At 61.8% G+C, this 55893-nt stretch carries 53 protein-coding genes and 2 tRNA genes (1 of these 55 only partly in view); 18 read left to right on the forward strand and 37 right to left on the reverse strand.

Translation table 11 applies throughout. From position 1 onward, the window contains the following. Positions 1-195: 195 nt before the first annotated feature. From tsaA to rimO, 5 genes are all read right to left on the reverse strand, one after another. Positions 196-894 carry a tRNA (N6-threonylcarbamoyladenosine(37)-N6)-methyltransferase TrmO gene (gene tsaA, locus ASC85_RS07630; protein WP_057448853.1) on the reverse strand — a complete coding sequence of 233 codons (699 nt, stop codon included), beginning with the start codon at positions 892-894 and terminating at the stop codon, positions 196-198. A gap of 171 nt (positions 895-1065) precedes the next feature. Continuing rightward, on the reverse strand, positions 1066-1527 hold the full coding sequence (locus ASC85_RS07635) for a DUF1456 family protein (protein ID WP_057448854.1): 462 nt from the start codon (positions 1525-1527) through the stop codon (positions 1066-1068). A 57-nt stretch (positions 1528-1584) separates the two neighbouring features. Beyond that, on the reverse strand, positions 1585-2295 hold the full coding sequence (locus ASC85_RS07640) for an rRNA pseudouridine synthase (RefSeq protein WP_024617635.1): 711 nt from the start codon (positions 2293-2295) through the stop codon (positions 1585-1587). Positions 2296-2378: 83 nt separating this feature from the next. Beyond that, entirely contained in the window at positions 2379-2852 is a 474-nt protein-coding gene (locus tag ASC85_RS07645) for a GNAT family N-acetyltransferase (protein ID WP_057448855.1), read from the reverse strand. Positions 2853-3089: 237 nt separating this feature from the next. Then, entirely contained in the window at positions 3090-4430 is a 1341-nt protein-coding gene (gene rimO / locus ASC85_RS07650) for a 30S ribosomal protein S12 methylthiotransferase RimO (protein WP_003198379.1), read from the reverse strand. Positions 4431-4703: 273 nt separating this feature from the next. Here rimO and ASC85_RS07655 point away from each other — a divergent pair, with 273 nt between their 5' ends. Beyond that, on the forward strand, positions 4704-6605 hold the full coding sequence (locus ASC85_RS07655; RefSeq protein WP_057448856.1) for a potassium transporter Kup: 1902 nt from the start codon (positions 4704-4706) through the stop codon (positions 6603-6605). Positions 6606-6866: 261 nt separating this feature from the next. On the opposite strand, the gene ASC85_RS07660 is transcribed toward ASC85_RS07655, so the two are convergent. The 4 genes from ASC85_RS07660 to ASC85_RS07675 form a co-directional block, all read right to left on the reverse strand. Continuing rightward, the gene (locus ASC85_RS07660) at positions 6867-8156 is read right to left on the reverse strand and encodes a virulence factor family protein (RefSeq protein ID WP_057448857.1); all 1290 of its coding nucleotides are present in this window, start codon (positions 8154-8156) and stop codon (positions 6867-6869) included. After that, positions 8156-10798: a bifunctional lysylphosphatidylglycerol flippase/synthetase MprF gene (mprF, locus tag ASC85_RS07665; protein ID WP_057448858.1), complete on the reverse strand. Its 2643-nt coding sequence runs from the start codon at positions 10796-10798 to the stop codon at positions 8156-8158. The genes ASC85_RS07660 and mprF overlap by 1 nt, the downstream gene beginning before the upstream one ends. Before the next feature lie 153 nt (positions 10799-10951). Continuing rightward, a tRNA-Met gene (locus ASC85_RS07670) sits at positions 10952-11028 on the reverse strand. Between the two features lie 226 nt (positions 11029-11254). Continuing rightward, positions 11255-11331 (reverse strand) — tRNA-Met (locus tag ASC85_RS07675). A gap of 283 nt (positions 11332-11614) precedes the next feature. Between ASC85_RS07675 and dinB the strand changes: the two genes are divergently transcribed. After that, entirely contained in the window at positions 11615-12676 is a 1062-nt protein-coding gene (dinB, locus tag ASC85_RS07680) for a DNA polymerase IV (RefSeq protein WP_057448859.1), read from the forward strand. A 158-nt stretch (positions 12677-12834) separates the two neighbouring features. Here the strand turns inward: dinB and ASC85_RS07685 are convergent, their stop codons facing one another. The 4 genes from ASC85_RS07685 to ASC85_RS07700 form a co-directional block, all read right to left on the reverse strand. Continuing rightward, positions 12835-13788, reverse strand: a complete 954-nt coding sequence (locus ASC85_RS07685) for a hypothetical protein (protein WP_057448860.1) — start codon at positions 13786-13788, stop codon at positions 12835-12837. A gap of 17 nt (positions 13789-13805) precedes the next feature. After that, positions 13806-15521 carry a proline--tRNA ligase gene (locus tag ASC85_RS07690; RefSeq protein WP_057448861.1) on the reverse strand — a complete coding sequence of 572 codons (1716 nt, stop codon included), beginning with the start codon at positions 15519-15521 and terminating at the stop codon, positions 13806-13808. Positions 15522-15650: 129 nt separating this feature from the next. After that, positions 15651-17210, reverse strand: a complete 1560-nt coding sequence (locus ASC85_RS07695) for an AmpG family muropeptide MFS transporter (RefSeq protein ID WP_057448862.1) — start codon at positions 17208-17210, stop codon at positions 15651-15653. 44 nt (positions 17211-17254) lie between these two features. Beyond that, on the reverse strand, positions 17255-17632 hold the full coding sequence (locus ASC85_RS07700; RefSeq protein ID WP_430458898.1) for an MGMT family protein: 378 nt from the start codon (positions 17630-17632) through the stop codon (positions 17255-17257). A 136-nt stretch (positions 17633-17768) separates the two neighbouring features. Here ASC85_RS07700 and ASC85_RS07705 point away from each other — a divergent pair, with 136 nt between their 5' ends. After that, complete coding sequence (locus tag ASC85_RS07705; RefSeq protein ID WP_057448864.1) at positions 17769-18776, forward strand: DUF481 domain-containing protein; 1008 nt, start codon at positions 17769-17771, stop codon at positions 18774-18776. Positions 18777-18968: 192 nt separating this feature from the next. Here ASC85_RS07705 and ASC85_RS07710 read toward each other — a convergent pair whose 3' ends face one another. After that, a complete protein-coding gene (locus tag ASC85_RS07710; protein ID WP_002554837.1) occupies positions 18969-19178 on the reverse strand; it encodes a cold-shock protein in 210 nt (69 codons plus the stop codon). A 354-nt stretch (positions 19179-19532) separates the two neighbouring features. On the opposite strand from ASC85_RS07710, the gene dcd reads away from it, so the two are divergent. Both dcd and ASC85_RS07720 read left to right on the forward strand, forming a co-directional pair. Then, positions 19533-20099, forward strand: coding sequence for a dCTP deaminase (gene dcd, locus ASC85_RS07715; RefSeq protein ID WP_003184751.1), 567 nt, complete (start codon positions 19533-19535; stop codon positions 20097-20099). A gap of 102 nt (positions 20100-20201) precedes the next feature. Then, positions 20202-20408 carry a hypothetical protein gene (locus ASC85_RS07720; protein ID WP_003184748.1) on the forward strand — a complete coding sequence of 69 codons (207 nt, stop codon included), beginning with the start codon at positions 20202-20204 and terminating at the stop codon, positions 20406-20408. A 36-nt stretch (positions 20409-20444) separates the two neighbouring features. Here the strand turns inward: ASC85_RS07720 and pdeM are convergent, their stop codons facing one another. The 10 genes from pdeM to ASC85_RS07770 all read right to left on the reverse strand — a co-directional run bounded on the left by pdeM (position 20445) and on the right by ASC85_RS07770 (position 33864). Next, the gene (pdeM, locus tag ASC85_RS07725; protein WP_057448865.1) at positions 20445-21101 is read right to left on the reverse strand and encodes a ligase-associated DNA damage response endonuclease PdeM; all 657 of its coding nucleotides are present in this window, start codon (positions 21099-21101) and stop codon (positions 20445-20447) included. Further along, positions 21101-23587: a ligase-associated DNA damage response DEXH box helicase gene (locus tag ASC85_RS07730; RefSeq protein WP_057448866.1), complete on the reverse strand. Its 2487-nt coding sequence runs from the start codon at positions 23585-23587 to the stop codon at positions 21101-21103. The genes pdeM and ASC85_RS07730 overlap by 1 nt, the downstream gene beginning before the upstream one ends. A 285-nt stretch (positions 23588-23872) precedes the next feature. Continuing rightward, positions 23873-24637, reverse strand: coding sequence for an ABC transporter ATP-binding protein (locus ASC85_RS07735; RefSeq protein WP_057448867.1), 765 nt, complete (start codon positions 24635-24637; stop codon positions 23873-23875). Between the two features lie 13 nt (positions 24638-24650). Beyond that, a complete protein-coding gene (locus ASC85_RS07740; protein WP_057448868.1) occupies positions 24651-25769 on the reverse strand; it encodes a succinylglutamate desuccinylase/aspartoacylase family protein in 1119 nt (372 codons plus the stop codon). 27 nt (positions 25770-25796) lie between these two features. Continuing rightward, a complete protein-coding gene (locus ASC85_RS07745; protein ID WP_057448869.1) occupies positions 25797-26507 on the reverse strand; it encodes an ABC transporter permease in 711 nt (236 codons plus the stop codon). Beyond that, positions 26504-27232: an ABC transporter permease gene (locus tag ASC85_RS07750; RefSeq protein ID WP_057448870.1), complete on the reverse strand. Its 729-nt coding sequence runs from the start codon at positions 27230-27232 to the stop codon at positions 26504-26506. The genes ASC85_RS07745 and ASC85_RS07750 overlap by 4 nt, the downstream gene beginning before the upstream one ends. A gap of 58 nt (positions 27233-27290) precedes the next feature. Then, positions 27291-28073 (reverse strand): transporter substrate-binding domain-containing protein, encoded by a 783-nt coding sequence (locus ASC85_RS07755; RefSeq protein WP_057448871.1) that lies wholly within the window; start codon positions 28071-28073, stop codon positions 27291-27293. A gap of 336 nt (positions 28074-28409) precedes the next feature. After that, the gene (locus tag ASC85_RS07760; protein WP_057448872.1) at positions 28410-30098 is read right to left on the reverse strand and encodes an ATP-dependent DNA ligase; all 1689 of its coding nucleotides are present in this window, start codon (positions 30096-30098) and stop codon (positions 28410-28412) included. Continuing rightward, positions 30095-31123 carry a ligase-associated DNA damage response exonuclease gene (locus tag ASC85_RS07765; protein ID WP_057448873.1) on the reverse strand — a complete coding sequence of 343 codons (1029 nt, stop codon included), beginning with the start codon at positions 31121-31123 and terminating at the stop codon, positions 30095-30097. The genes ASC85_RS07760 and ASC85_RS07765 overlap by 4 nt, the downstream gene beginning before the upstream one ends. 290 nt (positions 31124-31413) lie before the next feature. After that, positions 31414-33864, reverse strand: a complete 2451-nt coding sequence (locus tag ASC85_RS07770) for a penicillin acylase family protein (RefSeq protein WP_057448874.1) — start codon at positions 33862-33864, stop codon at positions 31414-31416. 207 nt (positions 33865-34071) lie between these two features. Between ASC85_RS07770 and ASC85_RS07775 the strand changes: the two genes are divergently transcribed. Then, a complete protein-coding gene (locus tag ASC85_RS07775) occupies positions 34072-34629 on the forward strand; it encodes a cysteine hydrolase family protein (RefSeq protein ID WP_057448875.1) in 558 nt (185 codons plus the stop codon). A 157-nt stretch (positions 34630-34786) separates the two neighbouring features. On the opposite strand, the gene ASC85_RS07780 is transcribed toward ASC85_RS07775, so the two are convergent. The 4 genes from ASC85_RS07780 to ASC85_RS07795 all read right to left on the reverse strand — a co-directional run bounded on the left by ASC85_RS07780 (position 34787) and on the right by ASC85_RS07795 (position 36539). Beyond that, positions 34787-34990 carry an SEC-C metal-binding domain-containing protein gene (locus tag ASC85_RS07780; protein WP_003198420.1) on the reverse strand — a complete coding sequence of 68 codons (204 nt, stop codon included), beginning with the start codon at positions 34988-34990 and terminating at the stop codon, positions 34787-34789. Between the two features lie 5 nt (positions 34991-34995). Then, positions 34996-35481: an LEA type 2 family protein gene (locus ASC85_RS07785; RefSeq protein ID WP_057448876.1), complete on the reverse strand. Its 486-nt coding sequence runs from the start codon at positions 35479-35481 to the stop codon at positions 34996-34998. 69 nt (positions 35482-35550) lie between these two features. Further along, positions 35551-36039 (reverse strand): YchJ family protein, encoded by a 489-nt coding sequence (locus ASC85_RS07790; protein ID WP_057448945.1) that lies wholly within the window; start codon positions 36037-36039, stop codon positions 35551-35553. A 2-nt stretch (positions 36040-36041) separates the two neighbouring features. Next, positions 36042-36539, reverse strand: coding sequence for a DUF6231 family protein (locus ASC85_RS07795; protein WP_057448877.1), 498 nt, complete (start codon positions 36537-36539; stop codon positions 36042-36044). A gap of 191 nt (positions 36540-36730) precedes the next feature. Between ASC85_RS07795 and ASC85_RS07800 the strand changes: the two genes are divergently transcribed. From ASC85_RS07800 to ASC85_RS07815, 4 genes are all read left to right on the forward strand, one after another. Further along, entirely contained in the window at positions 36731-37426 is a 696-nt protein-coding gene (locus ASC85_RS07800) for an OmpA family protein (protein WP_057448878.1), read from the forward strand. A gap of 90 nt (positions 37427-37516) precedes the next feature. Beyond that, positions 37517-38242: an OmpA family protein gene (locus tag ASC85_RS07805; protein WP_057448879.1), complete on the forward strand. Its 726-nt coding sequence runs from the start codon at positions 37517-37519 to the stop codon at positions 38240-38242. Positions 38243-38380: 138 nt separating this feature from the next. After that, positions 38381-38653: a DUF1145 domain-containing protein gene (locus tag ASC85_RS07810; protein ID WP_057448880.1), complete on the forward strand. Its 273-nt coding sequence runs from the start codon at positions 38381-38383 to the stop codon at positions 38651-38653. Beyond that, positions 38646-39404 carry a hypothetical protein gene (locus ASC85_RS07815; RefSeq protein WP_057448881.1) on the forward strand — a complete coding sequence of 253 codons (759 nt, stop codon included), beginning with the start codon at positions 38646-38648 and terminating at the stop codon, positions 39402-39404. Before ASC85_RS07810 ends, ASC85_RS07815 begins: the two co-directional genes overlap by 8 nt. A gap of 120 nt (positions 39405-39524) precedes the next feature. Here the strand turns inward: ASC85_RS07815 and ASC85_RS07820 are convergent, their stop codons facing one another. Then, a complete protein-coding gene (locus ASC85_RS07820) occupies positions 39525-39989 on the reverse strand; it encodes a CopD family protein (RefSeq protein WP_057448882.1) in 465 nt (154 codons plus the stop codon). Positions 39990-40088: 99 nt separating this feature from the next. Between ASC85_RS07820 and dinG the strand changes: the two genes are divergently transcribed. The 4 genes from dinG to pdxH all read left to right on the forward strand — a co-directional run bounded on the left by dinG (position 40089) and on the right by pdxH (position 45518). Then, a complete protein-coding gene (gene dinG, locus ASC85_RS07825; RefSeq protein ID WP_057448883.1) occupies positions 40089-42233 on the forward strand; it encodes an ATP-dependent DNA helicase DinG in 2145 nt (714 codons plus the stop codon). 237 nt (positions 42234-42470) lie between these two features. Further along, a complete protein-coding gene (locus ASC85_RS07830) occupies positions 42471-43616 on the forward strand; it encodes a serine hydrolase domain-containing protein (RefSeq protein WP_057448884.1) in 1146 nt (381 codons plus the stop codon). A gap of 117 nt (positions 43617-43733) precedes the next feature. Then, on the forward strand, positions 43734-44846 hold the full coding sequence (locus ASC85_RS07835; protein ID WP_057448885.1) for an OmpA family protein: 1113 nt from the start codon (positions 43734-43736) through the stop codon (positions 44844-44846). A gap of 24 nt (positions 44847-44870) precedes the next feature. Further along, positions 44871-45518 (forward strand): pyridoxamine 5'-phosphate oxidase, encoded by a 648-nt coding sequence (gene pdxH / locus ASC85_RS07840; protein ID WP_003198446.1) that lies wholly within the window; start codon positions 44871-44873, stop codon positions 45516-45518. On the opposite strand, the gene ASC85_RS30945 is transcribed toward pdxH, so the two are convergent. Continuing rightward, positions 45466-45750 (reverse strand): hypothetical protein, encoded by a 285-nt coding sequence (locus ASC85_RS30945; protein ID WP_046065440.1) that lies wholly within the window; start codon positions 45748-45750, stop codon positions 45466-45468. The two genes, pdxH and ASC85_RS30945, sit on opposite strands and share 53 nt — an antisense overlap. A 170-nt stretch (positions 45751-45920) precedes the next feature. Here ASC85_RS30945 and ASC85_RS07845 point away from each other — a divergent pair, with 170 nt between their 5' ends. After that, positions 45921-46385, forward strand: a complete 465-nt coding sequence (locus ASC85_RS07845) for a glycine zipper 2TM domain-containing protein (RefSeq protein ID WP_003184697.1) — start codon at positions 45921-45923, stop codon at positions 46383-46385. Between the two features lie 138 nt (positions 46386-46523). Here the strand turns inward: ASC85_RS07845 and nhaA are convergent, their stop codons facing one another. Further along, positions 46524-47711, reverse strand: a complete 1188-nt coding sequence (gene nhaA / locus ASC85_RS07850; RefSeq protein WP_057448886.1) for a Na+/H+ antiporter NhaA — start codon at positions 47709-47711, stop codon at positions 46524-46526. Between the two features lie 268 nt (positions 47712-47979). Between nhaA and ASC85_RS07855 the strand changes: the two genes are divergently transcribed. Then, positions 47980-49074, forward strand: coding sequence for a PLP-dependent cysteine synthase family protein (locus ASC85_RS07855; protein ID WP_057448887.1), 1095 nt, complete (start codon positions 47980-47982; stop codon positions 49072-49074). Positions 49075-49219: 145 nt separating this feature from the next. Here the strand turns inward: ASC85_RS07855 and ASC85_RS07860 are convergent, their stop codons facing one another. Together ASC85_RS07860 and ASC85_RS07865 are read right to left on the reverse strand one after the other, a co-directional pair. Then, positions 49220-50833: an NAD(P)/FAD-dependent oxidoreductase gene (locus tag ASC85_RS07860; protein ID WP_057448888.1), complete on the reverse strand. Its 1614-nt coding sequence runs from the start codon at positions 50831-50833 to the stop codon at positions 49220-49222. Positions 50834-50906: 73 nt separating this feature from the next. Then, entirely contained in the window at positions 50907-51581 is a 675-nt protein-coding gene (locus ASC85_RS07865; protein ID WP_057448946.1) for a COG3650 family protein, read from the reverse strand. A 140-nt stretch (positions 51582-51721) separates the two neighbouring features. On the opposite strand from ASC85_RS07865, the gene ASC85_RS07870 reads away from it, so the two are divergent. Then, the gene (locus ASC85_RS07870; RefSeq protein WP_057448889.1) at positions 51722-52828 is read left to right on the forward strand and encodes an acyltransferase family protein; all 1107 of its coding nucleotides are present in this window, start codon (positions 51722-51724) and stop codon (positions 52826-52828) included. A gap of 20 nt (positions 52829-52848) precedes the next feature. On the opposite strand, the gene ASC85_RS07875 is transcribed toward ASC85_RS07870, so the two are convergent. Further along, positions 52849-53448, reverse strand: coding sequence for a short chain dehydrogenase (locus ASC85_RS07875; protein ID WP_057448890.1), 600 nt, complete (start codon positions 53446-53448; stop codon positions 52849-52851). Positions 53449-53552: 104 nt separating this feature from the next. Between ASC85_RS07875 and ASC85_RS07880 the strand changes: the two genes are divergently transcribed. Continuing rightward, positions 53553-54464 (forward strand): LysR family transcriptional regulator, encoded by a 912-nt coding sequence (locus ASC85_RS07880; RefSeq protein ID WP_057448891.1) that lies wholly within the window; start codon positions 53553-53555, stop codon positions 54462-54464. A gap of 135 nt (positions 54465-54599) precedes the next feature. On the opposite strand, the gene ASC85_RS07885 is transcribed toward ASC85_RS07880, so the two are convergent. The 3 genes in view from ASC85_RS07885 to bufB are tightly spaced (each overlapping or abutting the next) and all read right to left on the reverse strand, a layout consistent with a single transcriptional unit that may run on beyond the window. Beyond that, the gene (locus tag ASC85_RS07885; protein WP_057448892.1) at positions 54600-55076 is read right to left on the reverse strand and encodes a DoxX family protein; all 477 of its coding nucleotides are present in this window, start codon (positions 55074-55076) and stop codon (positions 54600-54602) included. After that, complete coding sequence (locus ASC85_RS07890) at positions 55073-55831, reverse strand: HvfC/BufC N-terminal domain-containing protein (protein WP_057448893.1); 759 nt, start codon at positions 55829-55831, stop codon at positions 55073-55075. The genes ASC85_RS07885 and ASC85_RS07890 overlap by 4 nt, the downstream gene beginning before the upstream one ends. Further along, a protein-coding gene (bufB, locus tag ASC85_RS07895; RefSeq protein WP_057448894.1) for an MNIO family bufferin maturase crosses the window boundary here: on the reverse strand, positions 55828-55893 show its final stretch. 804 nt of this gene lie beyond the right edge of the window; 66 of the gene's 870 nt are visible here — the last part of the coding sequence; its start codon lies off the right edge, out of view — the gene reads right to left on this strand; its stop codon occupies positions 55828-55830. Before bufB ends, ASC85_RS07890 begins: the two co-directional genes overlap by 4 nt.

Below are 55893 nucleotides of genomic sequence, written 5' to 3' on the forward strand. Positions count from 1 at the left end.
AAGGGCGGGACGAGAAGTCTCCCACGGTCCGTACTGGCTAGAGTCGGAATCGAGCTTTTAGTCCCGCCCACCCCTTCAAGTCTAAACATACAAGCGAGCTTGCTCGCGATGGCAGCGACTCGGTCGCGCTGATTGACCAAGAAAAAAGCCCGCGCCGCCTGATGAAGGCAGCGCGGGCTTTTTCGTTTCTGGTGTTTACGGTTTCGCCGGAATCACTTCCAACACCCGAATCAACCCCGCCTGCGGGTAATGCCAACGAACATCCAGGTCCCAGAACTGCGCGCCATATTCCCGTTCGGCGGTAGGAACCTGGTACGCCGGGCGCGGGTCTTGGGCCAGGCATTGTTCAATCAGCTCCACCAGGGGCTCTCCCAGGCGCGTGGCGTGCTCGCGCGCTTGAAGCAGGGCAGTGTCCGCCCATTGCACTGGAATCAGTTCAGGCGCTGCGCTGGCGATGCTGTTGGCAGCCGAGCCGATGATGTCGGCGTAGGGCACGTAGGGCTTGATGTCCAGCACCGGTGTGCCGTCCAGCAAGTCGATACCCGAGATCCACAGCCGCCCGGCTTCGACCCGCTCCAGCTTCACCACCGACTGGCCGATGCCGTTGGGGCGGTGGGTGGCGCGGGTGGCGAACACGCCCATGGACTTGTTGCCGCCCAGGCGCGGCGGGCGCACTTTCAACCGCGGCTTGTCTTCCAGCGCCTGGTGGAACAGGAACAGCAGCCAGACATGGCTGACCTGCTCCAACCCCTGCACTGCCTCGCCCTGATCAAACGGCGCCACCAGCTCCAGCACACCACGTGCGGCCGGCGCCAACTGCGGTTGGCGGGGGATGGCGAACTTCTCCTTGAAGCAGGAGCGGACGAAGCCGATGGGAGAGACGTTGTAAGTCATGGGCTGGGATCGAGGAGGGGTAGTCGGGATGATAGTAGATCGATCGTTCCCACGCTCTGCGTGGGAACGCCTCTAGTGACGCTCCGCGTTACGCTTTTGGGGACGCGGAGCGTCCCGGGCTGCATTCCCACGCAGAGCGTGGGAGCGATCAGGTTCAGCAGCCCTTCAAGGTCAGCCGCGAACGCGCAGCGTCAGGCCCTTGAGGAAATTGCGCAGCAACTGGTCGCCACACGGGCGGTAGTTGGTGTGGCCGAACTTGCGGAACAGCGCGCTCAGTTCCGGCTTGGACACCGGGAACTCGGCGGCCTTGAGGATGGCGTGCATGTCGTCTTCCTTCAGCTCGAAGGCCACTCGCAGTTTCTTGAGGATGATGTTGTTGGTCACCGGCACTTCGATCGGCTGCGGCGGGCGGCTTTCGTCCTTGCCACGCTTGAAGATCACCAGGCCATCGAGAAAGTGCGCCATGACCTCGTCAGGGCAGAACACGAAGCCTTCTTCCTCGTCTTTCTTGAGGTAGCCCGTCAGGTCCGTCAGGGAGACTTCCAGGCCGCCCAGCTTGATGATCTCGATGACTTTCTTGTCGCTGATGTCGAGCATGTAGCGCACGCTGCGCAGTACGTCGTTGTGAATCATGTGTGCAGTCCTGATCAATCGGCAGTGGGCGCCCCGGTTCGGTGCGGCGCCGGAAAATTAGAATTTCTCTTTGGCAGACAGGTAGCGCCACTGGCCCAGCGGCACCTTGCCGATGGACACGCCGCCGATGCGAATGCGGCGAATGGCGACGACCTTGAGCCCGACCGCCTGGCAAAACAGAGCGATCACGCCGGGCTGCGGGTTTTTCATGGCAAAGCGCAGGCGGTTCTCGTTCTGCCAACTGGCCTTGACTGCCGGCAGCTCCTTGCCCTTGTAGGTCAAGCCATGGTTCAGGCGATTGAGGCCATGGGCGACCATCTCGCCTTCGACTTCCACCACGTACTCCTGCTCGATCTTGGCGGCGTCGGCGGTGAGCTTGCGCAAGATCTTCCAGTCCTGGGTGAACACCAGCAGCCCGCTGGCGTTGGCCTGCAGGTCGGCGCTGGCGGTCAGGCGCAGGAAGTGGCCCTTGAGCGGGCGTTTGCCGAAGCGGTGTTCTTCGCTCAGGGTCTGCGGGCCAAGGGAGGCCATCGCGGTGTCTACATCCATGCCAGCAGGCGCATTCAGCAGGAGGGTCACCGGCTCCGGCGCGGTGGCCTTGGCCTCGGGGTCGAGTTCGACCTTCTGGGTGGTGACCTTGAACTGCGGCTCATCAATCACTTCGCCATCCACGGTGACCCAGCCGCCCTCGATGAACAGCTCAGCCTCCCGACGGGAACAGCCGACGAGTTCGATGAGGCGTTTGGAGAGACGAATCGGGTCAGTCATGACGGGGGCCGTAACAAAAAGAGGGTGGGCATTGTACCTGCCTGGCGCCGGTTAATCGCGGGTCCATTTGCCTCATGCCGTTTTTAGCCGCGCCCAGCCTTCAGGTCGGGCTGCTTGTAGCGCATGTGCAGCAGCGGGTAGGGTTGGTTCATGCCATCTTTTGCCGAACGCCCGACCACTTCGAAGCCTTGTTTGAGGTAAAAGCCCAGGGCTTGCGGGTTCTGCTCGTTGACGTCCAGTTGATCGGCGTTCAGGTGTTCCATGGCGTAGCGCAGCAGTTGCTTGCCCAGGCCTTGGCCACGGTGCTGTGGGTGGATGAAGAGCATCTCGACCTTGCCGGCCGCGACACCGGCGAAACCGGTGATCCGCTGGCGCGCATCCCGGGTACAAATGAGCATCACCGCATCCAGGTAGCGGGTGAGCACGAGGTTTTTCAGCAGTTCGATGTAGCTGTCCGGCAGGAAGTCATGGGTGGCACGCACCGAGGCCTCCCAAACCTGGGTCAGTTCCTGGTAGTCGCTCGGTTTCGGTGTGTGGATGACCGAATGCTGACGCATGCCCGCCTGTTCCTTGTGCTGGATGTCCTGGGTTTCTCCATACGATAGTCGTAAAAAAGCCCCGCATCTTGTAGCAAGAGCGGGGCTTTTCAATTTTTTACCGAGTTTCGCAAGAGCCTGTGGGAGCACAGCTTGCTCGCGATGGCAGCGCATCAGTCAACATTTGCAGTGGCTGACACTGCGCTATCGCGAGCAAGCTGTGCTCCCACAGGCCAACCGATCTGCTCAGCTCACAAATCAACCGATCTGCTCAGCCCACAAGTCGTACTCGTCGGCGTCGGTCACCTTGCACCAGACCTTGTCGCCCGGCTTGAGGTTGCTGCCATTGTCGATGAAGACATTGCCGTCGATTTCCGGGGCGTCGAAGAAGCAGCGGCCCACGGCACCTTGCTCGTCCACTTCATCCACCAGCACTTCGATTTCACGGCCGATGCGCATTTGCAGGCGCGCCGAGCTGATGGCCTGCTGGTGCGCCATGAAGCGCTCCCAACGGTCCTGCTTGACGTCGTCCGGCACCACGTCCAGGTCCAGGTCGTTGGCCGGTGCGCCTTCGACGGGGGAATACTGGAAGCAGCCGACGCGGTCGAGCTGGGCTTCGGTCAGCCAATCCAGCAGGTACTGGAAGTCTTCTTCGGTTTCACCGGGGAAGCCGACGATGAAGGTCGAGCGGATGATCAGGTCCGGGCAGATTTCGCGCCAGTTCTTGATGCGGGCCAGGGTCTTGTCTTCGAACGCCGGGCGCTTCATGGCCTTGAGGACTTTCGGGCTGGCGTGCTGGAACGGGATGTCCAGGTACGGCAGGATCTTGCCGGCGGCCATCAGCGGAATCAGTTCGTCGACGTGCGGGTACGGATAGACGTAATGCAGGCGAACCCAGACGCCGAGGGTGCTGAGGGCTTCGCACAGTTCGGTCATGCGGGTTTTCACCGGCGCGCCGTTCCAGAAGCCGGTGCGGTATTTCACGTCGACGCCGTAGGCGCTGGTGTCCTGGGAGATCACCAGCAGTTCCTTGACGCCGGCCTTGACCAGGCGCTGGGCCTCGTCGAGCACGTCGCCCACCGGGCGGCTCACCAGCTTGCCGCGCATCGACGGGATGATGCAGAAGCTGCAGCTGTGGTTGCAGCCTTCGGAAATCTTCAGGTAGGCGTAGTGGCGCGGGGTCAGCTTGATGCCTTGTGGCGGCACCAGGTCGATCAGCGGGTTATGGTCCTGGCGTGGCGGCACCACGTCATGCACGGCGTTGACCACCTGCTCGTACTGCTGCGGACCGGTCACGGACAACACGCTTGGGTGCACGTTGCGGATGTTGCCTTCTTCCACGCCCATGCAGCCGGTGACGATGACCTTGCCGTTTTCCTTGATGGCTTCGCCGATCACTTCCAGGGACTCGGCCTTGGCCGAATCGATGAAGCCGCAGGTGTTGACCACGACCACATCGGCGTCCTGATACGTGGACACGACGTCATAGCCTTCCATGCGCAACTGGGTCAGGATGCGCTCGGAGTCGACCAGAGCCTTCGGGCAACCCAGGGATACGAAGCCAACCTTTGGATTGGCTGGCGCGGTAGTGGTGGACATGTCTAACCTCGGTGTAGGGGGATCGTCTCTTGCCGAGACAGGGCGCCTGGCGCGCCTCTGATCAAAAAGTGCGCAATTCTATCTGTGGCCGGGCTGCTTGACCAGCTTTATACCGGGAAATGCGACGAGTGCTGCGCTATGCTTCGCGCCTTTGCGGCCAGCGGAATGTTCACAGTCAATCAATCATCTGTAACAGGAAGTAAGGCAGCACGAATATAAGGTCAAGCATAGTGCTTCTTTCCAGGAAGCCGGATCAGGTAACGGGAGTGTTGGATGGAGCAGGCAGAAAGTCGGGCGTCGGGTACCACGCACCGGGCAGCCAAGCCAATAAGCATGCTGGTGGCGGCGGCCGGAGTGGTTTATGGAGACATCGGTACCAGCCCGCTGTACACCATCAAGGAAGTGTTTTCCGGCCAATATGGTGTGCAGGTCAATCATGACGGCGTGTTCGGGATCCTGGCGCTGATCTTCTGGTCGCTGATCTGGGTGGTCTCGATCAAATACGTGCTGTTCATCCTGCGGGCCGACAACCAGGGCGAGGGTGGCATCATGTCGCTGACGGCGCTGGCCCGGCGGGCGTCTGCCTCCTATCCCAGGTTGCGCACTGTGCTGGTGATTCTCGGGCTGATCGGGGCCTCGCTGTTTTATGGTGACAGCATGATCACCCCGGCCATTTCCGTGTTGTCGGCTGTGGAGGGGCTGGAGGTGGCCTTCGATGGCCTGGAACGCTGGGTCGTACCCATGTCGCTGGTGATCCTGGTGGGGCTTTTTCTGATCCAGAAGCACGGTACCGACCGGATTGGCAAATTGTTCGGGCCGGTGATGGTGTTGTGGTTCGTGGTGCTTGGAGGCTTGGGCGTCCACGGCATCGTGCAACATCCCGAAGTGCTCAATGCCCTGAATCCTGCCTGGGGCGTGCGTTTTTTCATCGTTCATCCAGGCGTAGGCGTCGCCATTCTGGGCGCCGTGGTATTGGCCTTGACCGGCGCTGAAGCCTTGTATGCGGACATGGGCCACTTCGGCCGCAAACCCATTGCGCGGGCCTGGTTTGCCCTCGTGCTGCCAGGGTTGGTGCTCAATTACTTCGGCCAGGGCGCCTTGCTGTTGGAAAACCCGGAGGCCGCGCGCAATCCGTTCTACCTGTTGGCGCCGGACTGGGCCCTGGTGCCGCTGGTGGTGCTCTCGACCCTCGCCACTGTGATCGCCTCGCAAGCCGTGATTTCCGGTGCGTTCTCGCTGACGCGACAGGCCATCCAGCTCGGTTACATCCCGCGCATGCATATCCAGCACACCTCCAGCGCCGAGCAAGGGCAGATCTACATTGGCGCCGTGAACTGGGCGTTGATGGTCGGTGTGATCCTGTTGGTGCTCGGCTTCGAGTCGTCCGGTGCCTTGGCGTCGGCCTATGGCGTGGCGGTGACCGGGACTATGCTGATTACCAGCATTCTGGTATCGGCGGTGGCGTTGCTGCTGTGGAAATGGCCGCCCCTGTTGACGGTGCCACTGCTGGTAGGTTTCCTATTGGTGGATGGCCTGTTCTTCGCCGCCAACGTACCGAAAATCCTCCAGGGCGGTGCATTTCCGGTGCTGGCGGGCATTGTGCTGTTCGTTCTGATGACCACCTGGAAGCGTGGCAAGGAACTGCTGGTGGACCGATTGGACGAGGGTGCGCTGCCGCTGCCGATCTTCATCAGCAGTATTCGCGTGCAACCGCCCCATCGCGTACAGGGCACCGCCGTGTTCCTGACCGCGCGCTTGGACGCCGTGCCTCACGCGCTGTTGCACAACTTGCTGCACAACCAGGTGTTGCATGAGCAAGTGGTGCTGCTGACGGTGGTGTACGAAGACATTCCCCGGGTGCCGCCGCAGCGGCGCTTCGAGGTCGATGCCTATGGCGAAGGCTTCTTCCGGGTGATCCTGCATTTTGGCTTCACCGACGAGCCGGACGTCCCGCTCGCGCTCAAGCTCTGCCATCTCGATGACCTGGACTTCAGCCCGATGCGCACCACCTACTTCCTCAGCCGCGAAACGGTCATCGCTTCCAAGCTCGAGGGCATGGCCCGCTGGCGCGAGATACTGTTCGCCTTCATGCTGAAAAATGCCAACGGCAATCTGCGCTTCTTCAATCTGCCGTTGAACCGGGTGATTGAACTGGGGACGCAGGTGGAGATGTAGCAACCGGAAAACAAAAAGCCCTCGTTGCCTTGCGGCGGCGGGGGCTTTTTTGTCGGTCGCACAAATGCAAGATGACCAGTGAACCTTTGTGGGAGCGAGCCTGCTCGCGATGGTTGTGGGTCAGTTGGCAGTTATGTTGACTGTGCTGCCGTCATCGCGAGCAGGCTCGCTCCCACAAGGGGCCCTATGTGCAGTCGAGCTGGCACAAAAAAGCCCCGGCAACCAGAAGGCTGCCGGGGCTTTTTTCAGGCTTGCATCAACTCATTGTTCGGCCGTCTTGTTCTGCCGCTTGTTGATCTCATCGATCAGGCGCTTGGCCAGGGCCGGGTAATTTTCGTCGAAGTGGTGGCCGCCAGGCAGCTTGATGGCCTCGCCCACGGCTGTCTTGTCGGTGCAGCCGCTTTCGTCGGCTTCTTCAGCGCCGTAGATACACACCACTTTCTCGGCTGGTAGCTTGGCCATCTCCGGGCCGGTGGCGGCTTCGGTGCCGGCGTTGCCGAGCCAGCCTTCGACTTCGATCTCGAAGCTGCCGGTGCGGGCGAAGGCCAGCAGGATGATCGCATCGACCCGCTGTTGTTCGGTGGCCGGCAGGCGATTGTAAATGGCCGGCAACACGTCGGCGCCGAAGGAGTAGCCGGTCAGGATGAAGCGCTTGGTGCCCCAGATCTGACGGTAGTGCTGCATCAGTTCGGTCAGGTCCGCCGCGCTTTGCTCCGGGCTCTTGTGCTGCCAGTAATAGCGCAGGGTGTCGATGCCGACCACTGGGTAGCCGATCTTGGCCATTTCATCGGCCACGTCGCGGTCCAGGTCGCGCCAGCCGCCGTCGCCGGAGAGAAACAGGGTGACGGTGTCCCGCGCCTGGCTGGCTGGGACTTCCACCACCGGGATGCTCAGGCCGCCCTTGGCCTTGTCGGTGCCCACCAGGATTTTGCGCAGCTCGTTGTTCAGCACTTGCGGCAGGTTGATGTCGTAGTCGCTGATGCTGGTTTCGGCATTTTTCTGATCCCTTACGAAACCGGCGCTGGTGTCGTCAGGGTTATCGTTCCAGGCCACCAGCCAATGACCGTGGGCCGCGGTTTTTGGCAGCAAGTGCGTGCAGCCGGGTTTTTCCAGGGCCAGGTCCACTGAAACCGCCTTTGCCTTGTCATCCTTCTGCTCGGCCAGCCAGCGCCAGGCCAGCACGGCGCCCGGGCCGATGCCGCTGACCAGCGTGGCCGGGCCTTGCAGTTCTCTCAGGCCTGCTTGCAGGGCGCGACCTTGCAGCATGCAGTCCTTGGGCAGGATCACTTGGACGATCTGCGCCGAGCCACTGCGGCTGAGGGTCGTCAACTGCGTGTCGTTGAGCTTCTGGTCCTCATTGACTGCTACCAGCACCTGGGCGCGCGGTTTGGTGCCGGGGATGACCCGGGTCATCGCTGCGCCATCGGCGGGGGCCAGTTGTTCCAGGATTGGTTCCGGGGCCGGACGGTTCCAGTACCAGTAACCACCACCGAGAATTACCGCCAGCACCAGCAGGGCGGCCACTACGTATCGCCAGGAGCGTTGCATCATCAGCGTTTCACCAATCCAGTCAGGCCGCCTGCAATCAGGGCGGCGGTATCGGCCAGTGCCACCAGCGGATCGAGTCCGGCGGGCACGGCCATGTAGCGAGGTTCCCAGTCAGGCTGGAATTTGTCTTTGAAGCGGCGCAGCCCCTGGAAGTTATAGAGCTGTTCGCCGCGGCGGAACACCATCGAGCCCAGGCGTTGGGTCAACGGTGCGCCGCGACGCGGTTGCAGGCCCGACAGCGGGACCATGCCAAGGCTGAAGCGGGCGTAGTCATGATTTTTATAATGCTGGATGAGACCGACCATCATGAATTCCATGGTCAGTTTCGGGGCCTCGGGGTGGGCGCGCATCAGGTCGAGGCTGGCCAGTTCGTGACTGTGGGTTTCCAGCAGGTTGGCGAACGCCACTGGCCGGCCCTCGAAACGAATCACCGCGATGCGGAAATGCTTGAGGTAGTCATCGCTGAAACGGCCCAGGGAGAAACCTTTCTCACGCACGTTCTTGCCGGTCAGCCAGGCATCGGAAATGACCTTGAGCTCATACATCGGCGCCTGGCCCGGTTCATGGATCTCCAGCGACAGGCCGTCACGTGTGCCGCGGTTCCAGGTATAGCGCAGGTCCTTCATCTCTTTGCCCTTGGCTTCGAGATCGAAACGCTTGAGGTCGACCCGTGCTTCCTCGCCCAGCTTGATGGCTGTCAGGCCGATGTCCATGTAGTACGGCAGGTTCTCGGCGCGCACCTGGTAGAACACGGGGCGGGCATGGTGGATGTCACACAGGTCGCGGAACTGCCAGATCATCTCCGCCCGTTGCTGGGTGGGACCGATCGGGTCGTACAACGCCACCAGGCTGCGACCACGGCGGGCGTACATCAGGAACGCTTCGTCGTTGGGGTGAAACAGCAATGCCTTGTCGCCAGTCAGGGCCAGGCCACCGTCGGGTTGCGAAGACGTCATGAGAATCGTCTTGGCCCGCTCCAGCTCTTCTGCCGTCGGCAAATGGATCACCGGTCGCGCGGTGCGCAGCAACCAGGTCAGGGACACCACCACCAGCAGCACCGCGGCGCCCAGCAGGGAACGCAGACCGCGAGGGGCGTCGGCATCGAGAGTGAACTGCCACCAGAGTTGATGGCTGTAGGGAACATCCTGGTAAGCAAACAGCAGCAGCCAGATCGACGCGCCGAGCACGCAGATACTGGCGATCAGGAACAACGGGGAAAAGGGCAGTTCAGTCAGGCGGCTCGGGCGATAAAAGGAGCGCCGGAATATCGCCAGCAGGGTGGCCGTCAGCGTCAGCAGCGTGGCTTCTTCCCAGTCAAAACCCTTGAGCAGCGAGAGCAGGGCGCCGACCAGGAGCAAGACCGTGGTCAGCATCCAGGCGGCCGACAGGCGACGGCGCAGGCCTTGGGCGAGCAACAGGCACAACACGCCCACCAGGCTGGCACCGAAGTGCGAAGCGTCGACCAGCCGATGAGGGATCAGGAAGCCGATGTGCTCCAGGCGGGTGTCGATTTCCGGCGTTACCCCGGAAAACAACAGCACGACACCTGAGAGGAACACCAGCACCGCCAGGATCGGCGCCGCGAAACCCGATGCCGCCCGCAGGGTCTGGCGCGTCTGGAACAGCCGTTGTGCTTCATTGATCAGCAGCAGTATGCAGGCCACCAGCATCGGCAGCAGCACGTAGATCAAGCGATACAGCAACAGCGCGGCGGCCAGTGGCGCGGCCCCGAGTTTGTCGGCGAATGCGGCCAGCAGGATCGCTTCGAATACTCCGACACCGCCCGGTACGTGGCTGAGCACCCCGGCAGCCAGCGCCAGCAGGTACACCAGCAGGAAGGCGCCGAACGGCGGCGCTTCGGGCAGCAACAGATACAACACGGTGGCGGCGGCGGCGACATCCAGCGCGGTGATTACCAATTGCAGGAAGGTCAGGCGTCGGCCCGGCAGGCGCAGCGTGCGGCGCCCGGCCTTTACCAGCAGGCTGTCACGATGAGGCTGTTCCGGCAGGCGTCGGCGGTAAATACCGATGGCCAACACGCTGGTGAGCAGCAGCACCGCCACGGAAATCGCCCCCAGCAAAGTCGCAGGCAGGTGCAGCGCGGCGGACGCGGCGGGCAGGTTGCTGAGCGTCGCCAGGGCCGCCAGCGGCGGCAACGCGCAGCCCAGGGACAGGCTGGCGAACAGCGTCATGTGGGCGACATCCGAGGCCCCCAGGCCATGACGCGCATACAGACGGTAGCGAACCGAGCCACCCGACAGCAGTGACAGGCCAATGGCATTGCCGATGGCGAACGCGGTGAATCCACCCAGGACCATGGTTTGTGGCGGCAGTGTCACCCCGGCATAACGGCTGGCGGACCACTCGTAGCCCAAAAGAATGATGAAGCCGGCTACCGTGGCGGCGATCGCGCCCAACAGGGCCGGTCGTGGCACTTCCAGAATTGAATCATGCAGGGCGTAAAGATCGAGCTCGCTCAGCAAGTGGCGACAGGCAATCAAGGCAATCGCAAACAGCAGCAACGTTACCGCGAGACCAATAGGCTGGCGGTATTGACTGATCCGATCCAGCCAGCGCAATCGTTCGGCTTTGATCGGTTGTGTCGCAGTAACAGGGTCTTGCGGGTCAGACGAGTGGGCGCGCATCAATCACCTCTTGAGCTATGCGCGACAGGATGGGGGTATCCAGCCAAGTTACCAATCCCCGCGGAGGAAAATAATTACAAAATCTTTGTAATGTAGAGCTTTTTTCGCCAGGCACAAAAAAGGCCACTCTTTCGAGTAGCCTTTCTTGATATTTGGTTGCGGGAGCCGGATTTGAACCGACGACCTTCGGGTTATGAGCCCGACGAGCTACCAGACTGCTCCATCCCGCGTCTGTGTGGCGGCATTCTAGAACGCCCGCGTGTCAACCGTTAAAAGGTAATGAGCTCAAATAAACGTTCGATCCGCCCCTTGCCGTCCTAAACACTCGGAATTTAAAGAAAATTGTCCTACAACTGGTTGTGTGTAGGGGGGCGTGGGCGGTGACTCTCTGATCAGGCGGTCAAAAATGGACACGCACAAAAAAGGCCACTCTTTCGAGTAGCCTTTTTTGATGTTTGGTTGCGGGAGCCGGATTTGAACCGACGACCTTCGGGTTATGAGCCCGACGAGCTACCAGACTGCTCCATCCCGCGTCTGTGTGGCGGCATTCTAAGAATCGCGCGGCTGTCAACCCTGGCTTTATAAAAAACTGTTCCGCTTCAAGTGCTTAGCCTTGGAGAAAGGCATTGTGACAGCGCTGTGACGCAAGCCTGGCAAGGGCTGAAGCTCTATTGGAGGCTTCATTGCGATTGAAGAAGTAAATTTGTGTAGGCACTTTCGGCTCTCGACGAAGGATCTTTTAAACTACTGGTGCTATATACAGGTCCTGGTGCGATACTGGTGGCCCGATTCGTCGCACACTCTGCTGCTTTATTTATGACGCAACGTAAGATCATCCATGTCGACTGTGACTGTTTCTATGCCGCCATCGAGATGCGCGATGACCCGCGGCTGGCCGGCAAACCCTTGGCGGTGGGAGGCTCGGCGGATCGGCGGGGCGTGATTGCCACCTGTAACTACGAAGCGCGGGCCTACGGAGTGCGCTCGGCCATGTCTTCCGGCCACGCCTTGAAGCTTTGCCCGGACCTCACCATCGTCAAGCCACGAATGGATGCCTATCGGGAAGCGTCGAAGGAAATTCATACGATTTTCAGCGATTACACTGACCTGATCGAGCCGCTGTCGCTGGACGAGGCCTACCTGGACGTCTCCGCTAGCGCCCATTTCGGTGGCAGCGCCACCCGCATCGCCCAGGACATTCGCCGACGGGTTTCCAACCAGTTGCACATCACTGTGTCCGCAGGCGTCGCGCCGAACAAGTTCCTGGCCAAGATCGCCAGTGACTGGAAAAAGCCCAACGGGTTGTTCGTCATCACCCCCGACCAGGTCGATGACTTTGTTTCGGCCCTGCCGGTCAACAAGCTCCACGGTGTTGGAAAGGTCACCGCCGATAAGCTGAACCGGCTCGGCATCGTCGATTGCCTGCAACTGCGCCAATGGGACAAGTTGGCGCTGGTGCGCGAATTTGGCAGTTTCGGTGAGCGCCTCTGGAGCCTGGCCCGTGGGATCGATGAGCGGCTGGTGCACAACGACAGCCGACGGCAATCCATCAGTGTGGAAAACACCTACGACGTCGACCTGCCCGACCTGGTGAGCTGCCTCGACAAACTGCCGGAACTGATGGAAACCCTCAATGGGCGCATGGCGCGGATCGACAGCAGTTATCGACCGGGCAAGCCGTTCGTCAAAGTAAAATTCCACGACTTCACCCAAACCACACTGGAGCAGGCTGGGGCAGGGCGGGACCTGGGCAGTTACCAGCTGTTATTGACCCAGGCGTTCAACCGGGGCGGCAAGCCGGTGCGGTTATTGGGGATAGGGGTGCGGCTGGAGGACTTGCGCGGTGGGTTTGAGCAGTTGGAGTTGTTTGAGCGGTGAGGCTTACGATGAGTGCCCTGCTTGGCGCGGTCCTAGTGGCARGGGAATCCTGTGGGAGCAAAGCTTGCTCGCGATGGCATCCTTGAGGCCGTCATCGCGGGCAAGCCTTGCTCCCACAGGTCTTGCCCTCACACAATCCCCTTGTCACAGGAGGTATTTCAGTTAGCGCCAGGATCCGCCACCAACCGCCCGCCATCCTTGGTCAGTGCTTTCATGAATTCGGCCTGCAACTCCGGATCATTGCGCGTCAGTTCGATCAGGCTCTGTTCCAGTTCGCTGGCCTCTTCTTCAAGTCCCAGCTCCGACAGGCGCTTGACTCGATGCACCCATTGGCTCACCTCGTCATCTTCCAGGTCGTCGTAGATCAACGCGTGGGCTTCCAGCAGCTTGCTGCGCAAGGTGCTGCTGATGCTCAGGGATGAGTCGGTGTGCACTTCGTCCTGGGCATCGGTCACGCTGATCTGCAATTTGCCGAATTGGCTCAAGTCCTGCTCGGCGAACGGGCTTTCCAGCAGGTTCAAGCGCAGCACGCCGTTACGGTCGGTGCTCAGCTCGAAGGTCTGCCGGGCAGCCTTGACCTCCACCGGGCGTTCGCTCCAAGGCAGGCTCGAGTGTTCCGTGCGCTTGTCGCGCTGGATTTCGTCGATGCCCGCCAGGTTCTGCTGGGCGCGGCCATGGGAAGGGACGTTCATGAACGGGTTGAGCCCGGCGAAACCGTAGCTGATCCAGTCACGGGTCACGGAGTCCGGCAGGTTGCCGAGGGCGAACACGTTGACCACGTTTGCGCCGACACCCGCTACTACCGCCACCGCGCCCAAGGGGATCTCGTAAATTTCCCGCCAGGGCTGGTACGGCGTGTAGCGATCGTAATGACGAGTGACCTCGAACTCAGTGACTTCGAAGGTCTTCTGCTCATTGATTCGCACCCGACGCTGCGGCAGGTCGAGCACCTTGGGTTCGCCCACGTCGATCTGCAGGCTGTGGTCGAGCAATTTGCGCTCGACCCGCTCTTCGTGCTCGCTGCGTTGCGACATTTGGTTGGCACAGCCGCTGACCAGCAGGGCGCCGCACAGGGCGGCGCCACCGAGGCCTAAGGTGTTTCGCTTGAACATGACGTCTCTATCTGGTGTCAGCGGCGGATACGGGCCTGGAGGAACGACAGCACGTCGGCGACCGGCAGCGCTTGCGGCTCGGCCTCGGTGCGGCTCTTGTATTCCAGGTTGCCTTCGGCCAGGCCACGGTCACTGACGACGATCCGATGCGGGATGCCGATCAGTTCCATGTCCGCGAACTTGATGCCGGGGCTGGTTTTCTTGTCGCGGTCGTCCAGCAGCACTTCGAAGCCGGCGGCCGTCAGTTCGGCGTAGAGCTTGTCGGTGGCTTCACGCACCAGGTCGGTTTCATAGCGCAGCGGCACCAGGGCAATCTGGAAAGGCGCCAGCGTGTCGCTCCAGATGATGCCTTTCTCGTCGTTGTTCTGCTCGATGGCGGCAGCCACCACGCGGGAAACGCCAATGCCGTAGCAACCCATTTCCAGGGTGACCGGCTTGCCGTTTTCGCCCAGCACTTCGCACTTCATCGCCTTGCTGTATTTGTTGCCCAGCTGGAAGATGTGCCCGACTTCGATGCCCCGCTTGATTTCCAGGGTGCCCTTGCCGTCCGGGCTCGGGTCGCCGGCCACGACGTTACGCAGGTCCGCAACGGTTGGAACCGGCAGGTCGCGTTCCCAGTTCACGCCGAAATAGTGCTTGTCGTCGACGTTGGCGCCGATGGCGAAGTCGCTCATCAATTCAACCGAGCGGTCGATGATGATCGGCAGTGGCAGGTTCAATGGGCCGAGGGAGCCGGCACCGGCACCGATGGCGTCGCGCAGGTCGGCTTCGGTAGCCATGACCAGCGGGCTGGCGACGCCTGGCTGGTTGGCGGCCTTGATTTCATTGAGCTCGTGGTCGCCACGGACGATCAGGGCAATCAGCTTGCCTTCCTCTTCGGCCCGCACGATCAGGGTCTTGATGGTGCGTTCGATTGGCAGGTTGTAGCCTTCCACCAACTGGGCAATGGTCTTGGCGTTCGGCGTGTCCACCAGGCGCAACTCTTCGGTCGGCGCGGCGCGGGAGGTTTCCCGTGGTACGGCTTCGGCTTTCTCGATGTTGGCGGCGTAGTCGGAGCCATTGCTGAAGACGATGTCGTCTTCGCCGGACTCGGCCAGTACATGGAATTCGTGGGAGCCGGCGCCGCCGATGGAGCCGTTGTCGGCTTCAACCGGACGGAACTTCAGGCCCAGGCGGGTGAACACGTTGCAATACGCCTGGTGCATGCGGTCGTAGGTGACTTGCAGCGAGGCCAGGTCGGTGTGGAACGAGTAGGCGTCCTTCATGATGAATTCGCGACCACGCATCAGGCCGAAGCGTGGACGGATCTCGTCACGGAATTTGGTCTGGATCTGATACAGGTTGATCGGCAGCTGCTTGTAGCTGCTCAACTCGTTGCGCATCAGGTCGGTGATCACTTCTTCGTGAGTCGGGCCCGCGCAGAAGTCGCGACCGTGACGGTCTTTGATGCGCAGCAGCTCAGGGCCGTATTCTTCCCAGCGCCCCGATTCCTGCCACAGCTCGGCCGGTTGGGTGCTCGGCATCAACACTTCCAGAGAACCGGCAGCGTCCATCTCTTCGCGAACGATGGCTTCCACCTTGCGCATGACCCGCAGGCCCATCGGCAGCCAGGTGTACAGACCCGAAGCGAGTTTGCGGATCATGCCGGCACGCAGCATCAACTGATGGCTGATCACGACGGCGTCGGAAGGCGTTTCTTTCTGTGTGGCGAGCAAATATTGACTGGTGCGCATGGTTGGCCGTTGTCGGTTGCTGATGACGAGAAGTGACGGAGCATTGTACGGGCGAGATGCCCTGGCGTACAGGCGCGTGGCCGGTCGCCCGATGCGAACGCCGGTTTCCCCGGCGTTTTCTGAAGTTTCCTACGACTCTTCCGCAGGCCGGGTGGGCGCCGGTTCCGCAGTGGGCGTCGAGCCCTGGCGACGGTTCTCCTGGAACCAGTGCAAGGCGATCAGCAGCAGGGTCGGAACGCCCAGCAACGCGGTGATCAGGAAAAAGTTGTGATAGCCGAACTTCTCCACCATCACCCCTGAATAACCACCGATCAGGCGCGGCAGCAACAGCATGATCGAACTGAGCAGGGCGTATTGGGTGGCGGAGAATTTCAGGTTGGTCAGGCTCGACAGGTAGGCGACGAACGCCGAAGTGGCCAGGCCGGAGCTGAAGTTGTCCAGGGAGATGGTGACAATCAACATCTTCAGGTTGGCGCCCATGTCCGTGAGCATCAGGAAGAGGATGTTGGTGCCGGCCGAGGCGACGCCGCCGATGAACAGGATGGGCAGGATGCCGAAACGTACGATCAGCAGGCCGCCCATGCCGGCACCGACGAGGGTCATGATCAACCCGAAAATCTTGCTGACGCTGGCAATCTGGTCCTTGGTGAACCCTTGGTCGATGTAGAACACGTTGGCCATGACGCCCATGACCGTGTCGGACATCCGATAGGTCGCGATCAGCCCGAGCAACAGCAGGGCCTGCCAGCGGTAACGCAGGATGAAATCGTTGACCGGGGTCAGCACCGGCGCCAGCCCCCGGCGACCCATGGCCGACAGGCACAGGGCCGTCAGGATGATATAGAGGATGGCCCGCAGGAACGCGCGGTCTTCGAGCAACAGGTCAAGCAGGCTGACGCCCTCGAACAGCACGCTGGCGAAGTCGGTGTTGTAGAGCTGGGTGAACATCGCCGGGACAGACACCAGCAGCACGATCAGCACGAACACCGACGCCAGTTGATGGGCGAACGAGTAGCGTCCGGCCTGCAGTTGAGTGCGCAGCGGCACCGGCGGTTCGCGCATGAACAGTGAGGTGAGCAGCGCCGGGACCATCAATACGCCGAACAGCAGGTAGGTGCCGGCCCAGGCCGAGTGTTTGTAGCTGAAGCCGGTGGAGCCAAACCCTTCGGCGAAGAACAGGGCGCCGGCGGTGGCCAGCAGTGCCGCGATGCGGTAGCCGGACATGTAGCTGGCGGCGAGGGCGGCCTGGCGGGTGTCGTCGGCGATCTCCAGGCGATAGGCGTCGACGGCGATGTCCTGCGTCGCCGAGGCGAAGGCCACGATGACGGCGATGGCAATCAACCATGACAGGTGTTTCTGTGGGTCGCAGAAACCCATGCCGATCAGGCCGAGGATTACCAGGCCTTGGGAGAGCACCAGCCATGAACGCCGACGCCCGAGTTTACCCAGCAGCGGCAGGCGCCATTGGTCGAGCAGCGGCGACCAGACCCACTTAAAGGCGTATGCCAGGCCGATCAGGCTCGCGTAGCCGATGGTTTCGCGGGCCACACCGGCTTCGCGCAACCAGACCGAAAGCGTGGAAAACACCAGCATGTACGGCAAGCCGGCGGCGAAGCCAAGCAGCAACAGCACGAGCGTCGAGGGACTGGCATAGGCGGCGAGGGCGGCGCGCCAGGTTTTACGGGGCATGGGCTGGAGTCTGCCTCAAAAATTGCGAAAACAAAGCGCGCACTCTAACCGCTGTGCTCTACCGGGCGCCAGCCATGGCGCTGAATATCAACACGATTGTTCAGGACGCTGATCCCTTCCATGCGCAGGCGTGCGCGCTGTTCATCCCCTGAGGCGCTGCCCACCGGCAGGCTGATCCGACCGCCGGCACCCAATACCCGATGCCAGGGCAGTTTCGTGTCGTTCGGCAACTGGCTGAGGGTCCGCCCGACCCAGCGCGCCGCGCGGCCCAGGCCGGCCATTTCAGCCAGTTGGCCATAGGTGACCACCTTGCCCGCTGGCACTTGTGCCAGGGTCAGGTAAAGGGTGGTGCGGCGGATTTGGGCGCCGTTCTCGGTGTCCGCTGGGGTATCGGTCACGTAAAGGGTTCCTGAAATGGGGATGTCCGTCTGTAGATTAATTCCTACAAGGCGGATTGAGAAATGAACTCATCACCCTTGCGTAGGTCAGTCCTTGCTGAGGTGTCATCCTGGGGGATAATGCCGCCTTTTCACCGCAAACTTGAGCCCTTTATCGCTTATGTTGTCTAGAACCCTGCTATGCCTGGCTGTTACCAGCGCCTCCATGCCCTTGCTTGCCGACACTGTCTGGTTGAAGAATGGGGACAAACTCAGTGGCAAGATTACCGTTTTTGATGGCGGCAAGTTGCTGATCCAGACCGATTACGCCGGTGCGATTCCCATCGACTGGAAACAGGTCAAGACCCTGGAGAGTGACCAGCAACTCTTGGTCAAGCAGGATGCTTATACCGGCGAGAAGGCCAAGGCGCTGCATGCGGCCGAGGATGGCAAGGTCACCTTGGCCAACGGTGATGCGCCCAAGACCGTGGAGCTGGCCAGTATCCAGCAGATCCTCAAGCCCAAGCCGGTGGTCGAGGACCTGGTGTGGAAGGGCAACATCGATGCCGCGCTGGATTACCAGCGTGCGGAAAAAGATACCGACGATTACGACATCGACTTCAAGACTTCGGCGCGCCACGGCAGATGGCGGCACACCGCCGAGGGTGAATACAACCGTGAGTTCCAGGACGATGTGGTTTCCGCCGATAACTGGCGCCTGGAATACTCCCTCGACCGGTTCCTGACGGACAAATGGTTCTGGCAAGGCCGCCTGAACTACAAGCGCGACAAAGTCGAAGACCTGGCGCGCCAGCGCGTGGTGGGTACCGGTCCGGGCTATCAGTTCTGGGATGACGAGCTGGGCGCGTTCTCGCTGGGCTCGCTGTTGAACCGCACCGACTATGAGTACCGCGACGGCGGCAAGGACAACTTCTATTCCGTCGCCATGAAGTGGGACTACAACCGCTACCTGATTGGCAAGCGCGTCGAGTTCTTCACCAACGGCGAAGTGGGCAAGCCGCTGTCCGGCGTGGCGGAGTACGCCTATGACGCCGAGATGGGGCTGCGCTACAAGGTCACCGACTGGGCTTCGCTCAATCTCAAGGCCGAGAAAGATGTCATTGAAGGCACCGAAGACAGCGACTTGAGCAAGACGCGCTACACGGCTGGATTTGGCGTGACCTGGTAACTTCCGGCAAACAACGAACCCTCCTGTGGGAGCGAGCTTGCTCGCGATAGCGGTTTATCAGTCAGCGTTGATGTTGCTGGTCCACCGCTATCGCGAGCAAGCTCCCACAGTTTTTTGTGCGCCGGCAAAAACAGACAGGCACAAAAAAGCCCCGCTTTTGAGGGCGGGGCCTTTTACTAAAGCAAGGACAAGTTAGATAACTTGAACTTCTTCAGCTTGCATGCCTTTCTGACCGCGGGTAGCGATGAAAGAAACCTGTTGGCCTTCTTTCAGGCTTTTGAAGCCGTCGGATTGGATAGCTTTGAAGTGAACGAACAGGTCGTCACCGGATTGTGGGGTGATGAAGCCGAAGCCTTTTTCATCGTTGAACCACTTAACGGTACCGGTTTGGCGATTAGACATGGTGTAACTCCTTGAACAAAGATAACTGCGACTCAGGAAGAACCCTGGCCGAGACTGAGTGCAAAGAGCAGGAAAAATTCTTGTAGATGGTTGGATCGAAATTCAACATATCGTGTAGAGATTCTCAGTGACACAAGCAGCACAGTGGCGCCACCTTAACCCTTTTTCCAGAATGTGCCAATGGTCTTTGCGAAGGTTTCTCTTATTTGGTGACTGACGGCGCGGGCGATGGCCGGCAGGACCCGGAAATCAAGGCGGATCGGCGAGATTTGTGTGCCGCGCTTTGAACTCGGACCCGTGCCCCAGTAAGATGCCGGACGTATTTTTTCCACCTCGCTATTTCAGGAAACCGCCATGAGCATCAAATCGGACAAGTGGATTCGCCGCATGGCGCAAGAGCACGGCATGATCGAGCCCTTCGTCGAACGCCAGATGCGTGGCGAAGGCGCCGACCGGCTGATCTCCTTTGGTGTCTCCAGCTACGGCTACGACGTGCGCTGCGCCGACGAATTCAAGGTGTTCACCAATATCAATTCGGCCACCGTCGACCCGAAGAACTTCGACGAGAAGAGCTTCGTCGACGTCAAGAGCGACGTTTGCATCATCCCGCCGAACTCCTTCGCCCTGGCGCGCACCGTCGAGTACTTCCGCATTCCGCGCAACGTACTGACCATTTGCCTGGGCAAGAGCACCTACGCCCGTTGCGGAATCATCGTCAACGTCACGCCGCTGGAACCCGAGTGGGAAGGCCACGTGACCCTGGAATTCTCCAACACCACGACCCTGCCGGCGAAAATCTACGCCAACGAGGGTGTGGCGCAGATGCTGTTCCTGGAATCCGATGAAGAATGTGAAGTTTCCTACAAGGATCGTGGCGGCAAGTACCAGGGCCAGCGCGGCGTGACGCTGCCGCGTACCTGAATCTGACGAGCTGTTGGAATTCCTGGGCGGGCAGACACTCTATTGAGTGTACTGCCCGTTTTTGTGCGTCAGCGCAGCGGGCCTTCGCTCAGGAGTTGCTCTATGAAGATCGATCCGCGAATCAGTGCCGAACTGGCAAGGCTTGAGCCCAATCAGATCGGCGTCATGGCCTGGTCATTGCTGGCCCATCCTGTCGAAGCGGCGGGCGGCATCCCTGGTCAGCCCGATCCCGATACCCCCAACGAACAACCTACCGAACCCGGCGAGCCTACCCTGCCGGACGAGCCGCCTCCTGCGCCTGTTGCCTGATGAGACGATGGCCCGCCAGCGATAGCACAGAGTGCTTCAGTTGACGGGCCATATTTCGTTATCGCCGATGACAAAAATCCTGCAATTGCTGCCTTGCTCGACTCGATAACCGCCCGTGAACGCACCGAAGGCCGGCAGCAGGCTGATTTCGCTGCCCAGCCGAAAGCAGGCCAGGCGCAGGCGTTGCCGGCCCTTGCCGCTCAGGTGATAGACCGGGTGCACGTGACCGGCCAGCACATGGCGGCTGGGATGCGGGGCAGGCTCGTGTTGCACGGCGAAAGGACCGAGAAGCAATGGCTCCGGTACGACGCGAATGTTCAGCGCTGGCGGTGGGTTACCGGCGCGTTTGTCGTGGTTGCCACGAATCAGCGTCATGGCCAGGTGCGGATGTCGCTCACGCCAATCGGAAAGTGCCTTCAAGGTGCCGGGCGCATGAGAGCCGGGGCCGTGGAGAAAATCCCCGAGAAAGATCAACTGTCGGCACTGCAGGCTGGCCAGCAATGCATCCAGTACGGCGATGTTGCTGGCGGTGGTGCCGTGGGGCACTGGTTGCCCGAGGCTGCGATAGGCGGCGGCCTTGCCGAAATGAACATCGGCCACCATCAGGGTTTCCTGGGCGGGCCAGTACACGGCTTTTTCCGGGAGCAACCAGAGTTCTTCGCCGGCCAGGCTTACGGGATAAGGCGCTGGCATCAGGCGTCACCTCGATCGGCAGTCTTTTCCAGCTCGCCGACCATCCGCCGGATGCGGTCGGCGAGCTTTTCCGAGCTCATGCTTTCCCGGAATCGCTCCACCAACAGCGCAAACCCGAGCGGGGTGGGGCGCTTGATCACGTGCAGGTCCAGCTTCAAGGTATTGAGGCGTTGCAAGGTCTGCTCCAGTCGATGGATATCCAATTCTTCGCGCAAGACTTCCTCCCCGGCCTGGGCCAGCAAGAGATTGTCGGCGTCGTATTGCTTGAACACCTGGAAGAACAACCCGCTGGACGCCTGGACTTGCCGGGTGCTTTTTGGTGCACCGGGATAACCGGCGAAGACCAGCCCGGCGATCCGGGCGATTTCGCGAAAGCGCCTGAGGGCCAATTCCCCGGCATTCAGGCTCGCAAGTACGTCGGTCAGCAGATGATCGACGCTCAGCAGGCCCGGGGTCAGGTATTGCGACCAGTCCACAGCCGTGGCACTGAGCAGTTCCAGGCCGTAGTCGTTGACCGCAATGGAAAACGTCAGCGGTTGTTGCCGGCTGACACGCCAGGCCAGGAGGCTGGCCAGGCCCAGATGCACCTGGCGCCCGGCAAACGGATACAGGAACAGGTGCCAGCCTTCCCGGGACTTGAGGGCTTCGGCCAGCAATGTGCTTTGTGTGGGCAAACCGGACCAGCGTTGCTGGGTCAAGAGCAGGGGCTGCACGGCGTGCATCTCCGGGCCCTTGAAGCGGCCCGCGGCGGCTTCGCTCAAACGGGCCACGACGGCGGCGGCCAACTCGCTGGAGAGCGGCATGCGCCCGCCGTTCCAGCGCGGCACAGCGGCCTTCTTGGCCTGGCTGCGTCGCACGTAGGCGGTCATGTCCTCGACCCGGACCAACTCCAACAAGCGCCCGGCGAACAGGAAACCGTCACCGGGGCGCAGGCGGGCGATGAAGCCTTCCTCTACGCTGCCCAGGGTCTTGCCGCCTCCGCCCTTGCTCCAGAACTTCAATTGCAGGCTGGCATCGCTGACGATGGTACCGATGCTCATGCGGTGACGCCGGGCCAGGCGTGCGTCAGGCACTCGCCAGACTCCGTGTTCGTCCGGTTCGACACGTCGGTAATCGGGGTAGGCGGTCAGTGACAGGCCGCCATGGCGTACAAAAGCCAGGGCCCAGGCCCATTCGACCGGGTTGAGGTCGCGGTAGGCCCAGGCACCTCGTACTTCGTCGAACAATTCGTCGGGAACGAAGCCGCCACCCAGGGCCATGCTCACCAAGTGTTGCACCAGGACATCCAGCGGCTTGTGGGGCGATTCGCGCGGTTCGATGCGCCGTTGGGCCACGGCGTCCTGCGCGGCGGCGGCCTCGATCAATTCCAGGCTGTGGGTCGGCACCAGCGTCACCCGCGAGGTCCGGCCCGGTGCGTGGCCGGAGCGCCCGGCCCGTTGCATCAATCGTGCTAGGCCCTTGGCCGAGCCGATCTGCAGCACTCGTTCCACCAGCAGGAAATCCACCCCCAGGTCCAGGCTGGACGTGCAGACCACCGCTTTGAGCTGGCCGTCCTTCAATGCCTGTTCCACCCAATCCCGGGTCTCACGCGACAGTGAACTATGGTGCAGGGCGATCAACCCGGCCCAATCGGACCGCGCCTCAAGAAGCGCCTGATACCAGATTTCCGACTGTGCCCGGGTGTTGGTGAAGACCAGGCAACTGTTGCTGGCGTCGATTTCGGCCACAACCTGAGGCAGCATCTTCAGGCCGATGTGCCCGGCCCACGGGAAACGTTCGAGGGTCGGGGGTAGCAGCGTGTCGACCCGCAGCGCCTTGCCATCGGCCCCCTGCACGCTGATCCCGTTGCCTTGCGGGATCAATACCTGTTCGGCGTGGGCCTGGTTGCCCAGGGTCGCGGACACGCCCCAGACGATGAGTTCGGGATGCCAGCGCCGCAAGCGCGCCAGGGCCAGTTGCAATTGCACGCCACGTTTGTTGCCGAGCAACTCGTGCCATTCATCCACCACGACCATGCGCAGGGTCGAGACGGCGGCGTGCGCATCGCCCCGGGCGAGGATCAGGGTCAGGCTTTCGGGGGTGGTGATCAGCGCGGTGGGCAGGCGCCGGCCCTGGCGGGCGCGTTCGCTGGCGCTGGTATCGCCGGTGCGCAGGCCGACGTTCCATGGCAGGCGCAGGTCTGCCAGGGGCGCTTCGAGGGCTTTGCCGGTGTCGGCCGCCAATGCGCGCATCGGCGTGATCCACAGGACCGTCAGTGGTTCGGCCGGCGGTTTGCGTTTGCGCGGTTTATCCAGCGGCGGTGCTGGTCGGGCGAAACGGTTGAGGGCGGCAAACCAGACTGCGTAGGTCTTGCCGGCACCGGTATTGGCATGCAGCAGCCCGGACTCCCCCCGCTTGACCGCGGCCCATACCTGCTTTTGAAAGGCGAACGGCTTCCAGCCGCGGGCGCTGAACCACTGTTTCGCGAAATTGTTGGATGTCGCCATGCTTGCCGTGTGCGCCCTTGAAGTCCTTATCCAGTGACCACGGCGGGATGCGAAAGGTTTTATGGCATACCGCGACGCAGCAAGCCGGGGTGAAGGAATTCTTCTGGTCAGGAGGCTCTTGTGGCGAGGGAGCTTGCTCCCGCTGGTCGTAGGAGCTGCCGAAGGCTGCGATCTTTTGATCTTGATCTTTCGCTCACGATTCAAGTGGCTGTGGAAAGATCGCAGCCTCGTTGCACTCGACAGCTCCTACGGGTTTACCCCTGCGCCACAGGAACTGATGCGAGCTTATTTCAGGTTGCCACTGAGAAACTGCTTGAGCCGTTCGCTGGTGGGATTGCCCAGCACGTCTTCCGGCCTGCCTTCTTCTTCCACCAGGCCCTGGTGCAGGAACAGCACCTGGTTCGAGACTTTGCGGGCGAAGCTCATTTCGTGGGTCACCATGATCATGGTCCGGCCTTCCTCAGCCAGGCCCTGGATCACCTTCAGCACTTCACCCACCAGCTCGGGGTCCAGGGCCGAGGTGGGTTCGTCGAACAGCATCACCTCCGGCTCCATCGCCAGGGCACGGGCAATGGCCACGCGCTGTTGCTGGCCGCCGGAGAGGAACGCCGGGTATTGCTCGGCGACCCGTGCCGGCAGGCCGACCTTGTCGAGATAACGACGGGCGCGATCATCCGCTTCCTGCTTGCTGACCCCCAGCACCCGGCGCGGCGCCATGGTGATGTTTTCCAGCACGGTCATGTGGCTCCACAGGTTGAAGTGCTGGAACACCATGGCCAGGCGCGTGCGGATGCGTTGCAGTTCGTCGGCGTCGGCCACGTGCATGCCGTGGCGGTCCTTGATCATCCGGATCGGCTGGCCGTCCAGGCTCATGGCGCCGTCGTTGGGTTGCTCCAGGAAGTTGATGCAGCGCAAAAAGGTACTTTTGCCTGAGCCGCTGGCGCCAATGAGGCTGATGACGTCGCCGGTCTTGGCCTTGAGCGAAACGCCCTTGAGCACTTTATGTTCGCCATAGCTTTTGTGCAGGCCTTCGATGGTCAGTTTGTACATGGAGCATGCATCCTCAAGGCGAAAGTAGGTAGCCGCTGCGGTAGGCTTCGGTGCCGGCGACATGGGCGATCACCATGCCGGCCGTGGCCATGCGGCGCAGCGAACGGGCGTACAGCAGCCCGGCGTTACGGCAATGAACGGGGGTGACGGTGTCGTTGACCGGGTCGATGACTTCCGCGATCAGTTGCCCCGCCTCCAGGTATTCGCCGGGCAGGGCGCTGTAGACCAGCAAGCCCCCCACGGGCGTCGCCACCGGCTCGACCGCGGCCAGCGGCGTGGCCGGGTAGGGCAGATCGGGCATGGGCATCGGTTCGCCGTCGATGGCGCCGAAGCGGATCAGGTACTCGATCAAAGCCTGGCAGTCCAGGCTCGCCAGCCCGTGGTTGACGTCACCCTGGCCACGCAATTCCACGGTGACCGAAAAACTGCCCAGGGGAATCTCGAAGCGGTCGCCGAAGCGTTCCTTGAGTTGCCACCAGAGCAGGGTGAAGCATTCGTCGAACGACTGGCCGCCCGAATCGGTTGCCAGCAGGCAGGCTTCGGCGCCGATGTAGCGGGCCAGCGGCTCGACCTGTGGCCAGGCTTCGGGTGTGGTGTAGAGGTGGGCCACGGCCTCGAAGTCGCAATGCAGGTCCAGCACCATGTCGGCGTCGCAGGCCAGCCGTTGCAGGGCCAGGCGCAGGGATTGCAATTGCGTGCCTGGGGTTTGCCGGGCGAGGGCGTCGCGCAGGCTGGTGCGGATCAGCATCAGGTTGTGCTGGGGATCGTCGGTGAGCAGGTCCTGGATTTCGTTGCCGATCTCTTCGCTCAGGTCGACGAAGCGGCGGTTGAAGTTCTGCCCGCTCTCGGTTTCGTAGCGGCCCAGGGGCACGTCCATCAGCACTTGTTCGAGGCCGATAGGGTTGGCGACGGGTACCAGCACGATCTCGTGCCGCAGGTGGCCCGACGCTTCGAGTTCGGCCAGGCGCTGCTTGAGGTGCCAGGCAACCAGCATGCCCGGCAGTTCATCGGCGTGCAGGGACGCCTGGATATAGATTTTGCCGACGGCTTTTTCCGGGCCGAAGTGAAAGCTGTGGATCTTGCGTGCAGTCCCCGGTACGGGGGCCAGCAGGTCATGGATCTGGTGGCGCATGTGCGTGTGTGTCCTGGAACAAAAGCCCTAGTGAGTCGGCCCGAGAAAGGCCAGCCAGCGGCGTTCGGCGAGGCGGAAGAGGCCCACCAGTGCAAAGGTGACGGTCAGGTAGATCAACGCGGCGATCCCGAACGACTGGAACGTCAGGAACGTCGCCGAGTTGGCGTCCCGGGCCACTTTCAGCACGTCTGGAACGGTAGCGGTGAACGCCACGGTCGTCGAGTGCAGCATCAAGATGACTTCGTTGCTGTAGTACGGCAGCGAGCGGCGCAGCGCCGACGGCATGATCACGTAGGTGTACAGCTTCCAACCGGTCAGGCCGTAGGCCTTGGCCGCTTCGACTTCGTCATGGTTCATGCTGCGAATCGCCCCGGCAAAAATTTCCGTGGTGTAGGCGCAGGTGTTCAAGGCGAAGGCCAGGATCGTGCAGTTCATCGCATCGCGAAAGAAGCTGTCGAGCAGGGGCTGGGCGCGCACCGCCGCGATGCTGTAGATGCCGGTGTAGCAGATCAGCAACTGGATATAGAGCGGTGTGCCCCGGAACAGGTAGGTGTAGAACTGTACCGGCCAGCGGACGTAGAACTTGGGTGAAACCCGGGCGATGGACAGCGGGATCGATACCACGAAACCGATCAGCAGCGAGGCGCTGAGCAGCCACAGGGTCATGGCCAGGCCCGTGACGTTGACGCCATCGCTGTAAAGGAATGGCCGCCAGTATTCTTGCAGAAGTTCGATCATCGCACCGCCTCCCGGGCTCCGGCGGCGTAGCGGCGTTCAAGCCAGCGCAGGATGAAGTTGGACGCGCTGGTGATCAGCAGATAGATCAGTGCCGCCAGTACCAGGAAGTAAAACAGCTGGTAGGTGCTCTTGCCCGCATCCTGGGCCGCCTTGACCAGGTCGGCCAGGCCGATGATCGATACCAGCGCGGTGGCCTTGAGCATCACCATCCAGTTGTTGCCGATACCCGGCAGGGCAAAGCGCATCATTTGTGGAAACACCACGAAGCGAAAGCGCTGGCCACGCTTGAGGCCATAGGCCGTGGCGGCTTCGACCTGGCCCCGGGGGACCGCGAGGATCGCGCCGCGAAAGGTTTCGGTGAAGTACGCGCCATAGATGAAGCCCAGGGTGATCACCCCGGCGCCGAATGGGTTGATCTCGATGTATTCCCATTCCATGAAATCGGTAAGCGAGGTCAGCCAGGTTTGCAGGCTGTAGAAAATCAGCAGCATCAGCACCAGGTCCGGCACGCCACGGATCAGCGTGGTGTAGAGCTGGGCAGGGATTCGCAGCAGTTTGACGCTGGACAGCTTGGCACTGGCGCCCAGCAGGCCGAGCAAGACGCTCAACAACAGGGACAGGGCCGACAGCTTGATGGTCATCCAGGTGCCTTGCATCAGCAGCGGGCCAAAGCCCTGCAGGCTGAAGGCGGAGAGCCCCAGATTTTGTAGGAGTTGTTCGAACATGGAAGAAAGCCTTTGGCAGGAGAAAAGCGCCCATCCGAGACCGGATGGGCGCAGCGCATTATTTGCCGCTATACAGATTCAGATCGCCAAAGTGTTTTTTCTGGATCTCGGCGTACTTGCCGTCGTCGTGTAACGCTTTGATACCTTTATCCAAAAGCGCCTTCAGCTCACTGTTACCTTTCTTGATACCGATCGCGGTCTTGGATGGCAGCAGTTCGCTGTCCACCGGCTTGCTGACTTCATAGCCTTCGCCTTTTGGCGATTTCAGGAAGCCCAGCTCAGCCTGGAGCATGTCCTGAATCGCGGCATCGAGGCGACCCGAGGTCAGGTCGGAATAAACCTGGTCCTGGTTCTGGTAGGCCTGGGTCTTGACGCCGGCCTTGTCCAGCACGGCCTTGGCGTAGGCTTCCTGGATGGTGCCTTGCTCGTAGCCGACGGTCTTGCCTTTGAGCGAGGCAACGTCTTCGCTCAGGCCCGAGCCCTTCTTGAATACATAGGCGGTTGGGCCGGAGAACAATTCGCTGGAGAAGTCGATGGCTTTTTCGCGGGCCGGGGTAACGGTCATGGAGGAGATCACGCCGTCGAACTTATTGGCCTTGAGGCCCGGGATCATGCCGTCGAAATCGCTTTCGACCCATTTGCATTTGACCTTCAGCTCTGCGCAGATCGCATTGCCCAAGTCGATGTCGAAACCGACCAGGCTGCCGTCGGCGGCCTTGGACTCAAACGGGGCGTAGGAAGGGTCGACACCAAAACGCAGTTCCTTGTATTCCTTGGCCGTGGCGACGCCAGCAGCCATGCACAACGCCAGTGCAGAAAGGGTCAGCAGTGCTTTTTTCATTATTCAATCCCTAAAACCAATATGAGCGCTTGTGGCGCGTAAGTATTGTTACCGGTGAAGGCGAGAACGGTATGACGGCATAAAGGTAGCAATTTCCGAACCAGAGTGCCGAACAAGTGTTTTAAAAGCTTCGGCGGCAGGCAACGGAATGCGATGGTGCGCGGGGATGAGCGTACATCAAAAGATGCACCAGGATAGAGCGGACTCCTGTTGGGCTCTGTAGGAGCTGCCGAAGGCTGCGATCTTTTGATCTTTTGCTCTCGATTTAATTGCCTGGGGAAAGATCGCAGCCTCGCTTCGCTCGACAGCTCCTACAACGGGCCCAGCGGGAGCAAGTTATTTCAGCAGGTCCTGAAGCGTTGCCAAGGTATCTGCCTCGTCGACGTGCTTGTCCTGGCGCCAGCGCAACATCCGTGGAAAGCGCACCGCGATCCCGCTCTTGTGGCGATTGGACAGGGCGATGCCTTCGAAACCCAGTTCGAACACCAGGGTGGGCGTGACGCTGCTCACCGGGCCGAACTTCTCCACGGTGGTCTTGCGCACGATGCTGTCGACTTGGCGCATTTGCGCATCGGTCAGCCCTGAATAAGCCTTGGCAAACGGCACCAACGTGCGCTCGCGACTGTCCGGCGGGTTGTCCCATACGGCGAAGGTGTAGTCGCTGTACAGGCTGGCGCGCCGGCCGTGGCCGCGCTGGGCGTAGATCAGCACCGCGTCGACGCTGAAGGGGTCGATCTTCCATTTCCACCACACGCCCATGTCCTTGGTGCGACCGACGCCATACAGCGCGTTGCGGGCCTTGAGCATCATGCCCTCGACACCGAGGCGGCGAGAGGCTTCGCGTTGCCGGGCGAGGTCGAACCAGTCCTGGCCGGTGACCGTCGGCGATGGCAACAGGACCGGGCTGTGGACACGGGCGATCAGCGCCTCCAGCCGTTCGCGGCGCTCGGCCTGGGGACGGCTGCGCCAGTCCTCGCCTTGCCACTCCAGCAGGTCGTAGGCCATCACCACCACCGGGACATCCTCGAGGATTTTCTTGCCCAGGGTCTTGCGACCGATGCGCTGTTGCAACAGGGCGAAGGGTTGCACCGCCGGTTGCAGCGGCGCCTCCGGGTCGAAGGCGTCCTCGGTCATCGGCCGGGTGGTTTTCCACACCACGATTTCGCCATCGATCACGGTACCGTCGGGCAGTACCTGCGCCAGGGCGTGCAGTTCGGGGAAGCGCTCGGTCAGCAGTTCTTCGCCTCGGGACCAGACCCACAGATGGCCATCGCGCTTGATCACCTGGGAACGGATGCCGTCCCATTTCCATTCCACCTGCCAGTCGTTGGCCGGTCCCAGCAGGGTGTCGAATTGCTCTACCGGGGCAGACAGGGCATGGGCCAGGAAAAACGGATAAGGCTGGCCGCCGCGCTGGGCATGTTCATCGGCGGATTCGGCCGCGATCAGCTTGAGGTAACTGGCGGCCGTCGGACGATGGGACAGGTCGGTGTAGCCCACCAGGCGTTGGGCCACCCGCTTGCTGTCCAGGTTGGCCATGCCGGCCAGGGCCCGGGTTACCAGCAGTTTTGACACGCCGACGCGAAAGCTGCCGGTGATGAGCTTGATGCACAGCATCAGGCTCGGCCGGTCGAGTTGCGCCCACAGCGCCGGGAGCCGTTCAGCCAGGACTTCGGGCGACTCACCGCGCAACGGCAGCAGTTTCTCTTCGATCCACAGCGCCAGGCCTTCATCGGAGCTGTGGGGCGATTCGGGTAATACCAGCGAAATGGTTTCGGCCAGGTCGCCCACGGCCTGATAACTTTCCTCGAACAGCCAGAGCGACAACCCGGATACCTGGACCGCCAACTCCCGCAGGATTTTTACCGGCACCAGTTGCCGTGGACGCCCGCCGGACAGGAAATACACGGCCCACGCCGCGTCCTGGGGCGCAGCCTTGGTGAAATAGGCTTGCATGGCGGCAAGCTTGGCATTGCTGGAGGTGGTGGCGTCGAGTTCGGCGTACAGCTCGGCGAAGGCTTTCATGAGGCCTGCTCCTCGCTGTCGGTAGCCGTGGCAAGGTCTTCTTCGTCATCGCCGTACTCGGTGCTGAACCCCTGGGCGTCGAGGCCTTGCTCGCAGAGATGGCGCACCAGCACGCTTACCGAACCGTGGGTGACCATCACCCGTTCGGCGCCGGTTTGTTCGATGGCCCAGAGCAGGCCAGGCCAGTCGGCGTGGTCGGACAGCACAAAACCCCGGTCCACGCCGCGCCGCCGCCTACCACGCAGGCGCATCCAGCCGCTGGCGAAGGCGTCGCTGTAGTCGCCGAAGCGGCGCATCCAGCTGCTGCCCCCGGCAGAGGGCGGGGCGATGACCAGCGCCTGGCCCATGATCGGGTCGTTCTTGTTGATGTCGCTGGCATAAATGGTCGGCGGCAGATGAACACCGGCCTCGCGGTAGACCCGGTTCAGCGGCTCCACCGCGCCATGGGCCAGGATCGGGCCGAGGCTTTCATCGATGCCGTGAAGAATCCGCTGGGCCTTGCCGAACGAATAGCAGAACAACACGCTGGCTCGCCCGGCGGCGATGTTCCCGCGCCACCACTGGTTGATCTCGTCGAAGACCTGCGCCTGGGGCTGCCAGCGGTAGATCGGCAGGCCGAAGGTCGATTCAGTGATGAAGGTATGGCACTTCACCGGCTCGAACGGGGTGCAGGTGCCGTCAGGCTCGACTTTGTAATCCCCCGACGCCACCCAGACCTCGCCTTGATATTCCAGCCGCACCTGGGCCGAGCCCAGCACATGGCCGGCGGGGTGAAAGCTCAAGGTCACGCCATGATGCGACAGGCGTTTGCCGTAGGGCAGGGTTTGCAGGTTGATGTCCTGGCCCAGGCGTGAACGCAGAATGCCTTCGCCGGGTGCCGCTGCCAGGTAGTGTTGGTTGCCGCTGCGGGCATGGTCGCCGTGGGCGTGGGTGATGACCGAACGTTCCACCGCGCGCCACGGGTCGATGTAGAAATCCCCGGGCGGGCAGTACAAGCCTTCGGGGCGGGCAATGACAAGATCCATGCAGTCACCGGAGCGATGGGCTTGTCAGGTAGAGGCGAGGGTGAGGGGATAAGTTCTATCGGGTTTGGACGGGGATCAACCGATGGCATGAGCAACTGTGGCGAGGAATCTAGCAAAACGTCGCCCCGCCCCGCTGGCCTGTGGGAGCTGTAGGAGCTGTAGGAGCTGACGAGTGCAACGAGGCTGCGATCTTTCCCTGACGCTTGAATCTCAAGCGAAAGATCAAAAGATCAAAAGATCAAAAGATCGCAGCCTTCGGCAGCTCCTACAGGGCAATGAGCAGCTTGCAGTTATTTGCCAGGCACCAGGGTCAACCGCGTCTTGCCATAGCCGCGATCGAAATTCTGCGATTGCAACGGCAGGCTCTGGTACTGCCCCTTGATCCACGGATCGATGCCATTGGCATAGTTCGGGCTGACCGGGTTGCCGGATTGGCCGACGCCGTCCTGGATCATCAACGGTTCAGGCTGGCCGAAGTCGACGATAAAGCGCATGGCTGGCGCCAGGGTGGTGTTGAAGTCCTGCCCCCCAGCGAACGCTGCGGTGTTGAGCGTGGAGGCGTCGCCCCCGGCCGGCAGCGGGCCGCGTACGATCTGGCCGCTGCTGTTCTTCCACGCGTAGCGATGCAACTGGCCCCACTGCCAAGCCTTGCGATCACCGCCCAACTGGCTTTCACCGGCGTTGATGGTGGCGGCCAGGCTGCGGGCGAGGATGACGGCCTTGTCTTCTTTCTGGGGGGTGCGCACATCGTCCCAGAACGGGCTGTCTTCACGCCCCAGCAGATGATCGGCCTGGGCCGAGTAGGACAATTGGCCGTTGGCGACCAGCGCCTTCCACGCCGGGCTGCTGTCCGGGCCCAGTTCGTCGAGGAAAATCTGCTTCATGCTTTCCTGCAGGAACAGCTCATAGATCGCCGCGTCGGCGGAGGTCGGGCTGAGCCGGCCATCGAATGCCATCAAGCGGGTGTAGGCCTCGCGGGCCTTGGCCCGGTCAGCCACCGGCAGGGCTTCGATCGCCTGTTTGAGCGGCTGGGCCATGCCTGGTGCTTCGAAGACTTTCTTGAGCTTGGCCGCGAACGTCGTGCCCTGGTCATATTGCATGGCGGTCAGGCTGCGGGTGTCGTGCTTGCCCGCGCCGGCCAGTTCGGCCATGCGTTCGCCACGCTCCGGTGCGGCCCACGAGTTGGACAGCTGCATGCCATAGCCGTGGGGAATGACCCGTTGGTTGGCCGTGCCAAGCCAGCCCTGGGCCGGGTCCTGATCATAAGGGTGCAGCATCGGGTCGGCGTAACCGTCCCAATCGTAGCGACCGTCCCAACCTGGCGAGGGCAACAGGCCTTCGCCTTCACGGCGGTTTGGATAGCGACCGGTGACTTGCCAACCGATATGGCTGGCGTCGGCAAAGACCAGGTTCACCGCCATGGCGCGGATTTCCCGGCTGGCGTCGGAGGCTTTCTCGACGTTCTGTGCCCGGGACAGGTCGAAGAAGGCATCCAGGGTCTTGTCGTCGCTCAAGCTCGGCGTCTGCAAGGCCAAGCCAAAGCCGTTGGCTATGGCTGGGCCCTGGGCGCTGTTGAGCAGCGGGCCGTGGCGGGTCTCGAACACCGCTTCACGAATCGGCCGCTGGCCTTTGATGAAATAGGTTTCGTTGCGCACGATCGCTGGCTGCCATTTGCCGTTGACCTCGTAGGACAGGCTGTTGCCCTGGCGGCGGATTTTTTCCAGGAACAGGTCCTGGTTGTCCCCCAGCACGCTGGTCATGCTCCAGGCCACTTTGCCGTTGAACCCGGCCAGGATCATCGGGATGCCCGCCACGGAGATCCCGGCCGCCTGGTACTTGGGCGCGCGGATCTGTACGGGGCTCCACAGCGCCGGCATGCCCAGCGGCCCATGGCTGTCGCTGGCCAACAGGCTCTTGCCGCTGCGGCTGCGTTGCGGCGCGATGGCCCAGTTACTCGAAGACGCAGCGCTCAAAAGGTTCAGCTCGGCCAACTGGCTGGTGGCCTTGCTGATCTCGTTCAGGCCCGGAATCTGGCCGTTGAGCCGCAAGCCCTGGAGTTTGTCGGCCTCGGCCACGGGCAGGGGTTCGTCCGGATAGGACGGGTTCAGCCAGGCGAGCTTGTCGTTGGTGACGGTCTGGGCCAGTACCAGGCTGGCGATTTCTTCCGGCAGGTTGGCCGACTGGCTGAAATTCAGCAGGCAGAACATCAGCGCCGAGTCTTCCGGCTTCCAGTATTCGGGTTTGTAGCCGGTGGCGGCCAGGTCCGACGGCAACTTGTCGCGGTAGCGGAACAGGTAGGCGTTGACGCCGCGGGCATAGACTTCGAAGAAGCGCTTGAGCCGTGGCGAAGACGCCTTGTACAGCTCGTCGGCGTTTTTCTTCAGGTTGACGGCGCGCATATAGCGGTCGACGTCCAGCCGTTCGGCGCCGGACATTTCTGCCAGGCGTCCCTGGGCCAGCAGGCGCAGGGTCACCATCTGGGTGATGCGGTCGCTGGCATGGACGTAGCCGAGGGTGAACAGGGCGTCATGGAAACTGTTGCTTTCGATCAGCGGCATGCCCGTGGCATTGCGCCGGACCGAGACGTTCTGCGCCAGCCCCTTGAGCGGTTGCACACCGGAAGTCGGCAGGACAGTGTCCTGGGCATTCCAGGTCTGGCATCCGCTCAAACCGAGCACACTGGCCACTGCGGCGGCAACGCCGAGCCGGGGGATAAGGGAAATAGAGGCTGGCGAGGCCATGGCAAAGCTCCTGCGGGAGGGGGGTGGCACCAATAAAGGCGCTACGTTAGTGAGCAGGAGGTGGCCGCGCAAGCTGGGGCGAGGGTTATTTGTTGGTTTGGCGATGAAACTCCGGGGCCGAGTCATCGCTTTTGCTCGAAGGCTTGCCTGTAGGAAGAGGTGATGCTCAAGTGTGGAAGATTCAATGACCGAGAAGAGAAAACCGGCATGGAGCTACAACACAACGCAGCGCTGATCCTCATCGATCAACAAAAAGGCATCCTTCATCCCAGGCTCGGTCCTCGCAACAATCCCGAGGCAGAGCTGCGCATGCTGGAGCTACTGGCTTTATGGCGACACATGGCGCGCCCGGTGATTCACGTCCACCACTTGTCCCGCTCGCCGGACTCGGTGTTCTGGCCGGGGCAGTCGGGCGTGGAGGTCCAGCCACGGTTCGAGCCGCTGGCGGGGGAATGGCTGGTGCAAAAACAAGTGCCGGATGCGTTCAGTGGCACGCGCCTGGAGGAAGACCTGCGCAGGGCGGGTATCGGGCAACTGGTGATCGTCGGCGTGGCGACGCACAACTCGGTGGAGTCCACGGCGCGTACGGCCGGCAACCTGGGATTCGACACGTGGGTGGTCGAGGATGCCTGCTTTACCTTCGACAAGAGCGATTACTTCGGTAACCCCCGTTCGGCGGTCGACGTGCATGCCATGTCCCTGGGCAACTTGCATGGCGAGTATGCGACGGTGGTGGGTGTGGAGCGGATTCTGCAGGCGGGCTGACGGACCGGTGCTGAATGTGCCGGCCTCATCGCGAGCAGGCTCGCTCCCACACCGGTTCCGCGGCGACCGTTAGATATCGCTTCGGCGCATTTCCTTGTGGGAGCGAGCCTGCTCGCGATGACGGTCTAACAGGCGAAAAAGTTTTTCGCCCGGCCCCTCAAGCCCCGTGGCACTTCTTGAATTTCTTGCCATTGCCGCACGGGCAAGGGTCGTTGCGGCCGACATCCTTCAGGGCGTTGCGCACCGGTTCCTGGTGTGCGTGGCCGCAGTTCGGACCGTGGACATGGCCGTGGTCATGATCGTGATGATGGTCGTGATCGTGGTTGCAATCAGGGCCGTGGACGTGGGGTTGTTGGGTCATCGAGGTTACTCCGCAATAAAATCGGCGGCGATTATCACGCCATTGCGTTCCACGTGCACGTAGTCGGCGATGAATAATCCGGTTTCCAGCTCACCTTCCAGACGGTAGGGGATCTGTTCCCGGGGTTTTTCCAGCAACTTCACCACGTCCCGCACCTGCGGCCACAGGTTGGTGCGGATCGGCACTTTGAAATAGGCGCTGTGCCGGGGGCGCACGGTGAACCAGTGTTCATGCTCACCTTCGGTCAGCAACAGGTCGCCCAGGTGGATGCGGTAGGTCAGGCCGCGAACGGTCAGGTCGCTGTCGCCGGGGTTGTCGACGCGAAAGTGCAGCATGAACTTCTGCTCCAGCAGTCGGGCCCGCACCACCTCGACCTTGACCAGATGCACCTGTGGTTCAGGGGCTTCTTCACCTTGCCAGGACGCACAGCCGCCGAGCCCGACGAGCAGCAGCAGGCAGGTGATGCGTAGCAAGAATGATGGAGGGGTCATGTCCGTGCCTCTGGTTTACCCCCAGTCTAGCCCTCTGGGCCGATGGATGAGCGTCGGACATTTGCGAAATCAACGATTGAAGTAGCCTGCGCAGCACTTCTTGAATTTGTGCCCGCTGCCGCACGGACAGCCGTCATTGCGGCCGGTCTTGACCGGCACGGTCGGGTCGATGAAGTACCAGCGCCCGGTGTTCTGCACGAACGAGGACTGTTCACGGTGGCTATGCTCGCCCTGGCCGTCGTGCCAGCGTGCCGTGAACGTGACAAAGGCGTGTTCCGGTTGACCGCCGAACACTTCGCTGCTTTCCACGTCCAGCCCCAACCAGGTGCTGTTGGCGCTCCACTCGCTGATCGACTGGCGATCAAGGCCTGGCTGCTGGGCGGGCAGGGTGGTGGCGACCAGATAATCCACCAGGCCCAGCACATAGGCGCTGTAGCGCGAGCGCATCAAGGCTTCGGCGCAGGGCGCCGGGTGACCGTCGTGGTAGTGGCCGCAGCAGGCGTCCAGTGAGTTGCCACTGCCGCAGGGGCAAATGGGTGTGTGCGGGCTTGTGTTCACGGTTACCACCAATATTTTCCAAAATTTTCCGGGTTGGCCCAGAAACGCGAGTTGAGCCAGTCGGGGACTTGTTTGTATTCAAGCAGATCGTAGGTGAACAGGGTCAACACCTGATCTTCGCGCTGGAATCGTTCGCTGGCTTGCAGGGCCAGGGAAAAAAAGTCCGTCTCTTGCCAGCCACAGGCGTTGAGGTCTGCCAGCACGGCGATGCGGCTGGCGTTGAGATTGCGGATGCCACCCAACAGGTTCAGACCCTCGCGCTTGGGCAAATGCTCCAGGCAATCGAGCGCCAGGGCCAGGTCAAAACGCCGCGCCGCCACGTCCGCCGGCAGTGCGCCGGGGCCGGCGTGGACCACTTCGGTGTCGGGGTGGGCCTGCTGGAATGCTTCGAGTGCGGGAAAGTCGCTGGCACCGATCAGCAGCAGTGTTTGCGGGGCATAACGGTCAAGCACGGCCGCCAGGGCTTGCTGGGGCGTACGCGCAGAAATGGCAACGGTCATCGAAGTTCCTCAGTCAGAACCACCACGATAGCCTGCCCGGACATCGTGGCCTAGAGCGGTTTGTCCATGAACGTGCGGAATCTTCGCAAACACGGGGCGAAAACCCGCGATTGCTCAGGCTGGCGCAGATTCGAAGACGGGTCTTTACTCCCCTGAATCGGCGCAAAGCCGATCCCTCAAGGAGAAACCCGATGAGCATAGTTCGGACAGCGTTACCCCTGGTTCTGCTAACCAGTGTGTTGACTGGTTGTGCAGGTTTGCAGAAAACCGACTGGCCGACCTGTGCGGCCGTCGGCGGTGTGATCGGCGCAGGCTTGGGCGCCACCGAAAGTACTTCCTGGGCCGGCGGTGGCGCGTTGTTCGTCGGCACCATGGCGGCAGCGTATTGCTGGGTACACGGCGACGGAGACGAAGATGGCGATGGCGTGCCGGATAGCCGCGACAAGTGCCCTGGCACACCGAAGGGCGTGCAGGTCGATGCCGACGGTTGTCCGCCACCTGTCCCGGCGCCCGTGGTTGAAGAGGTCGTGGTGGTCCAGGAAGAAACCATCGTGATCCGCGACGTGCACTTTGAGTTCAACAAAGCCACGCTGACCCCGGCCGACAAGGATGTGCTGAGCACGGTCGCCACCCGGCTGAAACAGGAAGCGTCCACCGCGCAACTGCGGGTCACCGGCCATACCGACAGTGTCGGCAGTGATGCCTACAACCAACGGTTGTCGGAGAAACGGGCCAACTCGGTGGTGCAATACCTGGTCGAAAACGGCGTACCGCGTGCCAGTTTTGTCTCGGTGTCCGGTGCCGGAGAGAGCCAACCGGTGGCCGATAACAAGACCGCCGACGGCCGCGCGATGAACCGTCGCACGGAAATCAAGATAAGCCGCTGAAACCCTTGTCATCCGCGGCTTGTGGAGTTGCGGATGCGGGTCTTTACTCCTGTGTGACCGGTATGGGCCGGTGACACAGGAGCCTTCATCATGAACGTTCTAATCAGGGCCGCCTTACCGGTACTGCTGGCGAGCAGTCTGTTGTCCGGTTGCGCCACCCACAGCGATGGTAGCGCACCTCTCAATCAACGCACCTGGCCAATCTGTAGCCTGATTGGCGGCTTGGTCGGTGGCGGGTTGGGGGCCATTGAAAGCAGCGGTTGGGCTGCTGGTGGCGCCGCGTTGGGGCTGCTGGGCGGTGGTTTGATCTGCTACGCCCAGGATGGCGATGAAGACGACGATGGGGTGTTCGATCGCCGCGACCGTTGCCCCGATACCCCGGCCAATACCCCTGTCGAACATCACGGTTGCCCGGTGCCGCAATACCCGGCCAGCGCCCCACCCGTGGCGCCTGAAGCACCGGCTAGCGAGGTCATCACCCTCAACGACGCCGGCAAGGTACTGTTCGATTTCGACAAATCCGACCTCACCGCAGAAGCTCGCAGCCAGCTCGATGGGCTGATGAGCAAACTCAGCCATGCCAATGTCGCCAGCATCCGGGTCGTGGGTCACACCGACAGTGTCGGCAGTGATGCCTATAACCAGGGGCTGTCTGAACGTCGGGCCAGCAGCGTCGTGGAGTATTTGCTGAGCCAGGGGCTGGCCCCCGACAAACTCACCAGCGAAGGCAAAGGCGAGAGCGAGCCGGTGGCCGACAATGAGACCGACGAAGGGCGGGCGCAGAACCGTCGGGTTGAGCTGCATATCCAGCGTTGAAGCGCGGGCCAGGGCTGCCGGGTCGTCGGGAAGGCGATCCGGGGCTCGGGTCAGATTAAATTTGCCTGACCCTCTGGCTTATCCTGCGCGCAAGCCGTTACTGTGCGGGCAAAGAATAATTCCCGATCAGGGGGGCATATGAAGGTGTTTTGGGGGCTGGGGCGCTTGCTGACCCTGCTGTTCTGGCTGGTGGTGCTGGTCAATCTGGTCGTGCCGTTCGTCCATCCGCTGCATCTGCTGGTCAATGTCGCCGGCGGGTTTTTGCTGGTGCTCCATCTGCTGGAACTGCTGTTGTTCAGGGCCAGTTTCCGTGGCCGCCCCACGCCTGGTCGTGATCGCCTCAGAGTGCTGCTGTTCGGTATCTTCCATTTGCAAACCCTCCCGACCGCGCCAGAGGCTTCCCATGCGTAAATTGTGTCTGCTCGCTGCACTCGTATGCCCGTGGGCTTCGGCCCAGGTGGTCCAGGTCGAAAGCCATTCGTTGATGCGCCTGCCCAACACCACCAGCACCCTGGCCCTTGAGCGACTGGACGTGGCCGACTACGGCACGCTGCTGGTGCCTTCCAATGTCACTGAACTGACCATCGACCAATTGCACCTGGGGCGTGAAGCACGGATCGCCATCGTGCCGGCGCAGCAGGTATTGGCCATGAAAGTGGCCCAGGCTGAGCTGGCCGAGGGCAGCCAGATCACTTCACGTGGCGCGCCGGGTACCTACACCAAGGCCGCGCGGCCGGGGCGCGATCTCAACCTGCGTTTCAATGCCTTGAATGCGCCGCTGTTGTCGGTGGATGCCCGCGGTGGTACCGGGGCGCCGGGTTTCGTCGGTCTTGACGGTGCCAATGGCCAGGCGCCGGGTTGCACCTGGGGTTCGGCCGGTCGCGGGGCCGACGGCAGCAATGGCAGCGATGGCCAGCCGGGTGCGGCCGGTGCGCTGGTACGCCTTGAACTGCCCCGCGGCTATCCTGCCGAGCAGATCAAAGTGACGGTGGACGGCGGCGCCGGTGGCGCGGCGGGTCCTGGCGGCAAGCCTGGGGCGGGGGGCAAGGCCAAGGGCTGCCTGGTCTATACCGCCGACGGCGGCAAAAGCGGCCGTCCTGGCGCTGACGGTCAGCCTGGGCCTGCCGGAGCGGCGGGGACGGTGACGGTGCAGCGGTTCTGAAGAAAAACCTGATCTGAACCTGTGGGAGCTTGCTCGCGATAACGGTATGTCAGTCACATAAGGCTGACTGATCCACCGCTATCGCGAGCAAGCTCGCTCCCACAGGGTTCTATGTGATTTTCAGAACATCGGCCGCGCCGCGCCAATCGCCACCACCAGCAACCCGATCAACAGGTTGATCCCCACCAGCCTGCGAATCTTCCCCAGCACCGCCGCACCCGCCGGCCAGTCCTGCGCCGTCACGGCGTTACGCAATGTCGGCAGTTGCAGGGCCTGGATGCGGATAAACAGCGCCGTCATCACCACATACAACCCCATCATCACTTGCACATACCGCGGCGCGCTTTCGAAACCGGCGAAGCGCATATGGATCAGGCCTACACCGCTGATCGGTAAAAGCACCACCGCGACCCAGACCCAGACAAAAAAACGCTGAAACACTTCTACCCACAACTTGAGCCGGGCAGGGCCCTCAAGCGCTGTAATTGCGGCGGGGCGCAGGATCATCCAGGCGAAGAACATGCCGCCGACCCAGACCAGGGCCGCCAGTAAATGCAGGGTGTAGACGAGGGCAAAGGGTGTCATTGGGTTACTCCGTTCTGCGCAGGATTCATTAGCGGGGTATGATAGCCGCCGATCCGAACCACTGAAAATTTATCCAGCGTTTTTAGCGCCCGACCATACATGATCAGCACCGAACTCAAAACCACGATCCAGGGCGCCTATTCGCGTTTTCTCGAAGCCAAGAGCCTCAAGCCGCGATATGGCCAGCGCCTGATGATTGCCGAAGTGGCAAAAGTCCTGGGTGACATCGACACCGACGACGAAGGCCGGCGCAGTGGCGAGCCCGCTGTCGTGGCGGTGGAGGCCGGCACCGGTACCGGCAAGACCGTGGCCTACAGCCTGGCGGCGATTCCCACTGCCAAGGCCGCCGGCAAACGCCTGGTGATCGCCACGGCCACCGTCGCCCTGCAGGAGCAGATCGTCTACAAGGACCTGCCCGACCTGATGCGCAACAGCGGCCTGAGCTTCACGTTCGCGCTGGCCAAGGGCCGTGGGCGCTACATGTGCCTGTCCAAGCTCGACATGTTGCTCCAGGAAGGCCACGCGCAGACTGCCACGGCCCAGTTGTTCGAAGAAGAAGGCTTCAAGATCGAAGTCGATGAGGCCAGCCAGAAGCTGTTCACCAGCATGATCGAGAAGCTGGCCGGCAATAAATGGGACGGCGACCGCGACAGCTGGTCCACGGCCCTGGAAGACGCCGACTGGTCCCGCCTGACGACCGACCATAGCCAGTGCACCAACCGCCATTGCCCGAACTTCGGCCAGTGCGCCTTCTACAAGGCCCGCGAAGGCATGGGCAAGGTCGACGTCATCGTCACCAACCACGACATGGTGCTGGCCGACCTGGCCCTGGGCGGAGGTGCGGTGCTGCCGGACCCACGCGACACGATCTACGTGTTCGACGAAGGCCACCACCTGCCGGACAAGGCCATCGGCCATTTCGCCCATTACACCCGGCTGCGCTCCACCGCCGACTGGCTGGAAACCACCGCCAAGAACCTCACCAAACTGTTGGCCCAGCATCCATTGCCGGGTGACCTGGGCAAGTTCATCGAGCAAGTGCCGGAGCTGGCGCGGGAAATCAAGACGAACCAGCAGTTCATGTTCACCGCTTGCGAGCAAGTGGCCGACTTCAAGCCCGGCGAAGACGTCGAGGGCCGCGAGCGGCCGCGCCACCGGTTTGTCGGCGGGGTAATCCCCGAGCACATGCGCGAAATGGGCATCGAGCTCAAGAAAGGTTTCGCACGCCTGACCGACCTGTTCACGCGCCTGACCGACCTGCTCAAGGAAGGCATGGATGGCGAGGTCAACATCGGAATTGCCAGCAACCAGGCCGAGGAGTGGTATCCGCTGTTTGGCAGCCTGTTGTCCCGCTCACAAGGCAACTGGGAACTGTGGACGGCCTTTACCGCCGAAGACCCGGAAGACAACCCGCCAATGGCGCGGTGGCTGACCCTGGCCGAAAGCGGTTCGCTGTTCGATATCGAGGTCAATGCCAGCCCGATCCTGGCGGCGGAAATGCTGCGTCGCAACCTGTGGAACGTGGCCTACGGTGCGCTGGTGACGTCCGCCACGCTGACCGCCCTGGGCACGTTCGACCGTTTCCGCATGCGTGCCGGCCTGCCGAAGAAAGCCGTGACCGCAGTGGTCCCGAGCCCCTTCCATCACGCCGATGCCGGTGTGCTGCGGGTGCCGGACCTCAAGGCCGACCCGCGGGATGCCGCCGCCCACACGGCGGCGATCATCCGCGATCTGCCGGAACTGGTGGAAGGCTCACGGGGCACCCTGGTGCTGTTTTCCTCGCGCAAACAGATGCAGGACGTGTTCGACGGCCTCGACCGTGACTGGCGCAAGCAGGTGTTCATCCAGGGCAACCTGTCGAAGCAGGAAACCCTGAACAAACACAAGGCGCGGGTCGATGGTGGGGATTCCAGCGTGCTGTTCGGCCTGGCGAGTTTTGCCGAAGGCGTGGACTTGCCCGGTGCCTATTGCGAGCACGTGGTGATCGCCAAGATTCCGTTCTCGGTCCCCGATGACCCGGTGGAAGCCGCGCTGGCCGAGTGGATCGAAGCCCGAGGCGGCAACCCGTTCATGGAAATTTCCGTACCGGACGCTTCGCTGAAGCTGGTCCAGGCGTGTGGTCGGTTGCTGCGCACCGAAGAAGACCGCGGCACCATCACCTTGCTCGACCGCAGGCTGGTAACCCAACGCTATGGCAAGGCGATCCTCAACGCGCTGCCGCCGTTTCGGCGGGAGATTTCCTGAGGCTGCTGCGATTTCACGGTGAAGCAATGTATTTGTGGGAGCAAGGCTTGCCCGCGATGAAGGCACCTGAGTTTCAGAAAGACCTCGTAGGCCTCATCGCGGGCAAGCCTTGCTCCCACAGGTTCTTCTTGCCACGGTGGGCATGCTTAGCCAGCCGTCTTGCGGCGGTTCCCAAAAACCCTAATGGCTGAAACAATGCCAGCCACCTTAAAAGTGTTTGTTTCAAGGGAGTTACGGGTGCAGATTCAAGGCCATTATGAACTTCAGTTCGAGGCGGTGCGTGAAGCGTTCGCGGCGCTGTTCGATAATTCCCAGGAGCGCGGCGCGGCGTTGTGCATCCAGGTGGGTGGTCGCACGGTAATCGATCTGTGGGCCGGTACCGCCGATAAGGATGGCCATGAAGCCTGGCACAGCGACACCATTGCCAACCTGTTTTCCTGCACCAAGACCTTCACCGCCGTCACCGCCCTGCAACTGGTGGCTGAAGGCAAGTTGCAGCTGGATGTCCCGGTAGCCCGCTATTGGCCCGAGTTTGCCGCCGCCGGCAAGCAATCCATTACTCTGCGCCAGTTGCTCTGCCATCAGGCCGGGCTGCCGGCGCTACGTGAATTGCTGCCGCCCGAAGCGCTTTATGACTGGCAAGCCATGGTCGATGCCCTGGCCGCCGAAGCCCCTTGGTGGACGCCGGGCGAGGGCCACGGTTATGCCGCAATCACCTACGGCTGGCTGATCGGCGAGCTGTTGCGCAGGGCCGATGGACGTGGCCCGGGGGAGTCCATCGTGGCCCGTGTGGCCAAGCCTTTGGGCCTGGATTTTCACGTTGGCCTGGCCGACGAGGAGTTTCATCGCGTGGCCCACATCGCCCGTGGCAAAGGCAACGTCGGCGATGCCGCGGCCCAACGCCTGCTGCAGGTGACGATGCGCGAGCCCACGGCCATGACCACCCGGGCCTTCACCAATCCGCCGTCGATCATGACCAGTACCAACAAACCGGAGTGGCGGCGCATGCAGCAACCGGCGGCCAATGGCCACGGCAACGCCCGCAGCCTGGCCGGGTTCTATGCGGGGCTGCTGGACGGCAGCCTGCTGGAAGGTGAAATGCTCGACGAACTGACTCGCCAGCACAGCTTCGGCGAGGACAAGACTTTGTTGACCCAGACCCGTTTCGGCCTGGGTTGCATGCTCGACCAGCCGGATGTGCCGAATGCGACCTACGGCCTCGGCCCACGGGCGTTCGGTCATCCGGGGGCCGGGGGCTCCTTGGGGTTTGCCGACCCGGAACATGATGTGGCTTTTGGCTTCGTGACCAACACGCTCGGGCCTTACGTATTGATGGACCCGCGCGCGCAGAACCTTGCGAGGGTGCTTGCCACTTGTCTATAAAACGCCATTGAAGGCGGCGGGCACCGGAACCTCGGGGCCCTTTCAGTTTCCAACCGACTGTTTATGCGGCCAAAACATGGCCTTTATTTTCCATTTACATCATTTTGTGGATATCCAATGTCATCGAATAAAACCCTCGCTCTGGCGCTGTGCTTCGCTATCACCGGTTGCGCACAAACCCCACAAAATGATGCCGAGGGCGGCGGTAGCTGGTGGTCGTTCGGCTCTTCCGACAAGGTCGTGGCCAAGGACACGGCGCCAGCGGCGCCTCTGAAACCGGCCGCCGTCGCACCGCAAGCCAAGGCTGAGAGCGCCACCCACTGGTGGTGGCCGTTCTCTTCCGATGATGCTGCCGACGTTGCGAAGAAAGATGACGTCAAACCCCAGGACAAGCCTGAAGCCAAGGCGCCGGTCGTTGCCAAGGCCGAAGCCGAAAGCAACGGCAAGTGGTGGTGGCCGTTTGGCGGCAAGGATCAGGAAACCGCCAAGGCGGTGCCGATGCCTGATCCTAAAGTCACCCAGGCCTGGCTCGACGACTACGAACCGAAGCTGCGCACGGCTATCCAGGACAGCAAGCTCCAACTCGAGCGCCGCGACAATGTGCTGGTGGTCACCGCGCCGGTGGACGGCTCCTTCAACCCGGATCGCCCGGCCATGCTGCTGCCCGTGACCCTCGGCCCGTTCACTCGCGTGGCGAAGATCCTTGAAGCCGACCCCAAGACCGCCGTGCTGATCCTCGGCCACGCCGACACCTCGGGCGCCGCACCTGCGAACCTGAAGCTCAGCCAGGAGCGTGCCCAGTCCGTGGCGGCGATTTTCCGTCTCAGCGGCCTGCAACGTGATCGCCTGATGCTGCGCGGCATGGGCGCAGTGGCGCCTCGTGCGGCCAACGACAGTGTGGAAGGGCGTGCCTTGAACCGTCGCGTGGAACTGCTGGTCACGCCGGCCAACACCATGGTTGCGCTGCTGAGCAAATACAACATGCCGGCCCCGGCGCCAGTGACGCTGGTGGCGGCCCAGGACGTGAAGCCCGTGGCCCCGGCCCCAGCGCCTGCGGCGAAAAAAGCCGTGACCCCGACCAGCAAAAAAGCACCGGCCAAAAAAGCCGTGGCCAAGGCGCCTGCCAAGAAAGCCCCTGCCAAGGCCACTACCACGGCGAAGAAAACCCAACCGGCCAAAGCCGCCACCGATACCAAGAAAGTCGCGGCTGCCGATACCCCCAAGCAGTGATGGGCTAACCACAAGGAACGCGCCATGACCCAACCGCTGGCTGATATGCGCCGCGACTACACCCGCGATGGCTTGACCGAGGCACAAGCCCCGGCCGAGCCGTTTGCACTGTTCCACCAATGGTTCGCCGACGCGGTGAAAACCGAGCAGGCCCCGGTGGAGGCCAACGCCATGACCCTGGCGACGGTGGATGCAGAAGGGCGCCCGCACTGCCGGATCCTGCTGCTCAAGGGCCTGGATGCCCTGGGATTCACGTTCTTCACCAACTACGACAGCGCCAAGGGCCAGCAACTGGCCGCGAATCCATTTGCGGCCATGACGTTTTTCTGGCCGGCCCTGGAGCGCCAGGTGCGCATCGAGGGCAAAGTGGTGAAGGTCACCGCGCAGGAGTCGGACGCTTATTACCAGGTTCGCCCGTTGGGCAGCCGTCTCGGCGCCTGGGCTTCACCCCAGAGCCGAGTGATTTCAGGGCGCGCTGAGCTGGACGACTTGCTCAAGGCCACCGAACAACGCTTCAGCGACAGCCAGCCGCACTGCCCGGAGCATTGGGGCGGTTATCGTTTGCTGCCCGAGCGCATCGAGTTCTGGCAGGGCCGTCCGAGCCGTCTGCATGATCGCCTCAACTACCGCCTGCAAGGGGCGAACTGGACGCGCGAGCGTCTGGCGCCTTAACTTCGGGGTAACCTGCCGCAGCGGTTTTAAGCCATTGCGGCAAGTCCCGGCGCTTGACCCCTTGCTCCCGGGCGCGGGCCAATTGTTGCAGCATGTAGGTCTTTTTCTGTTCATCCTGCCCCGCCAGGGACAGCGCCAGGTCGCGGTCCATCCAGCGTTTGATTCGTACGTACAGCCACCAGTGGAAGTACAAACCGGCCACGGTGACCGCGACGATGATGAAATAATCCATGAAAAATCCCCGGGTTGATGACGCAGGTTTCGGAAATTGGCGCTACTGTTTGGTGAATTTTTCGGGTGCGCCTGTATCCCACCTGAATGAAAACAATTTTATCCCGGCGAGGCCGTGACAGGCGTCAAGCTGCGGAGTTTAATGAATCCCTGTCTTTTGGAGTTGATGCTATGCGTAAGTCTGTTTTGCTGGTTGCTTCCTTTTCCACGATGGCGATGTTGCTCACGGGCTGTCAGTCGAGCCTGACCGGTGACTCCTACTCCCGTGACGAAGCGCGTCGCGTGCAGACGATTCGCATGGGGACCATCGAATCCTTGCGTCCGGTCAAGATCGAAGGCACCAAGACCCCGATCGGCGGTGCGGCCGGTGCCGTGGTCGGTGGTGTCGGCGGCAGCGCCATCGGTGGTGGCCGTGGCAGCATCGTCGCCGCTGTGATTGGCGCGGTAGCTGGTGGCCTGATTGGTTCTGCGACTGAAGAAGGTCTGACCCGTACCCAGGGTGTGGAAATCACCGTTCGTGAAGATGACGGTAGCATGCGTGCCTATGTGCAGCAGGTTCAGGAGAACGAGGTGTTCCGTGTGGGTGAGCGGGTTCGTATTTCCACTGTGGATGGTACGAGTCGCGTATCGCACTAAGCTTGAGTCGGTAAGAGAAAACGGCGCTTATTCCGGGAATGGAAAGCGCCGTTTTCTTTTGGGGTTGGATTGGATTGGATTGGGTACATATCCGTTACCGCAGCAACGGATATGCACACCCCACCTGGCAGCCAGGAATCAGCTTGGCAATACAGGCTGCTTGCGACTGGCCGCCGCCGTCACCGCATAACCGAGCAACGCCGCCAGGATCGAACCAGTGAGAATCCCCATCCGGTCCATACCCGCGTAGTCACTCACACCAGGCTCGAACGCCAGGGACCCGACAAACAAGCTCATGGTGAACCCGATACCGCACAGGATCGCCACACCCAATACCTGGCCCCAGTTGGCGCCAAGGGGCAGGCTGGCGATGCCGATTTTCACGGCCAGCCAGGTCAGGCCGAAGACACCGACGGTCTTGCCCAGCAACAGGCCAATGGCAATGCCCATTGGCACATGATGGGTGAAGCTTTCGACGGTGACGCCGCTCAGGGACAAGCCGGCGTTGGCGAAGGCGAACAGCGGCAGGATGCCATAAGCCACCCAGGGATGCAGGGCATGTTCCAGGGTGAGCAGCGGCGAAGTCTCGGCGTTTTTCGTGCGCAGCGGGATGCAGAACGCCAGGGTCACCCCGGCCAGGGTGGCATGGACACCGCTCTTGAGCACGCAAACCCACAGAATCAGGCCGACAACCATGTAGGGCCCGAGCTTGACCACGCCCATCCGGTTCATCGCCACCAGCGCGGCGATGCAGGTTGCCGCCAGTATGAGCGACAGGCTGGACAGGGCGCCGGAGTAAAAGATCGCGATGATGATAATGGCGCCCAGGTCGTCGATGATCGCCAGGGTCATCAGGAACAGCTTGAGCGACACCGGCACCCGCTTGCCCAGCAAGGCCAGCACGCCGAGGGCGAATGCGATGTCGGTGGCCGTCGGAATTGCCCAGCCGGCGAGGGCGGGGGGATTGTCGCGGTTGAGGAACCAGTAGATCAGTGCTGGCACCACCATGCCGCCAATCGCCGCCGCACCCGGCAAGACGATTTGCGACGGTTTCGACAGTTGCCCGCCGAGGACCTCTCGCTTGACTTCGAGGCCGATGAGCAAGAAGAACATCGCCATCAGGCCGTCGTTGATCCACAGCAACAAGGGTTTGGCGATCTTCAACGCGCCGACCTGGACGACCACCGGGGTGTCCAGCAAGCCGTTATACAGCCAGGACAGCGGCGAGTTATTGATGACCAGGGCCAACACGGCGGCGGCGATCAGCAGCAGGCCGCTGGCAGCCTCCAGTTGGAAAAAACGTGTCAGAGAATTACGTAGAGCCACGATCGCTCTCCATTCATTGAATCAAAAAGATGGCACACCCTAACCCGTACTGTTAGTTGTTAAAACAAAAGTTATATTCTTTTTTGTTATATGACGTTACAACGCTTGCTCCACGCAGTCAGGCAGTTATGGGCCATATTGGACCTTAGCTGTACCTGTGCGCGATGTAGGTTTTTTCCTAAGCTTGCGACTGGTTTTTCCGAGACCACGTTGCGCCTGCATGACCACCAGGTTTCCCCGCGTCGAACCGAGCCAGTGAGAAAACACCATGAACGACCATCGCCAGTGGGCGCGCGAAGCGATCCGCATCATCGAGGCTGACTTCCAGCGCAGCGCCGATACCCACCTGATTCCGCTGCCGCTGCCTGGCCTGCCGGGCATCGACCTGTATTTCAAGGATGAGTCCAGCCATCCCACCGGCAGCCTCAAGCATCGGCTGGCTCGTTCGCTGTTCCTCTACGCATTGTGTAACGGCTGGCTCAAGCCCGGAGCGCCGGTGATCGAGGCCTCCAGCGGCTCGACGGCGATTTCCGAGGCTTACTTCGCCAGGTTGCTGGGCCTGCCGTTCATTGCGGTGATGCCGGCGACCACCTCCCGGGAAAAAATCGCACAGATCGCTTTCTATGGCGGCCAGAGCCACCTGGTGGACGATCCTACGCAGATCTACGCCGAATCCGAGCGCCTGGCCCACGAGCATGATGGACACTTCATCGACCAATTCACTTATGCCGAGCGCGCCACGGACTGGCGGGCCAATAACAACATTGCCGAATCGATCTTCCAGCAGATGCGTTTCGAGCAGCATCCAGAGCCCACTTGGCTGATTTCCAGTCCCGGCACCGGCGGCACCACCGCCACCTTGGGGCGCTACGTCCGTTATCGCCAGCACGGTACCCGCGTGCTGTGTGCCGACGCCGAGCGTTCAGTGTTCTTCGACTACTACCGCAGCGGCGATGCCAGCCTGCGCCTGGATTGCGGTTCACGCATCGAAGGCATCGGCCGGCCACGGGTCGAGGCGTCGTTCTTGCCGAAAGTCATCGATGCGATGGTCAAGGTCCCGGACGCCTTGTCATTGGCGGCCATGCATTACTTGGCCCAGCGCTTGGGACGACGGGTCGGCGGGTCCAGCGGCACCAATCTGATCGGCGCACTCATGGCGGCCCGGCAGATGGTGGATGCGGGTGAGTCGGGGTCGATCGTGGCGATTTTGTGTGACGGTGGCGAGCGCTACGCCACGACTTATTACGACCCGGCGTGGCTCAAGGCCCAGGGGTATGAGTTGAGCGGGCTGATGGACATCGTGGCGGCGTGTGTGGAACGGGGCGAGGCGCTGCCGGAGAGCGTGTTGCGGGCCAATATCTGAATCACTGAGGTCCCTTGTGGGAGCGAGCTTGTGTGGGAGCTGGGCTTGCCCGCGATAGCATCACCTCGGTTCACCTGATAAACCGAGTTGCCTGCATCGCGGGCAAGCCCAGCTCCCACAAAGCTTCTCCCACAGTGGGTAGGGGTCAGGCCTCGAGGCCGAGGATATCCCGCGCCACCGCCTCGGCAATCCGGATCCCGTCCACGCCCGCCGACAGGATTCCGCCGGCATAACCGGCGCCTTCACCGGCCGGGAACAGGCCCTTGACGTTCAGGCTCTGCAGCGATTCATTGCGGGTGATGCGCAGGGGCGATGAGGTGCGGGTTTCGATGCCGGTCAGCACGGCGTCGTGCAGCGAGTAACCGCGAATCTGTTTCTCGAACGCCGGCAGGGCCTCGCGGATTGCTTCGATGGCGAAATCCGGCAGGGCCAAGGCCAAATCGCCCAGGGACACCCCGGGCTTGTAGGACGGTTCGACGCTGCCCAGTGCCGTAGACGGCTTGCCGGCGATGAAGTCACCCACCAGTTGCGCCGGGGCCTCGTAGTTGCTGCCACCGAGTACGTACGCGTGGGATTCCAGGCGTTCCTGCAACTCGATTCCGGCCAGCGGGCCACCGGGATAATCGACTTCCGGAGTGATGCCGACGACGATACCGGAGTTGGCGTTGCGCTCGTTGCGCGAATACTGGCTCATGCCGTTGGTCACGACGCGGTTCGGCTCGGACGTCGCGGCTACCACGGTGCCACCCGGGCACATGCAGAAGCTGTACACCGAACGACCATTCTTGGCGTGGTGCACAAGTTTGTAGTCGGCGGCGCCAAGTTTCGGGTGGCCGGCGTACTTGCCCAGGCGCGCGCTGTCGATCAGCGATTGCGGGTGTTCGATACGGAAACCCACCGAGAACGGCTTGGCTTCCATGTACACGCCGCGGCTGTGGAGCATGCGGAAGGTGTCCCGGGCGCTGTGGCCCAGGGCCAGGATCACATGTTTCGAATGAATCCGTTCACCGCTGGCCAGTTCGACACCGACCAGTTGGCCGTCCTCGATCAGCACATCGGTGACCCGCTGCTGGAAGCGTACTTCGCCGCCCAGGGCGCGAATCTGCTCACGCATGGTTTCCACCACGCCGGTCAGGCGGAACGTGCCGATGTGCGGCTTGCTGACGTAGAGGATTTCTTCCGGTGCCCCGGCCTTGACGAATTCGTGCAAAACCTTGCGGCCAAGGAATTTCGGATCCTTGATCTGGCTGTAGAGCTTGCCGTCGGAAAACGTCCCGGCGCCGCCTTCACCAAATTGCACGTTGGATTCGGGGTTGAGCACGCTTTTGCGCCACAGGCCCCAGGTGTCCTTGGTGCGCTGGCGCACTTCCGGGCCACGTTCGAGGATGATCGGCTTGAAGCCCATCTGTGCCAGCAGCAGGGCGGCGAAGATCCCGCACGGACCGAAGCCGACCACGATCGGCCGTTCGCTCAGGTCGGCCGGTGCCTGGCCCACCACTTTGTAGCTGACATCCGGCGCCTCGTTGACGTTACGGTCATCGGCGAACTTGCGCAGCAGGCTGGCTTCGTCGCGCACCGTCAGGTCAATGGTGTAGATGAAGCACAGTTCGGAGGATTTCTTGCGCGCGTCGTAGCTGCGCTTGAACAAGGTGAAGTCGAGCAGGTCATCGCTGGCGATGCCCAGGCGTTGCACGATGGCGGGGCGCAGGTCTTCTTCGGGGTGGTCGATCGGCAGCTTGAGTTCGGTGATTCGTAACATGGTGGGATCCGGTTCGCGGGATGCACAACTGCACCAGGGCGTGAACCGGCGATTATAAGCCAAAACCGGCGAATCAGTCGTTGCGCGCACCACCGAAGTAGGCGCAGCCACGCTGGACCTGGCCGTTGACCCGCAGTTCGGCGCTCATGTGTTGCACGCTGCCGCTGACGCTGTCGACGCAACGCGCAGGTGTGACCCAGAGCTCGACTTTCTGACCGTTGGCCTCGGTGCCCAAATTGAAGCGGCCATCGCCCAATTGCTCCTCGACGTAAGGCACGGCCAACGGCGGCTGACCTTCGCGGTCCAGCACCAGGCCCTTGCCACTGGCCTTGAGCGTCCATTCAGGGCTGTGTCCCGCGGCGCGCAGACTCACTCGTTTGAAGTCAACGTCTTCGCAAGCCGTTCCCGAGCGCTCCAGGCGATACAGTTGTTCAACGTCCAACTGACTGTCGGTGCCGGCAGCTGCGCTGGAAACGATACGGCCACGGACATCGGCAAACAGCTTGCCCTGGTCATCGGCCAAGCTGGCGGCCTGTTGCAGCACGCTGGTACCACCGCTGTCGCTGACGATGTAGCGGCGCTGTTCCTGGCACGGCTGGAACACCAGCTTGCCATCGGCCGCCGTAAGCTCGCCCTGCATGCGCGTCTGGCCGGCGTGGGAGGCGCTCTGACGTGGGGCATCGAGCAATTGGCAGCCGGTGAAGAGCGGCAGGAGGGCGACAAACAGCAGGGAGCGGGCGGCACGCATCATTGGGTCTCCAGACAAGTGCCGCCACGTTACTGGGGGCGGCCGATGATCACAAGGCTTGGGTATCGCCAGGGGGTGGACTTGAGTTGGTCCGGCGGGCGCAGCATAGTGGCGCACCTGGTAAGTCGGATTCATTCGGTATGAAGCAAAGCCTGCCTGTTTTTCCTGAACGCCTGTATGCACTGGATGCTCTGCGTGGCATCGCAGCGTTGGCCGTGGTGTTCTGGCATTGGCAGCATTTCTTTTTTCAGGGGGCTGTTCCGGGACCGCTGCTGCGAGAAACACAGCCTTTGTATGGCGTATTTTCGCTGTTCTATCGCCATGGCGGTGATGCTGTTTCGCTGTTTTTCAGTCTGTCGGGGTTCATCTTCTTCTGGTTATTCGCCCAGACGCTGGCGAGTCGGGAACTGAGCGGCAAACAGTTTTTCATCGAACGCTTCAGCCGCATCTACCCTTTGCATCTGGCGACATTTCTCGCGGTTGCCCTGTTACAAAAAATCTATAGTGCCTACGCTGGCAGCGCGTTCGTTTATCCATTCAACGATGCGTATCACGCGCTGTTGAATGTATTCCTGGCCCCTGCCTGGGGCCTGGAGCTAGGTTGGTCGTACAACGGGCCAGCGTGGTCGATCTCGGTTGAAGTGCTGTTGTACGCCGCTTTTTACCTATTGTGGCGCTATACAAAGGCGCCGCTTTCAATAAGTGCACTGCTGATCTTGGTGGCCGTCTGGATCTTTCCTGCGCACTACAAAGTCAGCCTCGGCGTGTTCGGTTTTTTTTGTGGTGGTTTGGGCTATGTGCTGGTGGCCTGGTTGCTGCGCCGATTGACCGGTCAGTGGGTCGGAGCGGGGCTGATACTGACGACTGCGTTGGGCTGGTATCTGTTTGATGTGTCCGGCACCGATGCGCAATTGCCCAAGTTTGCGTTGCTGTTTCCGTTGACCATTATGACCATTGCCGCGTGCCATCAATGGCTGGAACCCTTTGCCCGGCGTCTTGCCTGGCTCGGCGACATCAGCTACGCCTCATACCTGTTGCATTTCCCACTGCAGATCATCGCCGCGCTGCTGGCCGACAAATTCTTGCCCGGACGCAGCGTATTTTATCAGCCCTGGACCCTGTTGCTATTCTTCGCCGTGCTGATCGGCACCAGTCTGCTTTGCCACCACGCGTTCGAGCGACCCGTGCAGCGCTGGCTAAGACAGCGCGTGCGGGAAACCGGTGAGGCGCTTGAAGACGCTCGCTGATGGCTCCCGCTTGCGAGGACTTAGTTGACGTGAAAGGTCTGACCGGTTTGCAGGCCTTCGACACTCTTGGCGTAGGCCAATGCGACATCGACGGCCGGAACCGGTTTGTAGCCGCGGAAGTACGGAGCGTACTTGTCCATGGCTTCCAGCAACACGTTCGGGCTTACCGAGTTGACCCGCAAGCCCCGTGGCAACTCGATTGCCGCGGCGCGCACGAAACTGTCCAGGGCACCGTTGACCAGGGCCGCCGAAGCACCACTCTTGATCGGATCGTGGCTGAGCACGCCGGTGGTGAAGGTGAAGGATGCACCGTCGTTGGCGAATTCGCGGCCGATCAGCAGCAGGTTGACCTGGCCCATCAGCTTGTCTTTCAAGCCCAGGGCGAAGCTGTCTTCGGTCATGTCGGCCAGGGGCGCAAAGGTGACGTTGCCGGCGGCGCAAACCAGGGCATCAAAACGGCCGGTCTTTGCGAACAGGGCGCGAATCGAGGCGCTGTCGCTGATATCCACCTGCAATTCACCGCTGTGGCGGCCGATCCGCACGATCTCGTGGCGCGGCGACAGTTCGTTATCAATGGCCGAACCGATGGTGCCGTTGGCGCCGATCAACAGGATTTTCATGAGCTGTTCCTCAATGGGTTGAATGAGTTTTCAGTCTAGAGGGGTTCTTTCCATTGATAATCATGCTAATAGGCAACCTTTGGTTTTCAATTGGAAACAATCCAATGAGCGAAATGGATGACCTGGCGGCGTTTGCCGTGTTGATGGAGGCCGGCAGCTTCACCCTGGCGGCCCAGCAGTTGGGGTGCAGCAAGGGCCAGTTGTCCAAGCGCATCAGTCTGTTGGAGAGCCGGTTTTCGGTGGTGTTGCTGCAACGCACCACGCGGCGCCTGAGCCTCACGGCGGCAGGGGCGGCGTTGCTGCCCCAGGCCCAGGCGCTGTTGGTGCAGGTGGAACGGGCACGTCAGGCATTGGCGCGGTTGAAGGACGACATTTCTGGGCCGGTGCGTATGACGGTTCCGGTTTCGTTGGGTGAAACGTTCTTCGAGGGCTTGCTGATGGAGTTCGCTCGTACGTATCCCAATGTGCAGATCGAACTGGAGCTCAACAACGGTTACCGCGACCTGACCCGCGATGGTTTCGACCTGGCGATCCGTTCCGACGCCGCCATCGATGAGCGATTGGTGGCCCGGCCGTTGCTGGCGTGGCACGAAATGACCTGCGCCAGCCCGACCTATCTCGAACTCTATGGCGAACCCGAGACGCCCCAGGCCCTGGCCGAACATCGCTGCTTGTTGAACAGCCACTACAGCGGTCGGGAAGAATGGCTTTACCACCAGCAACACGAGCTGCTGCGGGTCCGGGTGTCGGGGCCGTTCGCCAGTAATCACTACAGCCTGTTGAAAAAAGCCGCTCTGGCCGGCGCCGGAATCGCCCGGCTGCCGTCGTATTTGCTGCATGAAGAGTTGGCCGACGGACGCCTGCACTGGCTGCTGCGCGACTACCAGACCCGGCGCATGCCGATGTACCTGGTGCACCCGTACCAGGGTGGACTGCCCAAGCGCACCCAGGTGCTGGCTGACTATCTGATTGACTGGTTCAAGCGCAGCGGCGAGGCGTTGGATCGGCTCAAGTAGTAATGGTCTCAACCTATTGGATAACCCTTGTGGGAGCGAGCCTGCTCGCGATAGCGGTGGGTCAGTCAACAACTGTATTGAAGCGGGTATCGCTATCGCGAGCAGGCTCGCTCCCACAGGAGTTTCCATTCGTAATCAATGGGCGTAACGCCTGGCAATCAGGTGATCGATCGACAACACCCCCGGCCCGCGCGCCATCAGGTAAAGCAATACCGCCGCCCAGGTGCCATGGGTCGGGTAGGCGTCCGGGTAGACGAACAGCTGGATGGTCAAGGTCATGCCCAGCAAGGCCAGCGCTGAAAAGCGTGTCGCCAGGCCAAGCAGGATCAGAACCGGGAAGACATGCTCGGCAGCGGCCGCCAGGTGCGCAGCCAGTTCCGGCGACAGCAACGGCAGGGCGTATTCGCTTTTGAACAGGGGAATGGTCGAGTCCGCCAGCCGTGGCAGACCGATCTGAAAGGTGCCGTCGAACAGATCGATGGCCAGGCCTTCGATTTTGGTCTGGCCGGATTTCCAGAACACCGCCGCAATCGAGAAGCGCGCGATGAAGGCGATCAGGCTGTGGGGGATTTTTTCCAGCCATTGGATGGAACCGGCAATCAGGGCGTTCATTTGGATATCTCTTCAGCCAGAAGGTGAGTGATGGCCTGGTGGCGGATGAGCCCCGCCAGGGTGTGTTCAAGGTCGAGGTCGATCGAGGCTTCAATGGCAGCGGTCAGGGACAGCCCTTGTTGCAGGGCGCTGATGAACTCATGGGCAGCGTGATTGATCGCGAACACTTGCACATCGAGGCCGTTGCGCAGCACCAAGGCGTTTTGTGCAGCGGACGCTTCGAACGGCACGGGCGTCTCGTGCTGATGGGCGGCCCAGATCGTCACCACGGCGAAGGGCGATCGCAGCAGCCGCAGTGACGGGTGCAGACCGATCTTCAGATGCCTTGTCTGTGTGGGAGACGACAGCGCCTCGACGATCCGTTCTTCGGCCATGGGCTCGGCGTCGGCGGCATGCCAGGCTTGCACGTGCAGTCGCTCCAGGCGGGCGACGTCCGCCAGGTACGGCACACAGGCGGCGGGTTCGAAGCCTTCGATGAACCCGGCAAAATCATCCCCGTAGTCGCTCATCACCGGGCTTCGCGGCGGTGCCGACTGGACGTAGACCCCAGCCATGCCTCGGAAAAACTCATCGCCCACCAGTTGCGCCACCACCGGGTAGTTGTCGGCCAGGGCGTTGATCAATGAGCTGAGCACGTTGTTGCGGTACACCGCGAAGCGGCTCTGCGGGTCGGCGCCATTGGCGCTGACCACGCCGGGTGGACATGCCTTGCGCGGGTCGAGCAGGGCGGCGGCGAATGCGTGCTGGCCGCTCATGGCCGGGCTCCGGCGGTGGCTAAAAGTTGATCGGCCTGGCGCGCTTCGGCCAGCAACATCTC

Source organism: Pseudomonas sp. Root401, assembly GCF_001425105.1.
GTDB classification, from domain to species: Bacteria; Pseudomonadota; Gammaproteobacteria; order Pseudomonadales; family Pseudomonadaceae; genus Aquipseudomonas; species Aquipseudomonas brassicacearum.

What these genes read in the sequence shown, in the direction of transcription:
- tsaA (WP_057448853.1), bottom strand. Translation starts at nt 894, where the DNA reads ATGACTTACAACGTCTCTCCCATCGGCTTCGTCCGCTCCTGCTTCAAG.
- ASC85_RS07635 (WP_057448854.1), bottom strand. Translation starts at nt 1,527, where the DNA reads ATGATTCACAACGACGTACTGCGCAGCGTGCGCTACATGCTCGACATC.
- ASC85_RS07640 (WP_024617635.1), bottom strand. Translation starts at nt 2,295, where the DNA reads ATGACTGACCCGATTCGTCTCTCCAAACGCCTCATCGAACTCGTCGGC.
- ASC85_RS07645 (WP_057448855.1), bottom strand. Translation starts at nt 2,852, where the DNA reads ATGCGTCAGCATTCGGTCATCCACACACCGAAACCGAGCGACTACCAG.
- rimO (WP_003198379.1), bottom strand. Translation starts at nt 4,430, where the DNA reads ATGTCCACCACTACCGCGCCAGCCAATCCAAAGGTTGGCTTCGTATCC.
- ASC85_RS07655 (WP_057448856.1), top strand. Translation starts at nt 4,704, where the DNA reads ATGGAGCAGGCAGAAAGTCGGGCGTCGGGTACCACGCACCGGGCAGCC.
- ASC85_RS07660 (WP_057448857.1), bottom strand. Translation starts at nt 8,156, where the DNA reads ATGATGCAACGCTCCTGGCGATACGTAGTGGCCGCCCTGCTGGTGCTG.
- mprF (WP_057448858.1), bottom strand. Translation starts at nt 10,798, where the DNA reads ATGCGCGCCCACTCGTCTGACCCGCAAGACCCTGTTACTGCGACACAA.
- dinB (WP_057448859.1), top strand. Translation starts at nt 11,615, where the DNA reads ATGACGCAACGTAAGATCATCCATGTCGACTGTGACTGTTTCTATGCC.
- ASC85_RS07685 (WP_057448860.1), bottom strand. Translation starts at nt 13,788, where the DNA reads ATGTTCAAGCGAAACACCTTAGGCCTCGGTGGCGCCGCCCTGTGCGGC.
- ASC85_RS07690 (WP_057448861.1), bottom strand. Translation starts at nt 15,521, where the DNA reads ATGCGCACCAGTCAATATTTGCTCGCCACACAGAAAGAAACGCCTTCC.
- ASC85_RS07695 (WP_057448862.1), bottom strand. Translation starts at nt 17,210, where the DNA reads ATGCCCCGTAAAACCTGGCGCGCCGCCCTCGCCGCCTATGCCAGTCCC.
- ASC85_RS07705 (WP_057448864.1), top strand. Translation starts at nt 17,769, where the DNA reads ATGTTGTCTAGAACCCTGCTATGCCTGGCTGTTACCAGCGCCTCCATG.
- ASC85_RS07710 (WP_002554837.1), bottom strand. Translation starts at nt 19,178, where the DNA reads ATGTCTAATCGCCAAACCGGTACCGTTAAGTGGTTCAACGATGAAAAA.
- dcd (WP_003184751.1), top strand. Translation starts at nt 19,533, where the DNA reads ATGAGCATCAAATCGGACAAGTGGATTCGCCGCATGGCGCAAGAGCAC.
- ASC85_RS07720 (WP_003184748.1), top strand. Translation starts at nt 20,202, where the DNA reads ATGAAGATCGATCCGCGAATCAGTGCCGAACTGGCAAGGCTTGAGCCC.
- pdeM (WP_057448865.1), bottom strand. Translation starts at nt 21,101, where the DNA reads ATGCCAGCGCCTTATCCCGTAAGCCTGGCCGGCGAAGAACTCTGGTTG.
- ASC85_RS07730 (WP_057448866.1), bottom strand. Translation starts at nt 23,587, where the DNA reads ATGGCGACATCCAACAATTTCGCGAAACAGTGGTTCAGCGCCCGCGGC.
- ASC85_RS07735 (WP_057448867.1), bottom strand. Translation starts at nt 24,637, where the DNA reads ATGTACAAACTGACCATCGAAGGCCTGCACAAAAGCTATGGCGAACAT.
- ASC85_RS07740 (WP_057448868.1), bottom strand. Translation starts at nt 25,769, where the DNA reads ATGCGCCACCAGATCCATGACCTGCTGGCCCCCGTACCGGGGACTGCA.
- ASC85_RS07745 (WP_057448869.1), bottom strand. Translation starts at nt 26,507, where the DNA reads ATGATCGAACTTCTGCAAGAATACTGGCGGCCATTCCTTTACAGCGAT.
- ASC85_RS07750 (WP_057448870.1), bottom strand. Translation starts at nt 27,232, where the DNA reads ATGTTCGAACAACTCCTACAAAATCTGGGGCTCTCCGCCTTCAGCCTG.
- ASC85_RS07755 (WP_057448871.1), bottom strand. Translation starts at nt 28,073, where the DNA reads ATGAAAAAAGCACTGCTGACCCTTTCTGCACTGGCGTTGTGCATGGCT.
- ASC85_RS07760 (WP_057448872.1), bottom strand. Translation starts at nt 30,098, where the DNA reads ATGAAAGCCTTCGCCGAGCTGTACGCCGAACTCGACGCCACCACCTCC.
- ASC85_RS07765 (WP_057448873.1), bottom strand. Translation starts at nt 31,123, where the DNA reads ATGGATCTTGTCATTGCCCGCCCCGAAGGCTTGTACTGCCCGCCCGGG.
- ASC85_RS07770 (WP_057448874.1), bottom strand. Translation starts at nt 33,864, where the DNA reads ATGGCCTCGCCAGCCTCTATTTCCCTTATCCCCCGGCTCGGCGTTGCC.
- ASC85_RS07775 (WP_057448875.1), top strand. Translation starts at nt 34,072, where the DNA reads ATGGAGCTACAACACAACGCAGCGCTGATCCTCATCGATCAACAAAAA.
- ASC85_RS07780 (WP_003198420.1), bottom strand. Translation starts at nt 34,990, where the DNA reads ATGACCCAACAACCCCACGTCCACGGCCCTGATTGCAACCACGATCAC.
- ASC85_RS07785 (WP_057448876.1), bottom strand. Translation starts at nt 35,481, where the DNA reads ATGACCCCTCCATCATTCTTGCTACGCATCACCTGCCTGCTGCTGCTC.
- ASC85_RS07795 (WP_057448877.1), bottom strand. Translation starts at nt 36,539, where the DNA reads ATGACCGTTGCCATTTCTGCGCGTACGCCCCAGCAAGCCCTGGCGGCC.
- ASC85_RS07800 (WP_057448878.1), top strand. Translation starts at nt 36,731, where the DNA reads ATGAGCATAGTTCGGACAGCGTTACCCCTGGTTCTGCTAACCAGTGTG.
- ASC85_RS07805 (WP_057448879.1), top strand. Translation starts at nt 37,517, where the DNA reads ATGAACGTTCTAATCAGGGCCGCCTTACCGGTACTGCTGGCGAGCAGT.
- ASC85_RS07810 (WP_057448880.1), top strand. Translation starts at nt 38,381, where the DNA reads ATGAAGGTGTTTTGGGGGCTGGGGCGCTTGCTGACCCTGCTGTTCTGG.
- ASC85_RS07815 (WP_057448881.1), top strand. Translation starts at nt 38,646, where the DNA reads ATGCGTAAATTGTGTCTGCTCGCTGCACTCGTATGCCCGTGGGCTTCG.
- ASC85_RS07820 (WP_057448882.1), bottom strand. Translation starts at nt 39,989, where the DNA reads ATGACACCCTTTGCCCTCGTCTACACCCTGCATTTACTGGCGGCCCTG.
- dinG (WP_057448883.1), top strand. Translation starts at nt 40,089, where the DNA reads ATGATCAGCACCGAACTCAAAACCACGATCCAGGGCGCCTATTCGCGT.
- ASC85_RS07835 (WP_057448885.1), top strand. Translation starts at nt 43,734, where the DNA reads ATGTCATCGAATAAAACCCTCGCTCTGGCGCTGTGCTTCGCTATCACC.
- pdxH (WP_003198446.1), top strand. Translation starts at nt 44,871, where the DNA reads ATGACCCAACCGCTGGCTGATATGCGCCGCGACTACACCCGCGATGGC.
- ASC85_RS30945 (WP_046065440.1), bottom strand. Translation starts at nt 45,750, where the DNA reads ATGGATTATTTCATCATCGTCGCGGTCACCGTGGCCGGTTTGTACTTC.
- ASC85_RS07845 (WP_003184697.1), top strand. Translation starts at nt 45,921, where the DNA reads ATGCGTAAGTCTGTTTTGCTGGTTGCTTCCTTTTCCACGATGGCGATG.
- ASC85_RS07855 (WP_057448887.1), top strand. Translation starts at nt 47,980, where the DNA reads ATGAACGACCATCGCCAGTGGGCGCGCGAAGCGATCCGCATCATCGAG.
- ASC85_RS07860 (WP_057448888.1), bottom strand. Translation starts at nt 50,833, where the DNA reads ATGTTACGAATCACCGAACTCAAGCTGCCGATCGACCACCCCGAAGAA.
- ASC85_RS07865 (WP_057448946.1), bottom strand. Translation starts at nt 51,581, where the DNA reads ATGCGTGCCGCCCGCTCCCTGCTGTTTGTCGCCCTCCTGCCGCTCTTC.
- ASC85_RS07870 (WP_057448889.1), top strand. Translation starts at nt 51,722, where the DNA reads ATGAAGCAAAGCCTGCCTGTTTTTCCTGAACGCCTGTATGCACTGGAT.
- ASC85_RS07875 (WP_057448890.1), bottom strand. Translation starts at nt 53,448, where the DNA reads ATGAAAATCCTGTTGATCGGCGCCAACGGCACCATCGGTTCGGCCATT.
- ASC85_RS07880 (WP_057448891.1), top strand. Translation starts at nt 53,553, where the DNA reads ATGAGCGAAATGGATGACCTGGCGGCGTTTGCCGTGTTGATGGAGGCC.
- ASC85_RS07885 (WP_057448892.1), bottom strand. Translation starts at nt 55,076, where the DNA reads ATGAACGCCCTGATTGCCGGTTCCATCCAATGGCTGGAAAAAATCCCC.
- ASC85_RS07890 (WP_057448893.1), bottom strand. Translation starts at nt 55,831, where the DNA reads ATGAGCGGCCAGCACGCATTCGCCGCCGCCCTGCTCGACCCGCGCAAG.